General features: G+C 35.7%; 48 protein-coding genes and 1 pseudogene (1 of these 49 running past the window's edge). 25 read left to right on the forward strand and 24 right to left on the reverse strand.

Annotated features, from left to right (window positions below; genetic code table 11):
• The 7 genes and pseudogenes from M0051_RS16610 to M0051_RS16640 form a co-directional block, all read left to right on the forward strand.
• A partial coding sequence (locus tag M0051_RS16610; RefSeq protein ID WP_306742644.1) for a T9SS type A sorting domain-containing protein occupies nucleotides 1–666 on the forward strand: 666 nt, incomplete at its 5' end.
• A gap of 12 nt (nucleotides 667–678) precedes the next feature.
• The gene (locus M0051_RS16615; protein WP_306742645.1) at nucleotides 679–1,758 is read left to right on the forward strand and encodes a M23 family metallopeptidase; all 1,080 of its coding nucleotides are present in this window, start codon (nucleotides 679–681) and stop codon (nucleotides 1,756–1,758) included.
• Between the two features lie 97 nt (nucleotides 1,759–1,855).
• The gene (locus M0051_RS16620; RefSeq protein WP_306742646.1) at nucleotides 1,856–2,524 is read left to right on the forward strand and encodes a hypothetical protein; all 669 of its coding nucleotides are present in this window, start codon (nucleotides 1,856–1,858) and stop codon (nucleotides 2,522–2,524) included.
• 37 nt (nucleotides 2,525–2,561) lie between these two features.
• Nucleotides 2,562–3,677 (forward strand): hypothetical protein, encoded by a 1,116-nt coding sequence (locus M0051_RS16625; RefSeq protein WP_306742647.1) that lies wholly within the window; start codon nucleotides 2,562–2,564, stop codon nucleotides 3,675–3,677.
• Between the two features lie 255 nt (nucleotides 3,678–3,932).
• Nucleotides 3,933–4,250 (forward strand): annotated as a pseudogene (locus tag M0051_RS16630) (M23 family metallopeptidase); the annotation flags it as partial.
• 33 nt (nucleotides 4,251–4,283) lie between these two features.
• Nucleotides 4,284–5,423: an SH3 domain-containing protein gene (locus tag M0051_RS16635; RefSeq protein WP_306742648.1), complete on the forward strand. Its 1,140-nt coding sequence runs from the start codon at nucleotides 4,284–4,286 to the stop codon at nucleotides 5,421–5,423.
• 578 nt (nucleotides 5,424–6,001) lie between these two features.
• Entirely contained in the window at nucleotides 6,002–6,739 is a 738-nt protein-coding gene (locus tag M0051_RS16640) for a DUF6261 family protein (protein WP_306742650.1), read from the forward strand.
• 78 nt (nucleotides 6,740–6,817) lie between these two features.
• Here M0051_RS16640 and M0051_RS16645 read toward each other — a convergent pair whose 3' ends face one another.
• Both M0051_RS16645 and M0051_RS16650 read right to left on the reverse strand, forming a co-directional pair.
• Nucleotides 6,818–9,046: a hypothetical protein gene (locus tag M0051_RS16645; protein ID WP_306742651.1), complete on the reverse strand. Its 2,229-nt coding sequence runs from the start codon at nucleotides 9,044–9,046 to the stop codon at nucleotides 6,818–6,820.
• Between the two features lies 1 nt (nucleotide 9,047).
• Nucleotides 9,048–10,778, reverse strand: coding sequence for a hypothetical protein (locus tag M0051_RS16650; RefSeq protein ID WP_306742652.1), 1,731 nt, complete (start codon nucleotides 10,776–10,778; stop codon nucleotides 9,048–9,050).
• A gap of 621 nt (nucleotides 10,779–11,399) precedes the next feature.
• Between M0051_RS16650 and M0051_RS16655 the strand changes: the two genes are divergently transcribed.
• Both M0051_RS16655 and M0051_RS16660 read left to right on the forward strand, forming a co-directional pair.
• Nucleotides 11,400–11,774, forward strand: coding sequence for a hypothetical protein (locus tag M0051_RS16655; protein ID WP_306742653.1), 375 nt, complete (start codon nucleotides 11,400–11,402; stop codon nucleotides 11,772–11,774).
• Nucleotides 11,775–11,851: 77 nt separating this feature from the next.
• Nucleotides 11,852–13,681 carry a tetratricopeptide repeat-containing sensor histidine kinase gene (locus M0051_RS16660; RefSeq protein WP_306742654.1) on the forward strand — a complete coding sequence of 610 codons (1,830 nt, stop codon included), beginning with the start codon at nucleotides 11,852–11,854 and terminating at the stop codon, nucleotides 13,679–13,681.
• 299 nt (nucleotides 13,682–13,980) lie between these two features.
• Here the strand turns inward: M0051_RS16660 and M0051_RS16665 are convergent, their stop codons facing one another.
• Entirely contained in the window at nucleotides 13,981–14,643 is a 663-nt protein-coding gene (locus tag M0051_RS16665) for a response regulator (RefSeq protein WP_306742655.1), read from the reverse strand.
• A 252-nt stretch (nucleotides 14,644–14,895) separates the two neighbouring features.
• On the opposite strand from M0051_RS16665, the gene M0051_RS16670 reads away from it, so the two are divergent.
• Both M0051_RS16670 and M0051_RS16675 read left to right on the forward strand, forming a co-directional pair.
• Nucleotides 14,896–15,636 carry a LytTR family DNA-binding domain-containing protein gene (locus M0051_RS16670; RefSeq protein ID WP_306742656.1) on the forward strand — a complete coding sequence of 247 codons (741 nt, stop codon included), beginning with the start codon at nucleotides 14,896–14,898 and terminating at the stop codon, nucleotides 15,634–15,636.
• 76 nt (nucleotides 15,637–15,712) lie between these two features.
• The gene (locus M0051_RS16675; protein WP_306742657.1) at nucleotides 15,713–16,600 is read left to right on the forward strand and encodes a hypothetical protein; all 888 of its coding nucleotides are present in this window, start codon (nucleotides 15,713–15,715) and stop codon (nucleotides 16,598–16,600) included.
• A 142-nt stretch (nucleotides 16,601–16,742) separates the two neighbouring features.
• Here the strand turns inward: M0051_RS16675 and M0051_RS16680 are convergent, their stop codons facing one another.
• From M0051_RS16680 to prmC, 4 genes are all read right to left on the reverse strand, one after another.
• Nucleotides 16,743–17,339 (reverse strand): hypothetical protein, encoded by a 597-nt coding sequence (locus M0051_RS16680; protein WP_306742659.1) that lies wholly within the window; start codon nucleotides 17,337–17,339, stop codon nucleotides 16,743–16,745.
• Between the two features lie 63 nt (nucleotides 17,340–17,402).
• Nucleotides 17,403–18,734 (reverse strand): LPP20 family lipoprotein, encoded by a 1,332-nt coding sequence (locus tag M0051_RS16685; RefSeq protein WP_306742660.1) that lies wholly within the window; start codon nucleotides 18,732–18,734, stop codon nucleotides 17,403–17,405.
• A gap of 164 nt (nucleotides 18,735–18,898) precedes the next feature.
• A complete protein-coding gene (locus tag M0051_RS16690) occupies nucleotides 18,899–19,387 on the reverse strand; it encodes a regulatory protein RecX (protein ID WP_306742662.1) in 489 nt (162 codons plus the stop codon).
• A 3-nt stretch (nucleotides 19,388–19,390) separates the two neighbouring features.
• Complete coding sequence (gene prmC / locus M0051_RS16695) at nucleotides 19,391–20,251, reverse strand: peptide chain release factor N(5)-glutamine methyltransferase (protein WP_306742663.1); 861 nt, start codon at nucleotides 20,249–20,251, stop codon at nucleotides 19,391–19,393.
• A 99-nt stretch (nucleotides 20,252–20,350) separates the two neighbouring features.
• Here prmC and cls point away from each other — a divergent pair, with 99 nt between their 5' ends.
• Nucleotides 20,351–21,823 (forward strand): cardiolipin synthase, encoded by a 1,473-nt coding sequence (gene cls / locus M0051_RS16700; protein ID WP_306742664.1) that lies wholly within the window; start codon nucleotides 20,351–20,353, stop codon nucleotides 21,821–21,823.
• On the opposite strand, the gene M0051_RS16705 is transcribed toward cls, so the two are convergent.
• The 4 genes from M0051_RS16705 to M0051_RS16720 form a co-directional block, all read right to left on the reverse strand.
• Nucleotides 21,807–22,628, reverse strand: coding sequence for a carboxypeptidase-like regulatory domain-containing protein (locus M0051_RS16705; protein WP_306742665.1), 822 nt, complete (start codon nucleotides 22,626–22,628; stop codon nucleotides 21,807–21,809). The two genes, cls and M0051_RS16705, sit on opposite strands and share 17 nt — an antisense overlap.
• A gap of 7 nt (nucleotides 22,629–22,635) precedes the next feature.
• Complete coding sequence (locus M0051_RS16710) at nucleotides 22,636–23,487, reverse strand: carboxypeptidase-like regulatory domain-containing protein (protein ID WP_306742666.1); 852 nt, start codon at nucleotides 23,485–23,487, stop codon at nucleotides 22,636–22,638.
• Nucleotides 23,488–23,506: 19 nt separating this feature from the next.
• On the reverse strand, nucleotides 23,507–24,328 hold the full coding sequence (locus tag M0051_RS16715; protein ID WP_306742668.1) for a carboxypeptidase-like regulatory domain-containing protein: 822 nt from the start codon (nucleotides 24,326–24,328) through the stop codon (nucleotides 23,507–23,509).
• A 106-nt stretch (nucleotides 24,329–24,434) separates the two neighbouring features.
• Nucleotides 24,435–25,181 (reverse strand): uracil-DNA glycosylase, encoded by a 747-nt coding sequence (locus M0051_RS16720; protein WP_306742669.1) that lies wholly within the window; start codon nucleotides 25,179–25,181, stop codon nucleotides 24,435–24,437.
• Between the two features lie 220 nt (nucleotides 25,182–25,401).
• Here M0051_RS16720 and M0051_RS16725 point away from each other — a divergent pair, with 220 nt between their 5' ends.
• Nucleotides 25,402–26,220 carry a 2,3,4,5-tetrahydropyridine-2,6-dicarboxylate N-succinyltransferase gene (locus tag M0051_RS16725; protein WP_306742670.1) on the forward strand — a complete coding sequence of 273 codons (819 nt, stop codon included), beginning with the start codon at nucleotides 25,402–25,404 and terminating at the stop codon, nucleotides 26,218–26,220.
• A 61-nt stretch (nucleotides 26,221–26,281) separates the two neighbouring features.
• On the forward strand, nucleotides 26,282–26,845 hold the full coding sequence (locus tag M0051_RS16730; protein ID WP_306742672.1) for an L-threonylcarbamoyladenylate synthase: 564 nt from the start codon (nucleotides 26,282–26,284) through the stop codon (nucleotides 26,843–26,845).
• A 79-nt stretch (nucleotides 26,846–26,924) separates the two neighbouring features.
• Here the strand turns inward: M0051_RS16730 and M0051_RS16735 are convergent, their stop codons facing one another.
• The gene (locus M0051_RS16735) at nucleotides 26,925–27,647 is read right to left on the reverse strand and encodes a head GIN domain-containing protein (RefSeq protein WP_306742673.1); all 723 of its coding nucleotides are present in this window, start codon (nucleotides 27,645–27,647) and stop codon (nucleotides 26,925–26,927) included.
• A gap of 165 nt (nucleotides 27,648–27,812) precedes the next feature.
• On the opposite strand from M0051_RS16735, the gene M0051_RS16740 reads away from it, so the two are divergent.
• Nucleotides 27,813–28,232, forward strand: coding sequence for a thioesterase family protein (locus M0051_RS16740; protein WP_306742674.1), 420 nt, complete (start codon nucleotides 27,813–27,815; stop codon nucleotides 28,230–28,232).
• 67 nt (nucleotides 28,233–28,299) lie between these two features.
• On the opposite strand, the gene rimM is transcribed toward M0051_RS16740, so the two are convergent.
• A complete protein-coding gene (gene rimM, locus M0051_RS16745) occupies nucleotides 28,300–28,839 on the reverse strand; it encodes a ribosome maturation factor RimM (protein WP_306742676.1) in 540 nt (179 codons plus the stop codon).
• A gap of 10 nt (nucleotides 28,840–28,849) precedes the next feature.
• A complete protein-coding gene (locus tag M0051_RS16750; RefSeq protein WP_306742677.1) occupies nucleotides 28,850–29,392 on the reverse strand; it encodes a 30S ribosomal protein S16 in 543 nt (180 codons plus the stop codon).
• Nucleotides 29,393–29,674: 282 nt separating this feature from the next.
• Between M0051_RS16750 and dnaE the strand changes: the two genes are divergently transcribed.
• The 4 genes from dnaE to M0051_RS16770 all read left to right on the forward strand — a co-directional run bounded on the left by dnaE (nucleotide 29,675) and on the right by M0051_RS16770 (nucleotide 36,231).
• Entirely contained in the window at nucleotides 29,675–34,051 is a 4,377-nt protein-coding gene (dnaE, locus tag M0051_RS16755) for a DNA polymerase III subunit alpha (RefSeq protein ID WP_306742678.1), read from the forward strand.
• Nucleotides 34,052–34,100: 49 nt separating this feature from the next.
• Nucleotides 34,101–34,418, forward strand: a complete 318-nt coding sequence (gene trxA / locus M0051_RS16760; protein WP_054716587.1) for a thioredoxin — start codon at nucleotides 34,101–34,103, stop codon at nucleotides 34,416–34,418.
• 68 nt (nucleotides 34,419–34,486) lie between these two features.
• The gene (locus M0051_RS16765; protein ID WP_306742679.1) at nucleotides 34,487–35,410 is read left to right on the forward strand and encodes a DUF58 domain-containing protein; all 924 of its coding nucleotides are present in this window, start codon (nucleotides 34,487–34,489) and stop codon (nucleotides 35,408–35,410) included.
• A gap of 101 nt (nucleotides 35,411–35,511) precedes the next feature.
• Nucleotides 35,512–36,231: a toxin-antitoxin system YwqK family antitoxin gene (locus tag M0051_RS16770; RefSeq protein ID WP_306742680.1), complete on the forward strand. Its 720-nt coding sequence runs from the start codon at nucleotides 35,512–35,514 to the stop codon at nucleotides 36,229–36,231.
• 1 nt (nucleotide 36,232) lies between these two features.
• Here the strand turns inward: M0051_RS16770 and M0051_RS16775 are convergent, their stop codons facing one another.
• The 6 genes from M0051_RS16775 to M0051_RS16800 form a co-directional block, all read right to left on the reverse strand.
• Nucleotides 36,233–37,306, reverse strand: a complete 1,074-nt coding sequence (locus M0051_RS16775; RefSeq protein ID WP_306742681.1) for an endonuclease/exonuclease/phosphatase family protein — start codon at nucleotides 37,304–37,306, stop codon at nucleotides 36,233–36,235.
• 8 nt (nucleotides 37,307–37,314) lie between these two features.
• Nucleotides 37,315–38,247, reverse strand: a complete 933-nt coding sequence (locus tag M0051_RS16780) for a rhomboid family intramembrane serine protease (protein WP_306742682.1) — start codon at nucleotides 38,245–38,247, stop codon at nucleotides 37,315–37,317.
• Nucleotides 38,248–38,302: 55 nt separating this feature from the next.
• On the reverse strand, nucleotides 38,303–39,124 hold the full coding sequence (locus M0051_RS16785; RefSeq protein ID WP_306742683.1) for a rhomboid family intramembrane serine protease: 822 nt from the start codon (nucleotides 39,122–39,124) through the stop codon (nucleotides 38,303–38,305).
• 125 nt (nucleotides 39,125–39,249) lie between these two features.
• Nucleotides 39,250–41,229, reverse strand: coding sequence for a DNA mismatch repair endonuclease MutL (mutL, locus tag M0051_RS16790; protein WP_306742685.1), 1,980 nt, complete (start codon nucleotides 41,227–41,229; stop codon nucleotides 39,250–39,252).
• A gap of 21 nt (nucleotides 41,230–41,250) precedes the next feature.
• Nucleotides 41,251–41,601 (reverse strand): hypothetical protein, encoded by a 351-nt coding sequence (locus M0051_RS16795; protein WP_110361258.1) that lies wholly within the window; start codon nucleotides 41,599–41,601, stop codon nucleotides 41,251–41,253.
• A gap of 185 nt (nucleotides 41,602–41,786) precedes the next feature.
• The gene (locus tag M0051_RS16800) at nucleotides 41,787–42,590 is read right to left on the reverse strand and encodes an ion transporter (RefSeq protein ID WP_306742687.1); all 804 of its coding nucleotides are present in this window, start codon (nucleotides 42,588–42,590) and stop codon (nucleotides 41,787–41,789) included.
• Between the two features lie 121 nt (nucleotides 42,591–42,711).
• Here M0051_RS16800 and lpcA point away from each other — a divergent pair, with 121 nt between their 5' ends.
• From lpcA to M0051_RS16820, 4 genes are all read left to right on the forward strand, one after another.
• Nucleotides 42,712–43,287, forward strand: a complete 576-nt coding sequence (gene lpcA, locus M0051_RS16805; RefSeq protein ID WP_306742689.1) for a D-sedoheptulose 7-phosphate isomerase — start codon at nucleotides 42,712–42,714, stop codon at nucleotides 43,285–43,287.
• Between the two features lie 187 nt (nucleotides 43,288–43,474).
• The gene (locus M0051_RS16810) at nucleotides 43,475–45,013 is read left to right on the forward strand and encodes a YifB family Mg chelatase-like AAA ATPase (protein WP_306742690.1); all 1,539 of its coding nucleotides are present in this window, start codon (nucleotides 43,475–43,477) and stop codon (nucleotides 45,011–45,013) included.
• A gap of 630 nt (nucleotides 45,014–45,643) precedes the next feature.
• Nucleotides 45,644–46,315: an inorganic pyrophosphatase gene (locus M0051_RS16815; RefSeq protein ID WP_306742691.1), complete on the forward strand. Its 672-nt coding sequence runs from the start codon at nucleotides 45,644–45,646 to the stop codon at nucleotides 46,313–46,315.
• A gap of 287 nt (nucleotides 46,316–46,602) precedes the next feature.
• Complete coding sequence (locus M0051_RS16820) at nucleotides 46,603–47,124, forward strand: GNAT family N-acetyltransferase (protein ID WP_306742692.1); 522 nt, start codon at nucleotides 46,603–46,605, stop codon at nucleotides 47,122–47,124.
• A gap of 233 nt (nucleotides 47,125–47,357) precedes the next feature.
• Here M0051_RS16820 and M0051_RS16825 read toward each other — a convergent pair whose 3' ends face one another.
• The 4 genes from M0051_RS16825 to M0051_RS16840 all read right to left on the reverse strand — a co-directional run bounded on the left by M0051_RS16825 (nucleotide 47,358) and on the right by M0051_RS16840 (nucleotide 55,362).
• Nucleotides 47,358–49,766, reverse strand: coding sequence for an ABC transporter permease (locus M0051_RS16825; protein WP_306742693.1), 2,409 nt, complete (start codon nucleotides 49,764–49,766; stop codon nucleotides 47,358–47,360).
• Nucleotides 49,767–49,808: 42 nt separating this feature from the next.
• A complete protein-coding gene (locus M0051_RS16830) occupies nucleotides 49,809–52,136 on the reverse strand; it encodes an ABC transporter permease (RefSeq protein ID WP_306742694.1) in 2,328 nt (775 codons plus the stop codon).
• Nucleotides 52,137–52,213: 77 nt separating this feature from the next.
• On the reverse strand, nucleotides 52,214–54,580 hold the full coding sequence (locus tag M0051_RS16835) for an ABC transporter permease (protein ID WP_306742696.1): 2,367 nt from the start codon (nucleotides 54,578–54,580) through the stop codon (nucleotides 52,214–52,216).
• Between the two features lie 89 nt (nucleotides 54,581–54,669).
• Complete coding sequence (locus M0051_RS16840) at nucleotides 54,670–55,362, reverse strand: ABC transporter ATP-binding protein (protein WP_306742697.1); 693 nt, start codon at nucleotides 55,360–55,362, stop codon at nucleotides 54,670–54,672.
• A gap of 267 nt (nucleotides 55,363–55,629) precedes the next feature.
• On the opposite strand from M0051_RS16840, the gene M0051_RS16845 reads away from it, so the two are divergent.
• Entirely contained in the window at nucleotides 55,630–56,991 is a 1,362-nt protein-coding gene (locus tag M0051_RS16845; RefSeq protein WP_306742698.1) for a sigma-54 dependent transcriptional regulator, read from the forward strand.
• On the forward strand, nucleotides 56,981–57,671 hold the 5' portion of the coding sequence (locus M0051_RS16850; RefSeq protein WP_306742699.1) for a PAS domain-containing sensor histidine kinase. Its footprint extends 653 nt past the window's final position; the window shows 691 of its 1,344 coding nt (coding positions 1–691); its start codon is at nucleotides 56,981–56,983; its stop codon lies beyond the right edge, outside the window. The genes M0051_RS16845 and M0051_RS16850 overlap by 11 nt, the downstream gene beginning before the upstream one ends.

Raw genomic sequence — 57,671 nt, forward strand, 5'->3', positions numbered from 1 at the left:
GCAGGAGCAGAAGTAATTTTGGATAATGAGGCAAAAACTACTGATGCATCAGGAAATGTAAGCTATACCAAAAAGGTCGGCGATTATGACTATACAGTATCAGCCGCGGGTCACGATTCTGAATCAGGCTCAGTAAGCATTACCAATGCTGATGTTAAAAAAGAGGTTGTTCTAACCAAAAACGAGTTCAATATTACTTTCACAATTCTTGATAGAAGTGGAAGTATCGCAGGTGCAGAAGTAATTTTGGATAATAAGGCAAAAATTACTGATGAATCTGGCAAAGTAAGCTATACCAAAAAGGTCGGCGATTATGACTATACCGTATCAGCAGATGGACATAATTCTGAATCAGGCTCTGTTAGCATTACCAATGATGATATAAGTAAGGAGATAGTTTTAAGTATAGTTACATCAATATCTGAGATTGAAGATAATTTGTTTAAAGTGTATCCTAACCCTACAAACGGATTGGTAAAGATTGAAGGCAAGCTACTGAATAAAGCTCGTATTACTTTGATTGATATTAATGGTAAGGTTTGGAAGGTTAAAACCTCAGATAGTATTTCTTGTGAATTAGATTTATCATCATATCCAAGTGGTATGTATATTCTAAGAATAGAGAAGGAGAATGAAGTTTATAAAAAGCGTCTAATTAAGCAGTAAATTTTTAATACAATGAGGAAATTTATTTTGATATCAGGCCTTTTATTGGTCATAGTAAGCTTTTTTGCTTTAGAAATTAAAGCTCAGGAATTAGATTCGTTCGAAGCCTACAAGAAGGCTGAGAAAGCCCGATTTCAAAAATACAAGGAAGAATACAAACGACAATTTGAGGCTTTTAAAAAGAATGAGCTCGATTGGAACAAGGAGATATTAGGAATTGAGGTTGAAACCCCAGTGTCGGAAAAGGTAGAGGCAAAAGACAAGGATTTGATTGCCAAGCCGCCAGTTCCAAGCTATGTAAATCTAACGGCAAGCTTAGATGACGAGATCAAGCAAATTAAGCGTAAGGTAGAAAAAATCGCAATTGAGGAAGTGCCTGCAGAGCCAATGAAATCTGCCGAAGTACAAACAGGGCCTAAGCAGGAAGCAAAGGTGAAAGCAGAAGAGGAGCAGCCACAAGCAATGACCAATCCTACATTGGCGGCCAAGCAAAGTGCCAACTCTAATCAGATGACAAACCCGGTAGCAAATCAAACAGCTGCAAAGGCCAAAGTCAATCATACACCAAGTCAGAAAATGGCTGATCCTGGTGTGAAGGGCAAGGGAAATGAGATGGCAAACAGCAAAACAAGTACTCCTGCCCCAAAAGCAGTAGCAATTGACAGCCATAAGGCAAGCTTGATAGAGGTTGAAAAAAGAAGTATTCCTTCTACAAAACCGATCTACGACAAATATCGCTTGAGCTCCAAGTTTGGGAATCGCTTTCATCCAACCTTGTATCGTTGGCGATTCCATGGAGGAGTTGATATGGCTTGTCCGAAGGGCACCGATATTCATATTCCTGCCGATGGTGTAATTGTAAAATCGGGATGGAATGGCGGATATGGCAATTACATTAAGGTGAAGCATGGCAATGGCTACGAGACCATTTATGGGCACTTGTCGAAAGTGAGTGTGAAGAAAGGCCAGAAGGTGAATAAAGGAGATGTAATTGGCAAGGTAGGCAGTACGGGTCGTTCTACCGGACCGCATTTGCATTACGAAATTATTAAAAACAAAAAACGTGTGAATCCTGAGCGATTCTTCGGATAGAAAAAGTAATTATGATCCCGATGGCTATCGGGAATAGATGATGAGTTATGAATGTTGCTTCCTAATTCATTATCCCTAACTCACAATTTTAATACTCATGATAACCAAATTATTTAAAATACTAACTCCTCTGCTGATTTACGCTTTCGGACGTGAACTTATTGCTACGCTTCAGATGGTATCATTTGCAGATTTGTATCAAAAAATATTTTTAATAGCCTTGGGAGGTGGATTTTTACTTACAACAATATTTGTTAAAGCTCATGGTTATTTAGCCATATTGGCTCACGAGCTAACACATAACATACTTGGTGTTTTAACTTTTAATAAGCCTATAGCTTTAAATGTTGAAGCCAACAGCGGTGGGTACTTTGCTTATCAGGGAAAGCAGAATATTTTATCGGTACTTGCTCCTTATTTCTTTCCTGTGCTTACAGTTTTCATTTTTCCAATCTATTTTATTTTGGCCAGTTCGGGAGCCGAGGTGTATTTCGGACTTCTGGGATCAACCCTTGGCTTTTCATTTTCTATAGCTATTCGTCAGGGCAAACCTCACCAACCCGATTTGCATGTATTTGGTGTGGCATGGTCCTATCTGATCATCCTGTTTTTTCAAATCTTGATATGGGGATTGCTCATCTCCTTCGTTATTGGAAGAATACCAATGCTGGTAAGCTTTGTAAAAATGAGTACCGACCATATTATTGAGCTTTACGAAATCGCAAAGGTCTTGGTGATGACGGGATTGGATATGATTAAAGGGTAGATTAAGAAATAAATTGATAATACTAAATACATAAATCATGGAACACAATAACAAAGCCGTAAAAGCCATTGGTTTTATCATTGCAGCTAGCATATTAAATGCATTATCATTTGCATTATCCAATTGGCAGGAGTCTATATTTGGAGCATTTGCATTAATCTTTTTTTTCATTGGAATTTTTCAATTATCAAATGCTTTTCAAGGAAGGATACGTACTTATTTGAAAATAATGTTTTGGGTGGTTTTAATAGGAATACCAACCAATAAAATTGTAGGCTCAATACTTCATATTATTGACCCATCGCTTTTTTCTATCTTACTTTTCATGTTAGATCCTTCGTTCTATATCCCTTTAGTGGTTCAACTATTAGTATTTACTATTTGGATAATTAATACCCGGAATGTAAATGTTAAAATTGGCTTAAGTATTTGTTCAATAGATGTTCTATCTAATTTATGCCTTGAGTTACTACGACTCTTTGATGTGATTGTTTATGATGATTATATTAGGATATTGAATTATAGACAATATATTTTTTCAGCAACTAACTTTATTGGTTTAATCATTCTAATAAGAGCATACTCATCAGTAAAACAAATTAGTACAGCTATTCTTTTAGGAATGACTGGTGCCACATTGGGAATTTTTATAGTATTAGGCGATGGCTTCTTTCCCGAATTCGCATCATTTGTAGGATACATCATTTTATTAGTCAGTTTAGGGCAATTGGGTAAGTATACCAATGAGGCAGTTGATGTAAAACGCTTACGAATTGCAGCAATTATTGCAAGTGTGGGGATGTTGATTAATATGATTCCTGTAATGGAATGGTTAGGAACAATGATAGAATTTGTGGCCTATATCGTTGCCATTAGTGGTTACACAAAATTAAATAAAAGCAGGGGCATAGAAACTTCCCTATCGGGATTTGGAAACGGCGTTTGGGCAATGGTTTTATTGATATTGGCAACCATCATTCATGCCATTCCATCCTTTGGTGTAGGGGAAACCCTTGCGGCCATGATAGGTTTGGTGATTGTACTAATCCTATCAACCGGCTGGATCAAATCATTAGCAGCTGTTAAAACAGGGGCCCAATTGGGTGAAGAGCCTGAACTTGCTGAAAGCGTGCAGCAATCAGTAGTAGTGTAATTAATATATACTAAAGAAATTAATTAAAATCATAATATGATCTAGGGAAAAAAGAAATTCGAAGCTTTTAAGAAAAATGAGGCCGACTGGAATAAGGAAATTTTAGGGTGTAAAGCTGAAGCAGCCGTTTCTAAAGTTGTAGATCCCAATAAGAAGGAAACGGCAATAAAGCCTTTAACGCCTAAGTATGTCAACTTAAAAGCTTCTTTAAAATAAGATTCCTTCCCTTAATCCAATTGCTGGCAGTTTCATTCCGGAATTGATTTGACCTGTGTAAGAGGTACAGGTGTATATACTCCGGCCAATGGTATTGTTGTTAAATCGGGATGGAATGGTGGATATGGCAATTACATTAAAGTGAAACATGGCAATGGTTTCGAAACGGTATATACTCACCTGTCGAAAGTAAGTGTAAAAAAAGGACAAAAGGTTAAAAAAGGTGATGTAATTGGTAAAGTGGGAAGTACGGGGCAATCGACCGGATCGCATTTGCATTACGAAATATTAAAGAATAAAAAGCGGGTTGACCCTCAGCTTTACTTTTCAGACCAAGAATTTAGTCAACTAAAATAAAAAATGAGTGATAATTTATAAAACTGCCATAGTATGAAAAATAAAGAAATATTATCAAAGTATAAAAAGCAGATTATTAGCGTAATAGGTTTTGTTTTTCTATTGTTTTTGGCAAATGGTCTATTTGCTGAAAAATATGAGGTTAATGCTTCGGCATTAAATATTCGGGCGCAACCTAGAAGCTCTTCTTTAATAATGGGGAAACTTAAAAAAGGCGATGTGGTAAACCTAAGGTCGCAGCAGAATGGTTGGGGGGAAATTCTGAATAAAAGAGATGTAGGCTATGTTAGACTCGAGTACCTTAATAAAGTTCCTGTAACACCTCCCATAAAACAGACTAAGGAAGTGAAGAAAGTAGCAGTAAGTGAATTTGACATGATGGCTAAAGCGATTGGAATTATGGTAGTACTTCTTGGCTTGTTATTGTTTTTACCAGACAAAAAACAGATTGTAATGACCAGGTATTGTTTGCTTTTATTGGTATTCATATTGGAAATAATTTATAGCTTTTTTGTAGATGGAGCATTCTCATTTTTAAAATACAGTTTCTTTAATGATGGTCTAAATCGTTTGTTTGTTGTTTTGTTCCGTTTGATTGGTTTAGTAATCATATTGGGAGTCCAATTGTTTACCTATATAAAACTAATCCAATATTGCCAAAGTAAAACCGGGAGGGTTAATTATGAATTGTACGTTCGATCGTGTCAGTTCTTGATCCCGGCAACCATTATTTTGTACTTAATTAATGCAGATGTACTGATTTGGTTTTTCTATGCAGGTATAGGCTATGTCCTTTTTAAGCATGTTTCAGGAATTTTTGTAGTATCTAAAAACAATATAACAATTGGTTGGTTACATCTTGTTCTGGTAATAGTAGGAACAGTAGGTTTATTTACCATGATGTTCGAAATAGTGAGAGCTGCAATTGTAGTTGCTCTTGCTCTAATCGTTATTTATGGGATGTTGGCAGCAGGCGCTTCAACAGCTACATCAGGTAATTTTGACTCGAACAACGATAGTTATGACAACGGTAACTATGAGGATGAAAAACTTGTTGTAAATGAAAATGGAAGTGAAAGAGTGTTGGAAGACACCGGATTTGGCACCTATAGGGACGACCGGGGAGATGATTGGGAAGATGCAGGATTTGGAAACGTTAGGAGGAGTGATTAGATAAATTTTCTTAATTATACACCCTTAATAAAGAAATAAACATAGAAAGGAATCAACCAATTTGGCGATGTGATTTAGTAGATAAAGATTTGGTTGTTACCATTTTGGTTGATCCTTACCAAAACAGATTGAATAGATTTTAAAAGTAAAAAATAGGAATTGAAGCTTTCTGAAGGTCTTTGTCAAGTTGTTTGAACGAACGGCAAGATTTACTGAGGACATTTCAGAATTGAAACAAGCAAAGTAAAGCTTGAGTTCACGCCCTGCAATTTGTAGGAGGTAAAATAAAGTGTGGGTAGGAGTCCTGCAAGTTGCAGGGCCAAAATTGAAGCTTGAATCGGTGTCCTGCAAACTGTTTTGGTGTTTTCGAAGCTTAAATGGGCTTTATACAAATTGCAGGGCATCAATTAAAGTGTAAGTGGGCTTCCAACAAGTTGGGAAAGCCCCAAAGAAGAGATGGATTAGTCGGGATGTGAATAGAATTGAACAAACTACTGCTTGAATGAGGATCAATTCATACAGAAATGATCCAAATGAAACATCAGGTGGTTCATTAATAATTCAAAAACTATTAGATCATGATTGAAAACATGTCGTTTCATTCCCTTCAAAGGGACGAGTTCTATACATTCGGTAAGCGCATTATTGGCGTGTTTACCGGGTACGATCTGGAAACTCTAAATTTAAAAAAGCCTTACGATAAGCTGCCTCCGGCGGTGAATATGCTCGATGAGGCAATGATAAAGAACAGCACTGCTGCCTTAACCACCGATGTGGTGAATAAGGACACTCGCCGTGATGATGGTTTTGTAGCGCTTCGTAATTATTTGCGAGCTTGCGAAAAACGCTTAAAGCCTGAATGGCGACAAGCTGCACGTTTGATATTAAATGCCATAAAAGTGTATGGTGTAAACTTGCATCGTGAGGCTTATTCTTCGGAAAGTGCACGATTGAACAACCTAATTGCTGATTTGGAAAACAAGCCAGAGCTAAAAGCAGCAATTACTCTCTTGTTATTAACTGAATGGGTAGCGGAACTAAAGCAGGCCCAAGCCGATTTTGAAATTGCTGAAAAGGCCAGGGTTGATGCCAAAGCCAGTACCAGCGAAATTAAAACCGACGATGCTTGCCTGGAAGTTCGCAAGGCCTGTGAATTCCTTTTTCAATTTTTGGAATTGAACAATCAACTGGATCCAAAAGATGAATACAAGGAAATTATGCGCAAAATAAACGAGGTAATTGCTGAGTTTATGAGTACCATTAAAGCTCGTAAAACCCGCAACGAAAAAGAGGAAGAAGAAAATGTAGAGGCTTAGAAATATAGGTTTTACATATTTATAGTTGCTAATGAAAAGCGCCACTTCTGTGAGGGAGTGGCGCTTTGATTTTTTTATTTACGATTTGGAATGGATACTATTTTTCAAATGAAGAATTGAATTTTCGTCTAAATGAAATCCCCAAAAAATACTGGTAAGTTCCTGTATAAATGTAATAGGATACTTTTTTTTATTGGTCAGCCAGAAATATAAGGCTGATAGATATAGATCAGATATTAAATGGAAATTCGCATTTCGAGTATTTAAATATTTAAGGTGTTGCTCTTGTTTTAATTTATAATTCCTGATATAGTCATTAATCAATTCGTTTTGTTCTTTTAGGCTATCTTGAGATTTATTTTCCGGGTTAATCTCTTTTAAAATTTCTAACCTCAGTAAACTGGAATGAATTTCAATAGGCTTATAAGATTGCAGAAGATCTGAAAGATCGTTTTGATGCTGACTAATGAATGCTGAAGTGATGTCAATTAATTTTTTGTAAGAAGTTAGTTTTACTCCACAAATGGCATTGGTTACAATACTAACTTGCCTGTCAGAATCAAGCCCAAAGTAATTAGAATCAACAGGATTAAAATTTTTGTCAATCTTGTTTTTAATCAGTTCGTTTATAAAATCGCTTACCCTCAACTTAAACTTGTAATCGTTAAAACTTTCTGCTTTTATGGCTTTAAAACCATTTCTAATTTGTGATACAGAGTATTTTCCACTGGTTTTATTACTTAAGGCTTGTGCAGTACTTTCGTTTACATCTAAATATAGCTTTTTATTCAGCAATAGTTTCTGATTAATGATTTTATCGAACTTAAGGTAGGTTGAACTAAGATTCTGAACAGAATAATCTTCTTTAAAAATGTGTAAATGATGCATAGAAAATGGAGATGCTTGATGGATTGTTTCATTCATATTTACTTGTTTCTTTCTGCGAGTAATTGAATAATATCCTATTGATATGAATGCCGGAAAAAGCAATAAGTACCAATAATTGTCATTTTTTTCAGATTGAGTATTTTCTTGTTTTCTTCCACTTTTACCTGCTTGATTAAGATCGGCAACCTGATAAGCGAATGGAATAAGTGCCAATTTATTATCCAATTGTTTAATACTGTCTAAATAATGATTCGCATTAGGATATAATTCTTGAAATGTTTTTTCTCCTATTTCTTTTTGTAAGCTTTTGTACGTTTCTGAACAATTGTAATAAGGGATTTTAAGCCCCTTTTGAAGTGATTTTTTTAGATATTCTTTTGCCAGTTCATGTTGCTTTTTAAGAGAATAAAGCTTCCCATAGTTAAGATGTAAATAAGCTAATGATTCAGTTTCTCCATCTTTTAATGCTAAATTTTCGGCCCTTCTCAAAAGTTCTTCAGCATGCTGATACTGATTTTGGATCATGTTTAGCTTGGCCAATTCGATTAGCGCAAGAATTTTGAATTGTGGTTTCCCTAAGTTAATGGATAAGTCGATAGCACGTTGATAATAATTTGTTGCCAAATCATAATTTTTCCTTAATTGGGCAAGTCCACCCAATTTTACATTCATATCGGTAACAGTAGAGTTATCATTTGATTTTTTAGCCAATTCCAAAATGTGCATGTAGTATTTTTCAGCTGTATGATATTCTTTTTTGGCTTTGGCAATATTACCCAATACATTTAATGGTTGATTTAAAAAGTTGGGGTAATTGTGTTTTTGCAGTATTTGAATGGATTTATTGGCACATTTAATGGCTTCGTTAAAGTTTGATAACTTGTAATTTAACAAGGATAATGTGCCATAACTCATTCCAGTCATATCTTCCTCTCCCAATATTTTGAATAGTTCTATGGCTTGTTCATAACCAATTTTTGCATCCTCGAATTTATTCAAGGATTGAAGACAAACAGATTTATCATTTATTGCAGATGCTGCTGCAATAGAGTCTTTAGCAGCCAAAGCTGTTTTTACTGCTTGATCATATGTTGTTAGTGCAGAATTATATTCTCCCATAGTTTTCAGAATTCCTGCTTTTGCAAGAAGCATTCTACCTTCAAGCATTCCATAGTTTATAGCTTGGGCATATTTTATTCCCTCATTTGCAAACATGTGGGCCGAATCTACATCTAGATACAAATAAGTAAGCGAAAGTTGAAAATAAAGATTGCCTTTTTTCTCTTTTGTAGCATCATTATCCAAACTCAAGAAATCCCTTTTTAAGGAATCAATTCTTTTTCTGTAATCAATTAATTGTGCTTGGCTTGTTTGAATGAGAAGTAATAGAGAAAATAGTAAGATCAGTTGTTTGTTCATTTTAGTTGCTGTTTAAAAGAATGTTTCTAAGTTCTTTGGGAGATAGCTTGGCAATGTTATTGCACAAATAATAAATGTCGTATTTCGAATTGCTTTGTATTTCAGAAATTTTAAAATTCGAGTTTTTCAAATTAATACACAGATTAAAAAAGCTAGAATATTTGCTTATTATTTTATCATTAATTCCTGCTTCATCTAATTCACGTTTTGTGTAATGAATTAGCTTGTAATTATTTTTTAGGTTTGAATTTCCTGATTCTCGAATTGCAAATTGTAGGTATTCTATTGCATTGGGCGATAGTTGAATATCAGAGTTTAATTTGTCAAATATCCCTAAGTTAAAATCCATGATAATTGACGGGATACCCAATAAGCTTTGTATCTTATCCAAGGCCTGATTCTTCTTCTGCAGTTCTTTCTCTAAATTGGTTTTAATGTATTGTTGTGTTTTAGCTGTTTTCTGGTGAGTGGTCTCAAATTTTTGTTGCAAGTTTTGAAACTCTTCTGTTAGATTTTCTTTCTTTTCCATGAGCAAAGAATACTTTTTTTTCCACCTTTTATGTAAAAGAAATGCTGATAGAGTACCAAAAGCAAACAAGCCTATTATTAGAGATAAAGACAAAGTTTTTCTATGATTAAATTCAGACATAAGTTGTTCTTTTTCTATGGTAAGACTGCCTATTTTGGAAAGTAAATTCAATTCCTCATCCTTTTTCGGTATTGAGTTTGACTTTTGATAATACTGATATTTTTTAAAGAAATCATATATTCTTTCATTGCCAGATACTGTAGAATACAGCTCTATACCAGTGGTATATAAATCAATTTGATGTTGTATATAGGAAACATTTTCGCTGTATTTTAATGCGAGCTCAAAGTATTTACTTGCCTTCTCGTACTTTTTTAGTTGCATGTAATAACGAACAAATAGTAAGGTACCCATTGCCGGAGCTCTGGGAGTAATGCATTTGGCAAAATATCTTTCTGCAGCCAACAAGTATGAATGGGCCGTTTTCATATCATTCCTATCCAAATTAATTCTTGCAATATTTAAAGAGTTATCTATGAATTTATCCCACCTCTGTTCTTTTTTCGATTCTAACATTCCTGTTTTGTAATAGTTAACGGCAATATTGATACTATCAATACTTTCGTAGTACATCCCCATCATGTTTGCCGCAAAGGCTTTATTGTATGGATTCCCATTTTCCTGAATCAGCTGATAACCTCTTTTGTAGCTTTTTTCTTGTAGCTTGAATTCATTTAATTTTCCATAAAAATGTCCAAGATTGAAATAGGCCAAACCATCATTGGCAGATGATGTGTCATTGGATATTGCTTTCAAAATTAAATTGATTGCTTCTTTATAATTTCCTTTGTCACCTGCTATTATGCTCCAAACCCTGTAATGTTCAGAATAAGGGCTTTTTCTCGATTTAGCAATTGAATCAATTTGCTTAATCAATTGTAGCGATTCTTCTTTTTTTCCTGACCTACTTAAAATGGTGCTTTTGGTAGATAAGTAGTCCAGACTATCCTTCAAATTTAATAGGGAATCTTTCGATTTTTCCAACAAAATAAGCGCATCATACTTGTTACTGTATGCCATTTTTTTTGCTTCTAATAACAGCTTGTTCTTTCCCTTGTTAAAATCAGTATTGGCAAATGATAGATAAGGGACAACAATGATGAATACAATTATTAGAAAGAGCTGATTATAGTTTCTTATCATATAGGAGGATTGAATAGAGAATAGAGTTCTGCATTAGTTGGGTATCTAAAAATAACAAATGTTGAATATAATAAAATTGATTTGATGTTCAAATTGTTAATGCTACATGTGTTTTTTTTAAGATTGAGGAATAATTTACCTGTGTTATTTCTATGTTTTAGGTAAATATGATAATTATAATTGCTATCCCATAATTCTTATAAAATGATTGATTGAAAAAAATACTTGGGTTTTCGATGCAGTAAATCAGTGTGGTATGGAATTTTGTTTGAGTTAAAAATTGGAGAAAAATGAAACAATACTTCATTTGGTAGGTTAAACTTGATTCTAATAATAGTTTAGCGGTGTAATTCATTATCAATTGTACATATAGTGATGGATTACAATTAAGAAATTTCAATAGAAATATTTTAAATCTTGTTCGAACTTGGTTAGCTACCAGAGATGAAAAATATTTCGCCTGTGCCTAATAGCTTGCCTTCGAATGGCGAAAGGACATTCAACAAGCTATTGGCACAATTCCTTTCAGAATTAAGATTTCATTAAAAAAATCTGGCTTGCAATTAAACGCACAACAATGCGTAATGGGCGAGCCATGTCAAAACTTTAAAACGAAACAAGATGAAAACAAATACATTTTTTTATTCGCTATTAATCGCCCTATTTACAATTTGTCTTTATAGCTGCGATGACTCATCTGAGGATTTTGGACAGGAAGAAGCACAAAGTTCCATTTCAATCAAGATCATTAAAACAAACTTAAAATATGGAGATGATGATAATACGATACCAGATTGGCCAATAACCATTGAAGGGAAAACAAAGAGCAGCTCGGATGTCACATTAGAATCTGTACCTGAGTTTGAAACAATGGATGAAACTACATCAAACACGGATGGAGTTTTTTATTTAAAGGTTGAAGAACCAGGGGAATATTTGATCACAGCTAATCATCAGGATGGTTTTACTGAAGCGCTTACGATTACTCTGAAATAAATTAATATATTCAATTAATTTTAATAAATTACGAGGGCCATGAAAATGGCTCTCTTTTTTAATTTCAGCTAAATCCAATGAAACTATATTTACTACCCAAATTTTTGTTTTGCAAGTTGATTGTGTGTGTATTTACTCTAATCTTATCAAAAACACTTGTAGCAGAAAACAAACCGGATCGTGAGGAGATTATCAAACTAATTACTTCTGGGATTAATCACTGGAAACAACATGCTTACGATAGTGCATATGTATATCTCTTAGAATCGGAAAGAAGAGCTGTTCAGGCCAAGGACACTCAATTAATCGTCGTTAGTTTAAATAATTTGGGTGGACTTGAAAGTTCAAGAGCGAATTATAAGAATGGTATTGAATGTTTCCAGAAATCTTTGAAATACAATTTGAATACCAATAGCTCAAAACTAAATACGTTTTTAAATATAAGTAAAGCTTATCGCAAGATGGGAGATTACGAATCAGCATTGAGTTATTTGTACAAAACCAAAGATATTGCCGAAAGGCTACAACAAAATAAAGAACTTGCTGAAAGCTACAATGAATTTGGAATTATAAAAAAATTGCAAAGGAATTATGAAGAGGCTCTTTCTTATTATAAAGAATCGTTAAAGATTGCTAGAGCATTAGATTATAAAAAAGGAATTGTTGGGGCTTTAAATAATATTGGAAATGTATACAAGGAGCAAAAGAATTATTCAAAATCACTACTGTACTTTAATGAGGCCTTAAATCTTAAACTGGAATTGGGAGATAAAAAGTACTTAGCTTCGGCTTTCCTTAATGTGGGCGAAGTTCAAATGAAATTGAATGATTTTATAAATGCCGAAAGAAGTTTAAAGAAAGCATTGAATTTCAGTAAGGATTCTAACAATAAAGAATTGGAAATTACCAGTAGCTTTTTATTGGGAGAGATGTTCATTTACAAAAAGAACTTTTCGCAATCCAAATTGTTTTTGCACCAGGCATATGAAAAGGCCGAGCTGATAGGAGCCTTGGATTTGCAAAAAGAGGCCCTATTGCGATTGAAAAATCTCTACGCCGCTCAAAACAAAGGCAAAGAAGCCTTGGCATACTACGACAAGTACATCAGTATTAAGGATAGCATTTTCAATACCGAAATTATGCAGCACATGCAGGAGATGGAAACCCGTTACCAAACCCGCGAAAAGGAGCAGCAAATAGAAGTTTTGAATATCGAGAAGGAAGCCAAGGCAAATGAAAGTTTCTATATGAAAATTGTACTTGGGGTATTTCTATTTTCGCTTTTACCTATTGGTTTCTTTGTAAAGCAGCGCCAAAAGACGAGAATTTTAAAGGAAAGAGTAGCGGCATCGAACAGAGAGTGTACCAAATTGGGAATGGAATTGCACGATTCTATCTCTGGCAGCCTTACTTATTTGTGCCGAAGCATGGAAAAAGAAAGTGTGGGGGAGAGTTTTGTAGATCAGCTGCGACAAGTAAGTGATGAGGTGAGAGGGATTTCCCACCAACTGAATATGACCGCCATTGCCAACCAGGAATTCCGCGATGCCTTGTCGGATTCCTTGCAATTGGATCATTTCCCGGAAGATATCGACCTGAAAATATATGTTCCTGATGGCTTCGAAATTGATGACTATGAGAAAAAAATAAACCTGATTCGCATTGTTCAGGAATTAAAAACCAACAGTTTAAAACACGGCAATGCATCTTCTATTGTAATCAGCTTTTCACGATTGCAAAACAAAGTAGGATTGGAGTACACCGACAATGGCATTGGCTTCGATCTAAAAGAAGCCAAAAAAGGAAATGGCCTAATCAATATTCAGGAGCGGGTAGAGCTGCTCTCAGGAAAACTGGATTGGCAAACTTCTCCTGGCAATGGAGTTTCTTTTCATTTGACGGTGTAGTTAAGAACATACTAAACATTTCTACTCCTGCTCTAGCCGCAGGGGATCTTACTTTTTTCATTGATAAAAAAGTAAGCAAAAAATCTAGGGCGTGTAAGATCAAACTGCTATTACTTGAAAACTTTAAGTGCGGCGGGGTGATTTTCGAACAAGTTCTCAACTTCCCCGTCTTACTAGAAAGTTTTCTGCTTATGAGCAGCTTGCCCTTCCAATGCCCAGAAACTCAGCTTAAGGAGAATAGCTTTCAAAAAAGTTAAGATAACCCCTCTGTCTTCCTTGGTGTGCTCTGTGGTGATTTGTTAGTTCTCCTTCACTCTATCATGAAAATGTTTTAAACCATCTTTGCTTTTGATATCCAATTTGCGATAGATATTGCTAAGGTGTTTTTTTAAGGTATTGAGTGTAATTCCCAGTTTGCTTGCCAATTGTTCGTTACTATCGCTACTGTTTTCCGATGTAGCTTTAGTTACCTTTAATTCGGTTTTGGTAAGCGATTTTTGTTTTTCGAAATCAGAAATGAAGAATTTCTGTTTTTCTTCTTCAACGGTCTGTTTGTATTTCAAGTAGGATGGAGACTCATAAAAATCATCCGAATCTTGATTCATCACGGCTTCAATAGTCGAAACAATGTTCTCAATTTTCGCATCCTTGTTTAGATAAGAATTGAACTTGGCTTTATGAAGGTCTTTTAAAATCACTTTTAATTTGTGATTGGTATAAGCAATACATTTCAGGTCTTTTCTGTTTTGCTTAAGCTCTGCTACAAAGGAAACAATATCTTCATTGACACTATTGTAATCAAAATCAACCAACATCAAATGGATTTCACGATTTTGAATATAGGCTGTGGCTTTCGACGGATAAGTAAAGCTTTCGATATTTGCATCGGGATACATATCGGATAAAAGTTCGGCACTCGCTTTTTTTAGTAAATGATGATCTTCGATAACGACAATATTCATATCAAAAGGTAATGGCTTAGTGATTATAATTCTTGAAAATATAAATTATTTGTTACGCTTTACTCTTTTACATTGATATTTTTATGAAAAGACAGAACTTGTACTTTAATCACTTAAATTGGGTGTTGGATATCTAAAAATCGGGCTAGGATCATTTCATAAGTGCAAAACCTACTACTTCGGGTTATTTTTTTTGCTTAAACAAATGCGGAATTTTGTTTCAATAGAAAATCAAACTAAAAAGTCCCGACCATGAATGTTTATTTAATCGTAGATCACTGCAAAAAGGAAATTGCAGATTTAAAATCGAAACTAAGTAAAATTGAACCGGAATGCAAGGTTTACCATTCTACTACCGTTGAAGATGCTTTATTGCTTTACGTATTGCACAAACCACAATTGGTTTTTTTAGAGGTAAATCTGAAAAACGAAAATGGTTTTGAGTTGATTCATGGATTGTTGGAATTGGGAGAGCGCCCAAACTTTGCCATTACAACTAAAAACGAAAATTTTGCCATTAAAGCCATCCGATCTTCGGCAGTTGATTATTTGCTAAAGCCAATTGCCATTGAAGATTTGCAGTTTTGTTTGAATCGTGTTCAGACCATGGAATACGAAGAAATGGAGAAACAACGCATGACAGAATTGTTTTTGAAATTGCAAATACAGAAGAGAGTCACCATTAAAAATCGTGTTGGTTTCGAGGTAATTAAACCAGAGGAAATACTTTTTTGCAAAGCAGATAGAAATTATACCGATATCAAATTGGTTGATGGCACAAGCTTAACCACTTCCACAACTTTGGGAAGCGTGGTGCAACAATTAACAAGCAAAGTGTTTTTCAGAATTGGCCGATCGGCGGTAATTAACCTGGATTACTTAAAATCGGTGAACCGAAAAGACAAGCAATGTTTGCTTTCGTGCAATAGTGAAATATATAAACTTCCGATGTCTCCTAATCGGGTTCAGGAATTATCGAAAGTTTTGAATTGACTGATTCATTACTAATATAACGAATTGTAGTATAAATAATTTCAGACACTTTTGAATTATATAATAAATTAAACAAATGAAGAAAAATCTTTACTTACTAATCTTTATTGGCTTATTTTCATATGCATGTAGCGATTCCGATGATGAGTCAATAGAGGAATCTCTGCCAGAATTTGAAGCTCCAAATGTAGCCATTGCAAGTGATATTGCTAAGCGTTTTACAGATGTAGAAATATTGAGTTGGGAAGAACAGGGCGATTATCATTTAGGGAAATTCTTTGCCAATCAAAAAACAAAATCTACCACAAAAGATTCCATTATTGTATGGTATGAAACAGATGGATATTGTGAATTGATGAACGTTAAGTTTGATGAGGTACCTCAAAATATTCTTGAGATTGCAAAAACAGCAACTCTTTATGTAGATGAAGAGTTCTTGAGTGCAAGTTATTGCGAAAGACCATATGGGATTTGTTATAAATTCCTTTTTATAGATAAGCAATATAACGATGTGATAACTGTTTTTTGCTCAGAAGAGAAAGTGATTGGGCAAACACTGCAAATGGATATGGATGACGATTTTAGTGGTTTTGAAGAAATTGCTCCCAATGCCAGTTTGAAAGATTATATTGACAACAGATACTCTGACGAATTAATACTACAAATGTATGTGTATGATTCTTATCATTTTTGCGACTGTTTGGTAGATGATGACTATATAGTTTCTATAGAATATGATGAGGATGCGAATGAGTTTATGGAATACGCCACTTTAAAACTTTCGCAACTGCCTGAAGCATTAAGACAAGTTGTATTGGCACAAGATGATAGTTTAAATGATGACAATTGTGAATCAGAAAGAGTTTTTAATTATCAAACTGACGAAACTATATATTATATTGACACAGAAGATGCTAGTCCTGCAACTGGAAAATATGATGCAGAAGGAAACAGGCTAAATTAAAGAATAAGAATTTTAATAATTGCTTAACTTTTGAAAGAGAGTGGCATTACACACTACCACTACAAAAACAGCGCATGAATGATTATCCATGCGCTGTTATATTTTGTGCTTAAAGCGATTAAACTTTACACATTAATCATTATTAAAAACCTCTTTGCTGAGTTTGTAATTTTTGCATTTCTTCTTCGAAAGTTTTCTTGAACTTTTCGTAATCGTAATCAACTTTCAATTTGTCGTCTTGCGATAATTTTTGGTTGATTGCTTCTTCCAAATCTTTTGCACTCATTTCAAGAGCAATGTAGGTTTTGTATTTGTTTTGTGCAGTTCTGGTTTGCTTTTCGCAGATCACCTTAATGTTGTTCAATTGTTGGTTGATCACTTCGCGAGTTAAGCCTTCAAAACGTTCTTCAACTTGTTCAACATTGTTCAATTCAGTTGAGTTTACGTAGTTGTCGATTGTTCCTTGAACAGTAGATTGAATTAAAGTTGCCAATTCGGCACGTGCATTGGTTCCAGCTTTTTTCTTGGCAACCATTTGATCTAAACTCTCACCAATTGCAGAAGCTCTAAAGTGGTTTTTGTCGCTTTGGTAATCAGGACCGGTACAATAAACTTCGATAAGCTCTTCGCCCTGAGATTTTGTAGAAACTGCTTTTTCAGCAGATCCACATGAACTTAAGCCGGCAGCTAATAAAACTCCTAAACCAAGGAATAATGATTGTAATTTTCTTGTTTTCATCTTTTCTTGTTTTGAGGTAATAAGGCAATTGATTACCCATTACCAATTGTTCATTATTAATTATTATAAGTCCAGTTGATTCAATTTTGGAATAATGGTGTTGTGAATTTCTTCAACAGCTTGTTCGTATGCTTCTTTTACGGCATAATCGTAGCTGATTGGTTTCATTCCTTTCACTTCATATATCGCATCATTGAATATTTCCATGCCACTGTTGACATCAGTAAGAGAGAAGAAACAATCAAGATATACGATATATACTTTGTAGTTTCTACCTTCCTTTATTTCTCCTTTGGTAACATTGGTGTTGATTTTAAGAAAGACTTTGGCCTTCTCTTTATCGTTTGTAAACGAGAAGAAATTCTCCGATAGTTCTTTCTTCATGTTGTTCTTCAGAATCTCACGGTTTGAATCTTTACCAAAAATCTTTTCGCTAAAATTCAAATAAGCCTTTAAGCGCTCAACATTGATAATGATTTTGCTTTTTGGCGCCGATTCTGGCGTAAAGAACAATTTGTTTAGCTGATAATTTTCCGATTCTTCATCCAAAATAGAACTTAGGTCCAGGCCAATTTCAATTTCCTGTAATTTCATTTTCGAAGTTACTTTGGAAAGTTTCGAAGCCGCATAACCAAACACATCGGTGCTAACTTTGTTGTTTAAAACCCCTTTTCCTTTCGAGAACTCGATAGACAGAGGAAGGTTAGGAATTAAACTATTTTCACTTTCTCCCAACCATTCAGCTTTCACCAAAATCGGTTCTTTTTGCGATGTTGAAATTTCAATTTTGATTGCTTTTCTATCTGGAGTTAGTTGCGTTCTTTTAAAAATGTTCTGAATGGAGTTATAGATATCGGTACCCAGGTTGATTCTTCCTTTAAAAGTCATTACCGACAGGTCTTCATCCAAATGCTTCTTGATGGCATCAAGAGCTTTTGCATAGTAATTCAAAGCCTGGAAGATATCAAGTTTTTCTTCGCTAATTTTTCCTTGTTCAAAGAAGTTTTGAGCCAGTTTTTTTGCTATGTTTAGTTTCAATCGTTTCTGTAGTTCGTATTGCGATTTCGATAAACGATAGTAAACCCAATATTCATTTCCTTTTTTGTTGTCCCAAGACCCAACCATTTCATAGCCTTCCAGTTCTTGCATTAATGAAGTTTGAATTTCCGATTGAAAATCCTCGCGAAAGGCGGTTTCATCTTCGAACTGTTGAAGCACTGAGTTTGCTGAAATGTTTACTGATATTTCGGAGCACAAATCGTGTAAAGCCTGATTTTTGGCTAGTTGTATGTAGTTGGTTTTTGAATCATCTTTTTTCACAACCGAAATACCCACATAGTAATCAGGAGTAATCGGTCTCTCTTTAACCCACTTTGGAGGTCTTCTTTTTGCCATACCTTGTTGTGCTGAGCAACCAATAAGCAAGAATATTATCAATGTTAAACTGAGAGTCGTGCGTAAAGCTTTTATCATTTGTATAGGTTTAGTGTATGATTCGATAGCAAAATTAAAGATAATCATTCCTTAACAATAAGCCTGCCAAAGCTAAATTTAAAGTTTTATTTTATTTCTGACAGGAGGTCATCAATTAGATTTAAAGATAATTGCGACTCAAATCCCCTGCTTTGCGCAAAGCGATATAATTTTGTCTTTAACTGATACGGATCATCATCTTTTAAGCTTCGCAGTTTCGATTGTAAAATATCCTGAAGGTTTTCTTTATATTCCGAATCATTAATTTGTTCCAGAGCTTCATTTATTATTCCTTCTGGAATTTGCTTGTGCTTCAAATGGTACGATATTTTTATTCTTCCCCATTTGTTGAAACGATACTTATCGCGCACATAAAAGTTCGTAAATCGACTTTCATCAATAAACTTGTCTTCGATTAATGATGTTATGATTTCATCCTGATCATCCGCCGAGATGTTCCAATTTTGTAGTTTTTTTCGAATATCGCTACAACATTTTTCTTGCTTGCTACAAATAAATTGCACTTTCGAAAGAGCGGCTTTGGCACTTATGTTGGAGTTTTTTTTCTGATACATTGGTTACTGTTTTATCGCTGACATCATTCTGTCTTTGCCATTAATGTCTTTTCGAACTTGTATGCTGGAAAATCCTTTTTGCTCCAACAATTCTGACATTTCTTTTCCCAAACTTTCGTTGATTTCAAAGTAAAGTTTTCCTCCCTCTTTCAGATATTCCTGAGCCAATTCTGCAATTCTTCGGTAAAAAATTAAAGGATCAAAATCGCTCACAAAAAGAGCTGTATGCGGCTCAAAGTCCAATACATTTTTCTCCATTTTTTCTTTTTCAGCATTGGTTACATATGGCGGATTACTTACGATGATATCCAATTGTTCCCACTCATAAGCTTCCCAATTTAAAATATCTCTTTCTTCAAATGTAACTTGAACTGAATTAAGTTTTGCATTTTCTGTTGCAGTTTTAATTGCGCCAGGTGAGATGTCAACACTTGTTACATTAGCATTTATAAGATGTTTGGCCAGACAAATGGGAATACATCCACTGCCGGTTCCAATATCCAATACATGCAAGTTTGCATCTTTATTTTCATTTATGATGGCATGAACCAACTCTTCTGTTTCGGGTCTTGGAATTAATGTGTGCTGATTTACTTTGAATTTTAGTTCATAAAAATCCGCTTCGCCTGAAATATATTGAATTGGTTTGTTCTCTTTTAAATCAGCAATGTATTTTTTGACTTGAATGAATTGCTTATCAGGAATAGGCTCATTTTTATTTAGTTGTATTTGAGTGCGTGAATAATTCAGAAGTTCTTCAAGCAGAATGTAGGCAATGCTTTCACTTTCTCGCGAACTATAAATGCTTTCAAGTTCTTTTTTTATGTAATTTATTGTAGATTGTATGTTGTTTAATTGACTCATTTGTTTTTATATGATTTTTACTTTGTCTTGCTGAATTTAATCAGATATTGCAAAGCGAATTTAAAAACAAAGATACAAATCTTCTATTTTCATAAATTTATGTTTCTATCAATTAATTGGTCGGATTTTTGGATACAGTTGTTTGGAGCTTTGAGTATTCTTTATGCTCTAACCATTATTGCTACCATTATAATTGTTCTGCTTGAAAATAGAAGTCCGTTAAAAACCATATCATGGATTTTGGTTTTGATATTCCTCCCGGTTTTTGGTTTTGTGGTTTATCTGGTTTTTGGACAAAGTTTCCGTAAGCGAAAGATGTTCAACATGAAAGGATTAGGGGATTTAAAATGGATTCAGGTAATGAGTCAGGATCAGAAACTTCGTTTGAATAAAAGCCGTTTCTTGAAGGATGAGCGCATCCATGAGAAGAAAAATATCATGACATTGCTGTTGAATAACTCCAAAGCTTTGTTGAGTGGTTACAACAAGGTGAATGTTTTGAATGATGGCAAGGAAACTTTTACAGAAATTTTTAAGTCCTTGCGAAAAGCCAAAGATCACATTCATTTGGAATATTATATTATTGAAGATGGTGAGTTGACTTCGCAATTGCTGGAGATTTTGGAGGAAAAAGCAAGAAGTGGAGTGGAGGTGCGAGTGATTTACGATGATGTAGGCAGTTGGAAATTGAGTAAACACTTTGTTGAAACATTGGAAGCAGCTGGTGCAACAGTTCAGGCATTTTTACCGGTTCGTTTTCCGATACTAACCAGCAGGGTAAACTACCGCAATCACCGAAAAATTATTGTGATTGATGGAACCACAGCTTTTGTAGGAGGTTTGAATTTTGCCGATCGTTATCTGCATGGAATTCCTGAAATTGGCATTTGGCGCGATACGCACCTCAAGGTAAAAGGAGAAGGGGCCACAAGTTTACAAATTGTGTTTTTGATCGATTGGTATTTTGTGCGTCAGGAAGTGTTGATTAACGAAAAGTACCTGCCCAATAAAAAGGCCAAGGAGAAGTGTTTGCTACAAATCACAGCTTCAGGTGCCGATTCCGATTGGGCGAGTATTATGCAGGCTTACTTTTCGGCAATTACTTCGGCAAAACGAAATGTTTATATTTCATCGCCTTACTTTATGCCCAACAGTAGCATTTTAATGGCTTTAAAAACATCAGCCATGAGTGGTGTTGATGTTCGGGTTTTGATTCCAAATAAATCGGATTCATTCATGACTTATTGGGGAACTTTATCTTACATCGAAGAACTATTGGAAGCTGGTGTGAGAATTTATTTTTACAAAGCAGGTTTTAATCACAGCAAAATCATGACCGTTGATGGAATTTTGTCAACCGTAGGAACTGCCAATATGGATGTAAGAAGTTTTGAACAGAACTTTGAGGTAAATGCTTTGGTTTATGATGAAAGAATAACTTTGGAATTGAGAGAACGATTTTTAGAAGATTTGCAGCAAAGCGAAGAAGTGATTCTTGAGAAATGGATTCAGCGATCGAAGATGCAAAAAGTGAAGGAATCCATTATTCGTTTGTTTACTCCTTTGCTTTAGTGTACTCTTTATACAGATCTAAAATTTGTTTCATCACATCATAATCACGAGAATTTTCGGTTACATGAATTTTCTTTCCACAAAACTCCATAAATGCAACCAACTCATCGCCTTTTAATCCGGTAGCATCCGATACAATTTGGGCATTGTATTTTTTACTAATCTTCTTGTTTTTTCCTTCCTCCTTAATTCTTTTAGAAAGTTTCTTTTTTATTTTTTCCTTTTTACTAAGCTTGTTATGAAGAAAATCCGTCGGCCTGAAAATGGCATCGACAATTCCCATTTTTTTATCTATTTTAGGTCGATATTGAGCAGGAACGGGATCAGGTTTTTTGGTATTGTATGGAGCCAATTGTTTTCCAATGTCCTTATTAATTGGATTTTTCTCTTTCACTTTGGCTTTTACAAACTCCTCTTTAAATTCGTCCCAGGTTCCCAAAGCGTAAATGTCAACTTCTTTAAGCATGTAGGATATATCTTGCAATTTTATTCGAAAGAATGGTGGAAAATTAGGGTTTAAAATAACAGGAACAGGCCATTCCTTCATTTCATAACCTAAGGCACTAATCACCAATGTATCTTGTTCTTGAATCTGCAAATGGAAAACTCCCGTACTGTCGCATATAACTCCTTTTCTTGATCGTTTAATGGTTATGGTAGCATTAGGAATTGCTTCATTGGTTTTCGAAGAATAGATCAAACCAGATATACTAACAGTTGAATCTTGCAGAAAAGATTGTGCATTGTTGTGAAAAACCACAGCAGAGAGAAAAAGAATGAGTATGATTTTTAAAAAGATCTTCATATTTAGATTATGGTCGCAGGTGATTTGGTATTTTGTCTTCCTTTTTAAGTTGTAATAAACTAGAATTTGCCTTTTCAGGATCTAGTTTATATTCTTTGTAAAGTTCTAAAATTTTTGTTTGTATATCCAAATCACTGTCTTGGTAGGTAAAATCCGAATTCTTGCATATGAAAGCATAAAGTTGTTCCAATGTTTTTCCGGATTCGCCAGTTAAATCGGAAACAATTTCCCTGTTAAACTTTTCTTGAAGCATTTGCTGATGTAGGTAGTTTATCTCATTCGAGAATACAGGTTGAGGCTTCTTTTTCTTTTTAAATAATTTACTGCCAAGACCAATTAAACCAGCAACTACATTGGGCGGAGTTCTTGCCTGTTCCTTTAGCTTAATCTCAAACATTTGTGCTTCACTGAGCTTAAAGCCTTCTCCTTTCTTTTTCTTTGGTGGAAGTTTTTTCTTCACGAACTCTTCCTTAAAATCATCATAAGTTCCCAGGGCATATACATTTACTTCTTTTAAAGGAACTGCCTGATCTTTTAAGTAAATTTTGAAAAATGGCGGAAAATTAGGATCTGTTACGGCTGGAACAGGCCATTGTATCATTTCAAAACCCATAGAACTAATTACCAAAGTATCTTTTGGCAGAATTTGCAAATGAAAAACTCCGGAACTGTCGCTAATAACGCCTCTTCTTGTTCGCTTTATAGTAATAATTGCATCCTCAATGGGTTCTTTCTCTTTATCTGATAAAATCAAACCAGAGATGCTGATCGTGGAATCTTGAGAAAACTCTTGGGCTACACTGTTTAGTGTTAGAAGAATAAAGCAAATAAAAATAAGAGATTTAGGGATTGGTTTCATCATTAGTGGGTTGGGATGCTCAAGGTCTTAAATGGTTCTCAATTGTACCAAGAGTATCTGTAAAGCTTAGGTTGTTTTGAAAATCTGTATCTTCCTGAAGAAATTTCTTATGCAATTCTTTTATTCTTCTTACAATGTACATATCGCTACTTTGATAAGAAAAGCTGGTTCTGGAGTTGATGTATTTCATCAGAATATCCAAGCGATTGCCATTTTCTTTTGTGATTTCGGCAACTAAATTACGGTTGAATTTTTCGGACAATAGAGTCGCGTGAATTTCCTCCAACTTGGTAGGAATTTTCATGCCTTTGAATTTCTTTTTCCTGTTACCGAAACCCAAACTGATACCAGCACCTTGTCTCCTCATGGCTCTTCCGGTGTATTCGTCCATGGTGAAATCTCCAAAACTTATGGCCAAGAATGCATCGGGATCTGCTGGTGCTTTTGCTTTTACAAATTGTTCTTTAAAGTCATTCCAGCTACCAAAAGAGTGCACCTGTACTTCTTTTAACATGTAGCTTTCTTGCTCCATAATTATTTCCTGGAATAGCTCGTTTTCAACGCTGGGAGTTTGAACATCTACCAATTGTGCTTTATATCCTAAGGCAGTAACTTTCAATTTCTGATCGGGATTCACTCTTATTCTAAAAAAACCTAAGCTATCACAAATAACTCCCCAATAAGTGTCATCCAAATTTACGTGAGCGAATGAAATTCCTTCCTTTGTTTCAGAATTAATCACCTTACCTGAAACAACAAAAGTTTGGTCTTTATGGTCCTGAGAAAACGAATTGCTAATGGTTAAAAGCAATAAAAATATGGTGCTAATTGTAGTTTTCAAGATTTTTAGATTAAATAATGAATGATAAATATAGCTCACTCATTTATCTTAAAACCCGATTGTTACATTTTTTAACACACTTTAACCGATTTTAAGCGCTTCGGCTTTAGTTAATCCCTAACCAATTTACTTTGTTTTTTGTTTCGTTAAATGGATTCACTTTGCCAAACAATATGTCATTATCTCTTTGATAGCACATCATTGGGTGCGAGGTTTCTATTTTATTCGCAATTTGAATGTCAGCAACAATTTTTTGAGCATTGTTTCCCCAAAGGAACCAAACTGCATCTTTGTTCTGGTCGGCAATATGACTCAATAATTTTTGAGTGAATTTTGACCAGATTTTGGTATGGGAATTTGGATTGCCAATTTCACAGGTAAATGCAGTATTTAATAGAAGTACATTTTCTTTTTCCCACCAGTAACGAAACAATTGGTTTGGAGGCAGAACCTTAAAATCACCTTCCATTGGCAAACGATCTCCTTCATTTAGTTTTTTTAAGATCTCAGAATACTTCAACTCCTCGGCAGTATAAGCCTTGTAAATGCTTCTAAGAATATTTTTTAAGGATACATTCCTAAATTTATCGAACCACGAATTCAATCCATTCACTTCAAACGATCGACCAGTTGCAACCCCTTCTTGTGGATAAGGATCTTGTCCTAAAATCACCACGGGAATAGCGTGTAAATCCATCTCCAAAAACCTTAAAACCAATTCTTTTTTTGGTGTAGCACTTTCTATTTGAATGGATGATTCGATACTCTTAATTAAATCAATAATTTCATCAGTAAGAAAAGAATTCCACGATTTGTGAATGTTTAAGCTGGACAGGAAGATTGAATTTTGCATGTTCTGATTATTTGTTTGCCCAAAAGTAAAAAATGGATTGGTAAATTACGAATTAGCAATTGCGAATTACGAAGGAAGAATTACCAATATCAGCTTCAAAATAACTTATTAACTCATTCACTCATTTGTACTTTCATTTTTTTACATTTTCACTTTTTCACTATTCTACTTTTAATTAGTTTTGTGAGCATTAACCAAAATTTTAGAAGTAAATAAGAATATGTACGAAAATCTTAAACAAAGCATTGAGTCTGCCTGGGAGGATAGATCTTTATTGAGTTCACCTGAAGTGCAGAAAAATATAGAAGAAGTAATTGAACTTCTTGATAAAGGAGAATTACGCACCGCAGAACCAATTGAAGGTGGGTGGCAGGTAAACGAGTGGGTTAAAAAGGCCGTGATTCTTTATTTCCCAATTCGTAAAATGGAAACCATAGAAGTGGGTCCATTCGAGTTCCACGATAAAATGGCATTGAAAACCAACTATGCTGAATTGGGAGTTCGTGTTGTACCTCATGCGGTTTCTCGTTACGGTGCCTTCCTGGCAAAAGATGTGGTAATGATGCCATCATATGTAAATATTGGAGCATACGTTGATGAGGGAACCATGGTTGATACTTGGGCAACTGTTGGATCGTGTGCTCAAATTGGAAAACATGTTCATTTGAGTGGAGGTGTTGGTATTGGAGGTGTATTGGAACCAATTCAAGCTTCTCCGGTAATTGTGGAAGACAACTGTTTTATCGGATCTCGTTGTATCGTGGTAGAAGGTGTTCATCTTGAAAGAGAAGTTGTGCTTGGAGCCAATGTAGTGCTTACAAAATCAACTAAAATTATTGATGTAACCGGAGATGAACCAGTTGAATATACTGGTTTTGTGCCAGCCAGATCGGTAGTGATTCCAGGAACCAGAACTAAAAAATTCCCTGCAGGAGAGTATCAAGTTCCTTGTGCACTTATCATTGGTAAGCGTAAACCATCAACCGACTTGAAAACATCTTTGAATGATGCACTGCGTGAATACAATGTAGCAGTATAGTAAATTTATTGATGATATGTAGAGGCGTAGCATTCCTACGCCTCTACCACATACAAATAATATGAACAACGACATTAACAAAGCACTAGAGGTTTTAAAATCAGGGGGAGTAATTCTTTATCCTACCGATACCATTTGGGGAATTGGCTGTGATGCTACAAATGCTGATGCAGTAAAAAGAGTTTATGAAATTAAACAACGTGAGGATTGCAAGGCAATGTTGGTGTTAATGGAAAATCCTAACAGACTGAATTCATATGTTGATGAGGTTCCTGAAATTGCATGGGATTTGATTGATGTAAACGACAAACCTATGACATTGATTTACCCGGGAGCTAAGAACCTGGCACCTAACTTGATTAATTCAGATGGAACCATTGGTATTCGTATTACAAATGAGGAGTTTACTCAAAATTTGATTCAAAGATTTAAGAAGCCAATTGTTTCCACTTCAGCTAATATTAGTGGAGACCCATCACCTGCAAATTTCGATGAAATCAATGAAACCTTAAAAGAACTTGTTGATTACATTGTTGAATACAGACAAGACGATTTAGAGAAAGCGAGTGCTTCAAGTATCATCAAGATTGGAGTAGGAGGGGAAATCCAAATCTTACGCAAATAGAATGGAAACTTTATCTGTAAGAAATAAAAAACCTCTCAGAAATGTAAACTGAGAGGTTTATTTTATGTGTTAAACTTACTTATTCTCTAACAGATTTAATAGAACCCGATCCCGCTGATTTACTATTAACATACTCAGGATTACCTCGGTAGTAAATATCACCACTACCCGCAACGCGTGCGTCTATTCTTTCCGATGCATAAACCTTGCAATCGCCAGAACCCGAAACTCGAATCTCTACTGATTTTGCTTCGAAATATCCCGCTTCAACATCGCCAGATCCACTAATGTGAATCTCAAATTCATCCTTACATTCTCCTTTTAAACGGATATCACCTGAACCTGAAATGTGACACTCAACATTATCAGCTTTTAACTTATCGACAATAATGTTACCGCTTCCGCTGATTGCATAATCAACGCTACCCGATTCAATAGGAGTTTTGGCAATAATATTTCCTGATCCTGAAATTCTAAGATTCTCAACATTAGGAGTTGAAATATAAACTTCAACTTTTTTGAAAGAACGATTGTTCCAGTTCCAGCCTTTGTTCTTTTTGCGCTTGATCTTTAAAGTTGAACCATCTACTTCAGTTACGATTTCATCCAAATCATCGGCATAAGCTTTAATTTTTACAGATGTTTTTTCGTTTTGGCTCACATAAACTTTGGCAGCAATCGAGAGGCTGATTGATTGAAATGAACTCACTTTTCGATCTTCGGTTTTTTGAGCAAATGCAATAGTACTGCTTAATATCAAAGCGAAAATTGCAATAAGGGAAGTAATACGTTTTGATTTCATATGTTATGGTTTTAGGTAAATAATCATTTCGTACTTTTTAAAGGACGAACAAGTCCATGAAAAGTTGCATTTGATTGAAATTTTGTAGAGATGTAGCATTGCTACGTCTTTACTTGATTGTAGATATTTATTCATTATTTCTTAAATTCGCCAAAAAAAATTACAATGGAATTCAATCACATCAAGAAAATACAAATCCGATTTGGCGATATCGATTTAATGGGACATGCCAATAATGGCGTGCAGTTAAGTTATTTAGATCTGGCAAGAATGGATTATTTTCAGCAAGTATACGGTCAGGTTATCGATTGGAACGATTCTGCTCTTATTGTGGCACATCTCGAAATTGATTACTTGTCGTCAATTACTTTGCACGATAAAATTGAAGTGCATACCAGAATTCACAAGCTAGGAAATAAAAGTGTTGGCCTTTATCAGAATATTGTTGATTCTGTTACTGGCGAAATCAAAACCAAAACCTCGCAGGTAATGGTGGGCTATAGCCAAAAATTGGGAGAAAGTATACCTGTACCGGAAACTTTAAAAATCAGAATTCGTGAATTTGAAAAAGAAGTAGTGGGGTAACAGTTGGCAGTAATCAGGCAACCGTTTTCTATTTTAGAGTTAAACATTAAACCCTAATCATTAATAATTATTCAAGGTAAAGGTCAAGCAAACCATCAGGAGTTTCCATTACAATGGTTTTGTTTTCTTCATCAAGCTCAATGAAGTTTTCGTCGGCAAAAGGAATCATCACTTCCTCGCCACTGATCTCTACAACCAATACTATATTGCCGGAAAAATCCTGAATGTCTAAAATCTCACCCAATTCACCTTTTTCTTCATCTTCATAGGTGAAACCGATTAAAACATTAGGATCCAATTCGTCTTGCTCTTCAATATAGTCCGGTACATCTTTCATTGGAACATAGATATCACAACCAATAAACCTTTTGGCTTTTTCTTCGGTTGACATATCCTCCAATAAAATTCTTACACTCGAATGATTTCTCGAGTTCATTCCATTTTTAGGAATAAAAAAAGGAACCAATCCTCCATCGATATCGACAAGGATTGACTCCAATTTATTTCTTTCAAGAAGATCACCGTTTGTTTTGGCAACCAATTCACCTTTAACTCCATGAGTTTTAGTAAAGGTTCCAGCTAAATAACAATCTTCTTTTCTAAGCATGCAATTCAAATTAAGCTTCAGTTTCTTCAGCTCCTTCTTCATTTGCAGCTTCAGCATCGTCACCAGCTTCTTCAGCTTTAGCAGCAGCTTCAGCTTCAGCAGCTTTCTTAGCGATAGCTTCTGCTCTGTCAGCGCTAATTTTAGCTTCTGCTTCCAAACGTGCAGCTTTAGCTTCATCAGCAGCTTTCGAAAGACCATCTTTCTTAGCGTTGATTTTAGCTTCTTTTTCCTGCTTCCAAGCCTGGAATTTTTCTTCAGCAGTTGCTTCATCAAAAGCACCTTTCTTAACACCATCTAATAAGTGCTTTTTCATCATTACACCTTCGTAAGATAAAATTGCTCTTGCAGTGTCGGTAGGCTGAGCACCATTACCAAGCCATGTTAAGGCTTTGTCAAAATTTAGGTCAATTGTAGCAGGATTGGTGTTTGGATTGTATGATCCAATACGCTCAATGTATCTACCATCACGTGGCGCTCTGCTATCTGCTACCACAATGTGGTAGAATGCACGTCTTTTACGACCGTGTCTTGCTAGTCTAATTTTTACTGGCATAACTCTTTTAAAATAAGATTAATAATTTGCCTACATTATAGTTGTGGTATGCATACCACGGTTTATAAGCGCGACAAAGATACAACTTATTTTCTGAATAGAAATAACTTCTTCTTAAATAATTTAATGTCTGAAAATCATGCTAATAGAACGATCATTTATTTAGTCTAGATTGTTGGCTCATATTTACTAATTTTACTCTACTGAATCACTTTATTATTGCTTATCTTCGCATTTCGGCTCCATCTGTGAGCTTAAAAATATAAAATTCCTGATACTGAGATGTTTTTAATATTTGATACCGAAACTACAGGCTTACCAAAAAAATGGAAAGCACCTTTAGATGATTTTGACAACTGGCCAAGAATGGTTCAGCTTGCTTGGCAATGTCATGATATTGAAGGGAACTTTCTATTTGCCAAAAATCATGTAATTACACCTGATGGATATACCATTCCTGATGATGTTGTTGCAGTACATGGTATCTCTACAGAAATCGCTCACGAAAAAGGTATTCCTCTTCAAGATGCTCTTCTTGATTTCATGGAGGATGTAAGAAACTCCACATTTATTATTGGGCACAATGTTTCTTTTGACATTAACATTGTTGGTTGCGAGCTGTTGCGTTGCGAAATGGGAGAGCAGGATCTTGTAAGAGCCCCAATGATAGATACCATGACCGGTAGCAAGGAGTTTTGTGATTTAAAAAGACGAGGACAACTTAAAAATCCTACTCTTACCGAACTGCACACCAAATTATTTGGAGTTCCATTTGCCGAAGCACACAATGCAGCAGCCGATGTTGAGGCAACTTCTCGTTGTTTTCTGGAATTAATAAGAGTTGATGGATTAGGTCAGGAAATTCATCGAATGTCTCCTGAGCAAGTTCAGGCTTTTAAAATCAATAATCCGGATACCATTGAATTGGTTGGAATCGAGTATGAATCTTTCAAGGTAAATACTGCATTCGATGAAATATCAATTGAGAAGGAAGAGCGAAAAAGAAAAGAAGCAGCAAAAAATATTACACCTCAGCCTTTTGTGCACTTGCATGTTCACTCGCAATATTCCATACTCGATGGAGCAGCAAAAACAGCGGCAATTGCCAATAAAGCAAAGGAAGATGGAATGCCTGCCGTTGCCTTAACCGATCATGGTAGTATGTTTGGGATCAAAGAATTTCATGTAGCATGTAGCAAGGCTGGGATTAAACCTATTATTGGAGTGGAAGCTTATGTTGCGAAACGTGGGCATTTAATTAAGGAAAATAAGGTCGATGCATCTGGGAATCATCTCATTTTGCTGGCCAAAAACTATAAGGGCTACCAAAGTCTATTAAAATTAACCTCGATTGCACATACCGACGGTATGTACTACAAACCACGTATCGATAAGGAACTACTTGAAGAATATAGCGAGGGCTTGATTGTAAGTAGTGCTTGTCTTGGAGGAGAAGTTTCCCAGCATATCATGGCAGGGAGCATCGATAAGGCAAAAGAAACAATACTTTGGTACAAGGATGTATTTGGAGAAGATTATTATCTGGAAATCCAACGTCATCCAAACGATGATCCTAGATTGAAGGGAGATGTCTGGGAAAATCAGGTAAGAGTAAATAAAGTAATTCGAGAGTTGGCAGCAGAATTGGGAGTTAAAGTGATTGCAACCAATGATTCTCATTTTATAAATGCAGAAGATGCAGCTGCTCATGACGTTTTGGTTTGTTTGAGTACAGGACGTGATTACGATGATCCGACTCGTATGCGTTACACCAAACAGGAGTGGTTCAAAACCACAGAAGAGATGAATGAGCTCTTTGCCGATGTACCCGAAGCACTTGCCAATACTTTGGAGATCGCAGAAAAAGTAGAAGCTTATGAATTGAATGCGAATCCTATTATGCCTCCTTTTAATATTCCAGAAGAGTTTGGAACTATAGAAAAGTATAAGGAAAAATACGACGAAGCTGCATTAATAGAAGAGTTCGAAGAAGAGCGTTACGAAAAATTAGGAGGTTACGATAAGGTACTTCCGATAAAACTAGAGGCTGATTACCTGGAGCATCTTGCTTTTGAAGGTGCCAAAAAGCGCTATGGTGAAGAGTTGGAAGACAGTATTGTTGAACGTCTGAATTTTGAGTTGAACACCATTAAAACAATGGGTTTTCCTGGGTATTTCTTGATTACACAGGATTTTATCAACTGGGCTAAAGACAATGGCGTAATTGTAGGTCCAGGCCGTGGTTCGGCTGCAGGTTCAGCTGTTGCGTACTGTATTTCCATTACCGATGTGGATCCAATTAGATATGATTTGCTGTTTGAGCGTTTTCTGAATCCTGATCGTATCTCGATGCCCGATGTAGATATCGACTTTGATGATGATGGACGTCAGCAAGTATTAGACTATGTAACCGATAAATACGGACATGATAAAGTAGCGCATATATGTACTTTTGGTACAATGGCTACCAAGAGTTCCATTAAGGATGTGGCGCGTGTGCTTCGTTTGGATTTGGCTGAGGCGAATCGACTTGCCAAATTGGTTCCTGAAGCACCAAAAATGAGTTTTAAGAAGGCTTATGAAGAAGAGCCTGCACTTCTGGAAGAAAAAGATTCACCAAATCCGTTGATTGCAAGAACCATTAAGTTTGCAGAAGCATTGGAAGGTTCGGTAAGGCAGACTGGTGTGCATGCCTGTGGGGTTTTAATAGGAAAAAATCCGCTTGACGAGCATCTTCCCGTAATGCCAACAAAAGGAGAGGAGCTGTTGACAACCCAGTACGATGGTCGTTTTGTTGAAGATATCGGATTGCTTAAAATGGACTTCCTGGGTTTGAAAACCTTATCCATTATTAAGGAGGTACTTTCCAATGTAAAGCTTTCCAAAGGAATTGATGTTGATATCAACAATGTTGACCTTGAAAACGAAAAGACTTTTCAGCTATTCAGTCGTGGAGAAACTACTGCGATATTCCAGTTTGAATCCCCTGGAATGAAGAAGCACTTGCGAGCTTTGAAACCAAATCGTTTTGAAGATTTGGTTGCCATGAATGCCTTGTATCGTCCGGGACCAATGGAATACATCCCTTCTTTTATCCGAAGAAAAAATGGGGAAGAGGAGATTGAATATGATCATCCAATTATGGAGGATTATTTGAAGGATACCTATGGAATTACAGTCTATCAGGAGCAGGTGATGCTCCAGTCGAGAGCATTGGGGCAATTTACACGTGGTATGTCCGATTCCTTGCGTAAAGCGATGGGTAAAAAGATCATTGCCATGATGGATAAATTAAAGGTTGAGTTTATCAATGGATGTCATGATAATCCAAAATTCATGGAAGGTGTTGGAGGCGATAATGCCAAAGCCGACAAGCTAATTGAGAAAATTTGGTCAGACTGGGAGGCCTTTGCCAAGTATGCATTTAACAAATCGCACTCGGTTTGTTATGCTTACATTGCTTATCAAACAGGTTTCCTTAAAGCTCATTATCCAGCTGAATTTATGGCAGCCGTTCTGTCTCGTAACTTATCCGATATCACGAAAGTGACCATTTTTATGGATGAGTGTAAACGTATGGGATTGCCAGTACTTGGGCCAGATGTGAATGAATCTTATTCAACATTTACTGTAAATAAAAATGGTGAGATTCGTTTTGGTATGGCCGGTATTAAAGGAGTTGGAGAACAGGCTGTACATGATATTATTGAAGAACGTAAGAATGGACCGTTCAAGGATATTTTTGATTTTGTAGAGCGTGTAAATTTAAGATCAGTAAATAAACGAACACTAGAGAATCTTGCCATGTCGGGAGGATTTGACAGTTTTGGATTAAAACGAAGTCAATATTTCCAAATAGATGAAACCGATGTTACCTTTATGGAACACTTGGTGAAGTATGGCAATAAACTTCAGGCAGAAAAGATCAATAACCAACAAACTCTGTTTGGTGGGGTGGAGGATTATGTGGTTACTCCTCCCAAAGCACCGGAATGTGCGGAATGGGGAAAATTGGAACGCTTAAATAAAGAGAAAGAATTAATTGGGATTTATTTGTCTGCTCATCCTTTGGATGATTTTAAGACAACCATTAATAACTTTTGTAATGCCAGCTTATCGGAGTTGTCATCTGAATTTGAAAGCTTTGCCAATAAGGATGTTAATATTGCGGGAATGATTACGGCAATTAGAAGGGGAACAACTAAAAATGGAAACCCTTTTGCCATTGTTGGAATAGAAGATTTTTCGGATTCATACGAATTGGCATTTTTTGGTAAAGATTTTATTGAGTTTGGGAATTATTTTGTTGAAGGTCTTTCCATTTACATTAGTGGTAGAGTTCAAACACGATCTTGGCCTAAAGATTCTACAGAGTTAGAATTTAAAGTGAAAAATATTATGATGCTTTCCGAAGTTCTTGAAAAGAAAGCAAAGGAGTTTACATTGGAAATCCCTATATCGGCATTGACTGATGAGTTGGTTACTGAGATTGTAAATTGCATTGATGAGAACAAGGGAAGTATGAAACTCAACTTTGAGATTTTTGACAAGGGAAAGAAAGCATTAAAAATGTTTTCGAGGAGTTACAGAGTTGAGTTAACCAATGAATTAATTGAATATTTTGAAAATAATTCGGAAATTAAATTCAAAATTAACTAAATTGCACTAGTTTTAAATAAAATACATAAACGCTAAAAAATAGATTACCATGACAATTGAAGTAAACGATTCTAATTTTGAAGAAGTTGTTTTGAAATCAGATAAGCCAGTATTGGTGGACTTTTGGGCAGAATGGTGTGGTCCATGTAGAATGGTTGGTCCAATTGTAGACGAATTGGCAACTGATTACGATGGAAAAATCGTAGTAACCAAATTGGATGTTGACAGCAGCCCTGCAACTTCAGCTAAATTTGGAATCCGTAATATTCCTACAGTTCTTTTCTTTAAAGGAGGAGAAGTTGTTGATAAGCAAGTTGGAGCAGTTCCAAAATCAAGCTTGGCAGAAAAAATTGATGCTCTATTGTAATAAGAGTATAAAAATATTTAGGGCATAGAGGTTTATTCTATGCCCTTTTTTTATCCGAAAAAATTAAAATGGTAAAGCAATTATCCGACCTGATACAGTTCGAGCAATTCGATAATTTGGAATTACTTGCACATCAAATTGTGGAGGGATTTCTTATTGGTTTACATCGTAGTCCATACCATGGTTTTTCGGTTGAATTTGCCGAACATCGTTTGTACAACAAAGGAGAATCTACCAAGCATATTGATTGGAAACTATATGCTCGTAGCGACAAAATGTTCGTTAAACAATTCGAAGAGGAAACCAATCTTCGAGCTTATATTGTTATCGATACATCTTCATCAATGTTGTTTCCTTATCAATCCAAGCATCAAACTAAATTGGGTTATTCCGTTTTGTGTGCTGCAGCCTTAATTCACTTGTTACGCAAGCAACGCGATGCTGTAGGGCTTTGTACATTTTCGAATAAGATAGATCTTTTAACACGATCTAAACTATCTCTTACCCATGCTCAATTATTATATTCTCACTTGCACAAGCTTTACAATGCCGAGGAAATAGGCAAGGATAGAGAAACCAAAATTGCCGATACTTTGCATCGTTTGGCAGAAGGTTTACACAAGCGATCGCTGGTGATTGTTTTTTCTGATTTTACGGGAGCAGAATCACCAAAAGAAATTATGGAGTCCTTGCAGCACTTGCGATTCAATAAGCACGAGGTAATTCTATTTGCAGTACGGGATCATGAGTTGGAATTGAATTTCAACTTTGAGAATCGTCCCAGTCAATTTGTTGATTTGGAAACAGGTGAAAGCTTAAAACTCAACCCAACTGATATTAAGGAAATATATCAGAAAGAACAGCAAAAGTTTTTTACCGAATTGGAATTGTTGTGCAGTCAATTTTCTATTGATTTAATTGAGGCCGACATTCGAAAAGAGTTTAGTAATGTACTGCAATCGTATCTTTTAAAGAGAAAGAAGTTTATGTAGCTTATTTGTTACGGAATAATTTTTAAGTTTTCAATGTTTAATATATTTTTATTGGGTATAACTCATATCCTTTTTGGACAGCACTAATTAATAGTCTCCTGATGAAATATAAATTTGTATTCCTTTTTGCTTTAGTTTTGTTTGCCTGTAAGCAAAAAACTGATCGTAGTTCGACTAAAGATCAGAGTTTTGTGGAAAATGGTGTGGTGAAGAAGTACGATGAGCAAAATAGATTGTCAGCTGAGATTACCTACCAAAATGGAGTTCGTAATGGAGTTACCCGGTATTACTATTCTTCAGGAGCATTGAGCGATGAAATCATGTATGTTGATGATGAAAAGAGTGGTGTTGCAAAAAAATATCACAAGAATGGGAACATCTACAGCTTAACACCATACCTCAAAGATGAAAAAGATGGGATTCAGAAAAAGTATTATGCCAATGGTAAAATTTGGGCAGAAACACCTTATATGAGAGGTCAACCAGGAATTGGGCTAAAGGAGTATAAGCGTGATGGTAGTTTGCGTGAAAATTATCCTGATATTGAGGTTCAAATGCTGGAGAAATCAGATCGTATAATACTTAAGTTATTTTTAAGTAATTATTCGAAAAATGTGGTGTTCTACATTACAGAATTAATGAAGAATAAATACATTCCACCTGCTGCCAAACCTATTTACGCTGAAGGAGGAGTGGGGCGTTATGAATTCATGTTGGATTCACAATCAAATTTGGATACAACTCTGAATATTGTTGCTAAATATCAAACCAAGGATTATAATATTAACGTTTCTACACGCGAGTTGGTTCTAAAGAATTAGTTTATTTTTCTACAAAACTAAGTTCTGTAAATATTGGAAAGTGATCGGAATACTTCTTTTTGATTCGCTTGTAATTGTGACATACGGTATTGTTATCATGCAAAACAAAATCAATTCTAAAAGAAGGAAAATCTCCAGAATAGGTTGTTCCAATCCCTAGTCCTTTTTCCCTAAAACAGTCGATTAATCCATCTTTAATTTTGTGGTAGGTATAAGATTGGGCCGTATCATTAAAATCACCACAAACAATTTTTGGATGAGGAGACTTGGCTACATGCCCTCTGATGATTTCGGCCTGTTTGGCTCTGCGAATAAATGCATGTCGCAATCGGAATGAGATGTCTTTAATTTCTTTTAATTCCTCTTCGTCAGCCTTAAATTCTTTCTTGTTGATGAAAGCATAATTTCTACCTCCCAATCGGTTCGATTCCAGATGAAGGTTATATACTCTTACAATTTTACCATTCTTTTTTATATCAGCATAAATGGCATTGCACCAATTGCCTTTTTCGAATTTAATTTCTCCTTTTTGCACAATTGGATACTTGGAAAATATGGCAACCCCATTGGCCTTTTTACCCAAAAACAAATATTTACAAGCTGTGCTTTTTTTCAGATTATATAGACTTAGTAATCCTTTTCGTGTATTGTGAAATTCCTGAAAACAATAGACATCAGCTTTATTTTGTTTTAAAAGCTCCACCATTTTGTTTGGTGTCTTCTTGTCTTTGCTCCACTCATATTTATCGAAAGCTCTTACATTGTAAGTCATTATTTTAATGGATGGCGACTCACTTTTATTCTTATTCGGCCTGTTGATTTGAACAAAATCTTGTAGGTGGCTATATCCTATTAATATTACAATTAATGGAATTAAGAAGCTCCAACGTCTTCGTAGCATCCAGTAAATCGTGAAAATTACATTTGCTAAAAGCAAATATGGATATGCCAAACCCCAAAAGGCTGGCAACCAAAATTCCTCAGGGCTAACATGTGGAGCAATGTAAGAAATAAGCAATGAGCCTGAAAAAATCAGACTAAATGCAACCAGAGCTTTATGGAGGAAATTTTTCAAGGTAGATTTTACTTTTGATTGCTTGATTTAAATAGAATTTCTTTCTCCTCTTTACTTAAACTGTCGTATCCCGATTTTGCAATTTTATCTAAGATTCGGTTCAATTCTTCCTGATTTACCTTCTTGGATTTATTGTATTCTTCATCAGACATGTTGCGAGTATTTTTATAACTCACTTTCATTTTCTTTTTACGCTTGAACAGACCAAAAAATGAATCCATCATGGAATTAAATCCACTTGAAATATCTTTCCCTTTACGCAATTGAGAAATAAATAGCCAACCATAAAAGGCTCCACCCAAATGGGCAATATGTCCGCCAATATTTACACTTTCCGATAGATAAAGTAAATCCATCGCAATAAAGAACAGGGCGATGAACTTTATTTTTACTGGTCCAATAAAAATCAAATGAATAATATGATTTGGCGCATACACAACAACTGCAAAAACAACTGCCATAACGGACGCTGATGCACCTAGTGCATAGGCAATGAATTTAGCCTCGTGAAGTGCCGGAAAAATATTATAGGAGAATAAATAGATTGCTGCTCCAGTCAATCCACCAATTAAATAAACGCTTAATAATTTTTTCTGATCAAGATAGGTCAAGAATATTCTACCAAACCAGAAAAACCAAAGCATATTCATTAGAATGTGCATGAATTCGGTATGCAAAAACATATAGGTGAATACCGACCATGGTTGTCTGATTAAAGTTTCAGGATAAGCAGGAACCATTAATTGGCGAACAATCACATCATCGATATTAGAGCCCGTTAGCATGCCAACGATCTGCAAAAGTTTTATTACAAGAAATAAGCCCAGGTTAATGTAAATCAACTTGGTAAGATTACTTCCTTCTTTAAAGGAACTTTTTATTCCTTCCCAAATGTTCTGATTGGAATAGCTCTGATATGGATTGTTAAAGTTCATGTTCATAATCAAGCTTCATTATCGATATAAACTTCCTTACTAAATTTTTATTGTATGTAATTTAATAAAAGCGGTTCGAATTCTTTTGCCAATACTTTATTAGAATAAAGCCGAATATCATACCACCTAAATGGGCAAAGTGAGCGACATTGTCAACTGCTGAATTTTGAATGCCAAGGAATAATTCTAATACACCATAACCAATTACAAAATACTTTGCTTTAATAGGAATAGGAAAGAACAGCAGCATCAATTCAGTATTTGGAAATAGCATACCAAAGGCCAATAAAATTCCAAAAACAGCACCTGAAGCACCAACTGTAGGAGTATTTATGCTTCCTTCTAACATTCTGTTTGCAAGCTCTATTGCTTGACTGGTAGTATTCGCATTATTAGGATGTTCAGCCCATTGGTTAATAAAATCATGAACCCACGGTCTTACTGGTCCAACATGTTCACGTACAAATTGTGAAAGTAAATCAGGTGAAGGTGTATTTACAAATGCATCTAATGCATTTTTCATCGACATGTAATCAAACCAATTTACCAGAGTGTGAATCAATGCAGCACCAATACCTGTGATCAGGTAATACATTAAAAATCTTTTTGGCCCCCATACACTTTCCAATACACGTCCGAACATGAATAAGGCAAACATGTTAAAAAAGATATGCCCGATTCCTCCATGCATAAACATGTGTGTGATGAATTGATGAGGTCTGAAGTATTCTGATTTGAAAAAGTGTAAGGCCAAAAGACGATCTATGTCAAAGCCAAATTTGCTGCCAACTACCGAAGCACCAAGAAATACGATTACATTTATTATCAAAAGGTTTTTAACCACCGGAGGTAAATTCAACAGTGGAGGTCTGTATTGTGTCATTCGTTATGAGTTTAAAATTCAGTTGAAGTCTAACAATAGTCAGACCAATTTAAAATTACAGGCTTCGGCTCATAATTGCAAGACAGTTTGTCAGGATAAAAGCCTTGTTTGTAGAATTTATGCTCTTATTTAAAGCGATTTTCCAATTCTTGTGATTCTAAAACTGAAATTACAGGTTTTCCATCAGGTGTATAGTTGGGAACATTGCAAGCAAAAAGTTGATCGATAATTGAACTCATTTCTTCGTTGGTAAGCGATTTTCCATAGTTTACTGCAGAAGCTTTTGCCAACGATTTTGCCAAATTCTCTCTTACTTTTAGTTTTACATCGAGCTGATTGGTTTTATAGTTTGCCAACAGATTTTCCAATAATTCTTTTGGATCACAATTCTGAATATCGGCAGGAGTTCCGTTGATCACGAAAGTTTTCTTTCCAAATTCTCTAATGTCAAAACCTAAAGCTTTTACATCTTCTAAAATTACTTGTAAAAGCGTATAATCAGAAGCGTTTAACTCAATGGTTTGTGGAAACAAAGTCTGTTGGGCAATTCCCTGTTGATTTTCCAAAGAACTCATAAATTTCTCAAACAAAATTCTCTCATGCGCCTTTCTCTGATCGATAATCATTAGACCTGATCGGATAGGCGTTAGAATATATTTGTTCTTCAGTTGGAAAAAATTCTTGGTTTTTCTGGGTTGATCTACAGCTTGAAGTTTAGATTGTTGAGGCATTGGTTTTTCAGGAGCCTGGAAATAATCGGGAATATTTTCTCTGTCGATTACCGGCTGCTTTTCAACAACTTCCTTTTTAGGAGTCTGATCTTCGTACAATTTTTCCCAATCGTCAGGGACTTCCTTTTTAGAAGCTCTGCTTACAGAAGGCTCAGGACTTTTGGCTTTGAATTCCTGGAAAAATGGATTTGACTCGATTGAACTTGCCGATTGTTCGAAAGGATTATAGCTCTTTTCTGAATCAAAAGGATTATAGTTCGATTCTGCTTCAAATGGATTAAATTCAGGATTAACCTTGATCATTGGAGCTTCCACTTCAGTTTTGTCGTCAGCAACAGGAATCTCTAAACTTGTATCTTCATCAAAATCGATAGAAGGAACAATATTGAATTTTCCCAATGCTTCACGAATTGAAGCTTGAATGATTTGATATATAGCTCTTTCATCCTCAAACTTTATTTCCGTTTTGGTTGGATGAATATTGATATCGATAATTTTAGGATCTACCTCGAAAAATATAAAATACGGAGGAATGGTTTCCGGAGGCAAAATTTTGTCGTATGCCTGAATAACAGCCTTGTAAAAATAAGGATGTCGCATGAAACGATTGTTCACGAAAAAGAACTGTTCTCCGGTATTTTTCTTAGCATTTTTTGGTTTACCGATAAATCCGGTAAGGTTTACAATACTTGTATCGGTATTAATGCTGATTAAGCGGGAATTCATACTTTTCCCAAAAACATTAATAATTCGTTGACGAATATGCGATGCGGGAAGATTGTAAACTTCACTTTCGTTGTGAATCAATGTAAATGCAATATCAGGATGTGATAAAACGATCCTGTGGAACTCTGTAATGATATTTCGAAGCTCTGTAGAATTTGCTTTCAGGAATTTACGACGAGCAGGAACATTGAAAAACAAGTTTTTCACAATAAAGTTACTACCATCGCTACAAGCTGAGGCTTCTTGCGAAACCAATTCAGAGCCATCAATTACAATATGAGTACCCAGCTCGTCTTCGGTTCGTTTGGTTTTTAGTTCTACATTGGCAATAGCCGCAATGGAAGCCAGAGCTTCCCCACGAAATCCCATGGTACGAATACCAAACAAATCGCCCGCTTTGCGAATTTTAGAGGTTGCATGTCTTTCAAATGCCAATCGAGCATCAGTAACCGACATACCACACCCATTATCAATAACCTGAATTAGGGTTTTACCTGCGTCTTTTAAATTAATTTTTATGGAACCAGCACCGGCATCTATCGCATTTTCAACAAGCTCTTTTACCACCGAAGCCGGTCTTTGTACTACCTCGCCTGCTGCAATTTGATTGGCAACATTGTCTGGTAGTATCTGTATCAAATCTGACATATATAGGTTTGAAATTTGATGTTAGCGATTAGATTTTAAACTCTCCATACCACCAATAATCCTTTCTATCAACTCATCCCAACCAAAAACATATACATAGGCTGCAACGGCAAGAATCACAAAGATGATAATTAATCGAAAATTTGATTTTTGTCTTGTACCTCTTGCATCTGAATATTTATGGCGCAACTCGCTTTTCATTCTCCCTTTTATATTGGGAATGTACTGTCCATTTTCATCCTTAATTCCAAGTTCCGATTTAACTCTTCGTTCACGCTCTTCTCTTTCCTCCTTGGCAGGATCCCAATAACGAGGCTGTAAATTAAATCTCTTATGTTGAGGTCTTTTAAAGAAACCGCTAGTAAATCCCATAATAAGTTTTTTTATACCTTGTTGCTAATAAGTGGTATAGGTGATTGCTATTCTTCTCTCAACAAAATAAGTTCCCTTATTCATTGTTGTTTAATGAGACCTACAAATATACCTATAAAATCTGAATTTGCTTCGATAATTCACAAGGATCGATAGGTTAAAAATTGTAAAAATTCGGTTCTGAATTAATTCAGTTTGGCTCCGCACTCGCTGCAATATTTTGCATCATGATTATGTCCTTCCGACAAACATTCAGGACAAACCTGGGTCGAGGTTTCTTTGGCACTGTGCTTGGTAAGCTCGGCTGTTACAATCCCTGTTGGAACCGCAATAATTGCGTAACCAATAATCATTACCATACTGGCTAAAAACTGTCCTAGTGAAGTAACGGGCGAGATATCACCATAGCCAACTGTGGTTAAGGTTACCACTGCCCAGTAAATTCCACGAGGAATACTTGTGAAGCCATGTTCAGCTCCTTCTACCAAATACATTACTGTACCAATAATGATGACCAATGTCAATACACCAAATAGGAATACTGATATTTTATAGCGACTTTCTCTTAAAGCACGAATGATAACTGCACTTTCTTTCAAATATCTATTTAGCTTTAAAATTCTGAAAATTCTAAGTAGTCGAAGAGCTCTAATTACCATTAAACCTTGCGTACCGGCAAAGAAAAGGGCCAAATAACTTGGTAGTACGGCTAATAGATCAATAACTCCATAAAAGCTAAAAATATATTTTCGCGGATGTCTTACAATCCAAATTCTTAGAATATACTCCAAACTAAAAATAATTGTAATGATCCATTCTGCGATTTTTAAAAAATCATGATACTTGTTTTCGATGGAAGGAACACTCTCCAACATTACGAACAGAATGCTAAGAAGAATAACAATGAGCAAGGCAAGATCAAAAAACTTTCCTATTCTGGTATCGGCCTCAAAAATTACTTCGTAAAGTCTCTGTTTTATTGGTAGCATGTATTAAACTTTGATTAATTAGTAAACTTAGAAATAAAACTGGAAAAGTCCATTTTTAATTTATAACGCATTATTCTTAATTATTCGTTGCGTTTCGTATTTTTGATAAAAATTTAAAAACATGATCATAAACGATATAAAACAAAGTTTTCTTGATGCTCAAGCCGTTTTAAATGAGTTTTTGGCAAACGAAGAGAACTTTAAAGCCATCGAAAAAGCTGGAGAAGCGATGGCCGAATCAATTAAAAATGGAGGAAAAGTAATTTCTTGCGGAAATGGTGGATCAATGTGTGATGCCATGCATTTTGCTGAAGAATTAACTGGTCGATTTCGTGATAATCGTCCGGGAATGGCAGCTGTTGCAATCTCCGATCCTAGCCATATTACCTGTGTTGGTAACGATTATGGTTTCGATTACATTTTTTCCAGATATGTTGAAGGCATGGGACAAAAAGGGGATGTTTTTCTTGGAATTAGCACATCAGGAAATTCCGCTAATGTGATGAATGCGATTAAATCCGCCAAAGCAAAAGGGATGACTGTAGTTGGATTAACAGGAAAAACAGGAGGCCAAATGGCTGAAATGTGTGATGTAGAAATTCGAGTTCCCTGGAAAGCATACTCTGATAGAGTACAGGAAATTCACATCAAAGTAATTCATTGTTTGATTCAGTACATTGAAGCAAAGATGAAGTAAAGAGTAAAATCAAATAATATTTAAAGCTGTATCAGATTTCTGTTGCAGCTTTTTTTGTTGAAATAATTTAGACAAAGATATTATATGATATTTACAGATTAAGATATTAATTAGGATTATGTTTTGATGACTTGCGGTTTATTGTTATATTCATAGAATCATTCTGTTTGTATAAGAATATAGACCTATGCTTGTTAAGACTTATGGAAGTGCCGTATATGGCATTCATGCAACGACTATTACAATTGAAGTAAATGTTTTCCCAGGTGTGCGATTTTCTTTGGTTGGTTTACCTGATAATGCTGTTAAAGAAAGTCAGCAGCGAATTGATTCAGCTTTGCGCGAAGTAGGCTACAAAATTCCAGGAAAAAAAATTATTATCAATATGGCTCCTGCCGATATTCGTAAAGAAGGATCGGCTTACGATTTACCCCTTGCCATTGGAATTTTAACGGCAACCGAGCAGATAGCCTGTGACAAGTTGGAAAAGTTTGTGATTATGGGCGAATTGTCGCTCGATGGAAGCTTGGTACCCATAAAAGGTGTGCTACCTATGGCAATTCAGGCGAGAGAGGAAGGATTCGAAGGCTTAATTCTCCCAAAAGCAAATGCTAGAGAAGCGGCCGTTGTAAACAAGTTGAAAATATACGGAGCCGATAACATCAGCGAAGTCATTGGATTTTTAAAAGGAGATACAGAAATTCAACCTACCCAGGTAGATACTAGAGCAGAGTTTTACGCCCACCTGAATAAGTTTCCTCACGATTTTGCCGATGTAAAAGGGCAGGAGAATGTGAAAAGAGCTTTGGAGATTGCAGCAGCAGGAGGTCACAACATCATCATGATTGGCCCGCCGGGAGCAGGAAAAACCATGCTGGCAAAACGAATTCCAGGCATTCTCCCTCCGCTTAGTTTGCAGGAAGCCTTGGAAACAACCAAGATACATTCTGTAGCAGGAACTTTAGAGAAAGACAGCTCCTTAATGACACAGCGTCCGTTCCGGGCTCCTCACCACACAATCTCGGATGTTGCGCTTGTAGGTGGTGGAACTTATCCGCAACCCGGAGAAATTTCTTTATCTCACAATGGCGTGTTGTTTTTAGATGAGTTGCCCGAGTTTAAGCGAACCGTTTTAGAGGTAATGCGTCAACCTTTAGAGGATAGAACCATAACCATATCCCGAGCCAAGTTCACGGTAGATTACCCGGCAAGCACCATGTTGATTTCTTCCATGAATCCATGTCCTTGTGGATATTACAATCATCCGGAGAAGGATTGTTTGTGTGCACCTGGAATGGTACAAAAATACCTGAGTAAAATTAGTGGCCCATTGTTGGATAGGATTGATATTCACATCGAAGTAGTGCCTGTTACTTTCGACAAGATATCGGATACCCAATTATCGGAAAAAAGTGAGGTGGTAAGAGCAAGGGTAGAGCAAGCCCGACAAATTCAGGAAGAGAGATTTAAAGAAGAGGAGGGGATGCACTGCAATGCGCAAATGAGTTCCAAACTGCTGCGTAAATATTGCCAGCCTGATGAGGCAGGTAATCAATTGCTAAAAACCGCCATGGAAAAAGTAGGACTATCCGCCCGTGCTTACGACAGAATCCTGAAAGTTTCGAGAACCATAGCCGACTTGGCAGGCTCGGAAAACATAGAAAGCGACCATTTGGCCGAGGCTATTCAGTACCGAAGTTTAGACCGAGATGGTTGGGGTGGGTGACAATTGGCAATTTACAATTAGTAATGAATAATGAGGGTCTCATTTTTGTATTCGGCAATTTGCAAAACGTCTCAAGATGCTAAGCGAGTAAGCTACAATATGGAGTTTTCCCTTCTAGGGAAAATGTCTACAGACAAAAGGGTGAAGAAAAGATAAAATTAGTATAAAGCACCTCTCAGGATGTAGCCATCCCCCCTAAAAAGGAAGAATTTTGAGATTAGACTATTACATATTTTATACGGCTCTTATTATTTTCTTAATCAAAGTGTTTAGATATAACAAAACCATTGAGACCTCCACTTAAAGTGGAAGCCTCAAAACTTTAATTTATCCTGAGGGGCTCACTTCATGTGAGGCTCTCATTGGTCCATAGTAGAAAATAAGTTTAGTATTTTGATGATGATTGGAGAGTAAATTTCCAAATGCTTGGTTGCAGAAAAATTTAAAAGACTCTGAAGTACTTTGACACAAATGGCAACACAACTTTTGACGGAAAACACTCAATTTTCATGATTTAACAGAAAAGAAAAAGACTTCTGGGTAGATTTTTATATGGTTTTACTACATTTGTTTATACCAAATGAATAAAGTTCGTTGTGCCAAAACGAAACTTACAAAGAAACACTTACTATGGGAAACAAATTAAACGATCCGATTGCAAGACTAATGGGCTTGCGATACAAATCACATCCATGGCATGGATTGGATATCGGAGATAATGCACCAGAATCGGTAATGGCATTTATCGAGATGGTTCCAACTGATACAGTTAAATATGAGGTAGATAAGGTAAGCGGATATCTTAAAATTGATCGTCCACAGAAGTACTCGAATGTAATTCCTGCCTTATACGGATTTTTACCACAAACCTATTGTGGCGATTCTGTTGGAGAATATTGTAGCGAACAGTCGGGAAAGCCTGGAATTAAAGGGGATGCCGATCCGTTAGATATTTGTATTTTGACAGAGAAATCGATCTCGCACGGAGATATTATTGCAGAAGTTCGTCCGATTGGTGGATTTAGAATGATTGATGGCAACGAGGCGGATGATAAAATTATTGCGGTTTTGATTAACGATGCTACTTATGGCGAATTTACTGATATCAAGTGCATGCCCGATGTAATTGTTGACCGTTTGAAACACTACTTTTTAACCTATAAGGATATGCCAGGTTTGGATCGTCAGGCAGAAATTACACATACTTATGGTGTGGATGAGGCTCACGAGGTAATCAGTAGATCAATGAACGATTACAAAACCAAGTTCGAGAATTTGGAAGACATTTTGAAACACGTTTGATCAGTGAATAGTTAGCAGTTAACAGTGATCAATTAATGATATTGAAGCGATAGCCTTTGGGTTGTCGCTTTTTTATTTTTCGTACTCTGATTGCATATGATACTGATGATTTAGTATGTCATTCTTAGCATTTTTTGTCTCTATTTTTATAATCTGTGAAGTTCGTGCTTAGAAGAATGTTTTAGGTTCTAAATTAGAATCATTATAGAGAAAAACTTGCACAACTCGCAGAATTGTACGAGATTAAATATTCAATTAAATCTTCAATTAAATCTTAAAATAAAGAAATGAATATTATACTTGAAACCGACCGACTTTACCTACGCGAAATACTTCCTGAAGACGATGAAAGAATGTTTGAAATGGATTCCGATCCTGAAGTTTATAAGTTTTTGGGAAGAAAACCGATTAGAGACATCAACCAAAGCAGAAAGATGATTGAAAATATCATTCGCCAATACAAAGAAAATGGTATTGGTCGTTGGGCAATTATCGATAAGAAAACGCATGATTTTATGGGCTGGACAGGTTTTAAACTCGAAAAAGAAGAGTTGAACGGATACAGCAATTATTACGATTTGCGATTTCGTTTGCTGCGCAAATATTGGGGCAAAGGCTACATTACCGAAGCAAGCAGGGCTGCCATTGAATATGCTTTCGAAAAGCTGGATATCAAAGAAATTTGCAGCATGACTTTGGTAAGCAACGAAAAATCCCAAAAAGTACTTGACAAATTAGGATTGAAATTGATAGATAAGTTCATGTATCAAGGCGATGAGATTACTTGGTACAAACGCATTAAACAATGAACAAATAACAATGATCAATGTATAATGAAGAATTAGAATGACTCAAAAGAAGTATCAGAATATTGTTGTTGAGAAATCGTATCAATTTGCAATTAGAATTGTTAAACTTTGTCAGTATTTGAATAAAGATAATCAGGAGCTATTAAAGATACTGTATTCCATCATTAATAGCTCCAGACTTGTAAGTTCAACCAATTGATAATTCTTAATTAATCATTGTTAATTGAATAGGTTTATTCATAGCGAAGCGATTCCACAGGATTCCTTTTGGCTGCTCTCCACGATTGCCACGTGACTGTTATTAAGGCAATTCCCACGGTAATGATTCCTGCTAAAACAAAGATCCACCAGCTAATATCCGTTTTGTAAGCAAAGTTATTCAGCCATTTGTTCAAGATATAATAGGTAATGGGGCAGGCAATAACAAAAGCAAATGCAACCCATTTTATAAACTCACCATTCAACATATTTAAGATTTCCTTTGTCTTAGCTCCATTAACTTTGCGTATCCCTATTTCTTTAATTCGCTTGTTAATGATTAAAATGGTTAAGCCAAATAGTCCTAAGGATGAAATGATAATGGCTATAATCGCTGAGTAGGTTATAATTAAACTCCATCTTTCTTCGTTTTGATATCTTGCGTTTAACTGTTCATTCCAGAATTTGTAATCCAGTTCCTTGTTAGGCGCAACTTTATCCCATGTGTTTTTTATAAATTGAATGGTCTCAGCCTTCTTATCTGCTTTGTATTTTAGGAAAGCAAATTTACTTCTCTTGCCAAAATCAGCTCTTAAAATTAAAGCAAGAGGTTTAATTGTCTCTTTGGTAGAATCGAAATGAAAATCGTTAATAACTCCTATAATTCTACGTTGTTGTCCGTCTATAGAGATGGTTTTATTTACGATTTCACCTTCCGGATTGATGAAAGATGCTAGTTTTTGATTCACTATCACCGATTCAAAATTTGGAAGTTCGGGTTTAAAGTTTTCTCCTTGTATAATTTTAAGATTTAATGTTGAGATATAATTGTGATCCACATATAACAATCGAGCTTCAACATTTTCATCGTTAGAATTTTGAACATATCCCATTGATCTGCCACTCACATAATTTCGATCTGAAAAAGAATGAGAAGTAATTCCCGGATAAGCAAATATGTAATCACTTAAGGTTCGCTTTTCTTTTTCACTCAAATGATATACTCTAAGGTTAATTACATTATCAGAAGAAAATCCCAATTTTTTATTTTTCATGAATTGGGTTTGTTTTATTATTCCAATGCTTAATGCAATAAGAATAATAGACAAAGTGTATTGTAGCATGACAAAAGATTGAACCGGGCCAATTTTTTTATTTTGAATATCCCCTTTGGAGATTGTTTGTTGTTTGTATTTTTTCTGTAGTTTAATTACTTGAATTAGACTAGTGATTAAAGTAATAAAAAGAATTGTTGTTACTAAAAACAAAAGGAAACCAGGTATGTTAATAAGTTCAAGATAGACCTCGTTTTGAGTTAATATTTTCATTACAGGCAATAACTCATACGTCAAAAGTATACCAAATGCAAAGGCAATAAGAGTAAGTATAATATTCTCGGTAAAGAATTGAGCAAATATATGCTTTGGTTTAGCACCCAGAGTCATTCTAATGCTAATATTGCTCACATTTCTTAAAGTTTGCCCCAAAGTGAGCATTATGAAATTACTACATGCAACAAATAATATAAAGAAGCCTACAGCAGATAAGATGTACAGGCTATTTTTATTGTTGTTTTTTTCGTAATCACTCTTCTTATCGTTTAGGTATATTTTTTTTAGTGGTAATGAAAATGGAACAAAACAATCACTGGTTTCAGCAAGGTATTTTTTCGATTGATATAATTTAATTGATTCCTGATAAAAGTCTACCACTGTTTTGTTTACCAATTCTTCAGCTATTTTTGCATTTTCGGTTCTGTCTATTTTATAGAATACTGAAGATTTTCCGAAGAAAGTATTTGACCATGGAAGTTTATCGTTGGCGTATTTATAAGGTATTAAACCAGTAAACTGAATACTTGAATTTTTTGGAGGATCCTCCATGATTCCTGAAATAACAAACGACTGATTTTCAATTTTTGGAAATTGAACCTGTAATCCAATTAATGAATCAATACGGCAAGAATGAATTGCTTGAAATTTATTTGCCAGGCTTTGGGTAATCACAATCTCATTCGGATTTTGGAACAATCGATCACGATCTCCCAGGATTAATTTGAAGGTAAAAATCCTAAAAAAATCTGGTTCGGTAAGGTAAATATTTTCTTCTAAATTGTGATTTTGAAATGTGATAGAAGGTCCGTGCGCCCCCCTAATTGCGGTGCACTTATCTATCTGAGGAATATTCTCTTTTATAATTTTTGATAACTGGTAATCGAGTAGCGAATCATCTTCTTTAATTCCATTTTCAAAGGTAAGTGTATAGTTAAGTTTGAAAATTTTATTTCCCTCTACATGAAAATTATTGTAGTGAAATTCTTGCGTTAAATACAAGTATATTAGGAGAAGACAGGTAGATGCAACAGTAAAACCTACTATCGAAATAATAGAATTTAATTTGTTCTTTAGAATATTTCGAAATGCATAATGTATGTTACTTTTCATATTCGAGGGATTTTTAAATGATTAATTAATAGTGAGTTTCCGTTACTCATATCTCAAACTTTCCACAGGATTTCTCTTTGCCGCTCTCCACGATTGCCATGTAACGGTTAACAATGCAATACCCATTGCCATTACTCCCGACAATCCAAATACCCACCAACTCATTTCTGTTTTATAGGCAAAGTTTTCAAGCCATTTGTTCATGGCAAACCAGGCAATCGGACAAGCCAAAATAAAGGCAATAATTACCCATTTTAGGAAATCCTTGTTTAACATTCTGATGATTTCATAAGTTTTGGCTCCATTGGTTTTGCGAATCCCAATTTCTTTGGTGCGCTGTTCCGATGAAAAGTAGGAGAGAGCACTAATGCCAATAATTCCAAAGATAACGGCGAGAATCGAAAAGCTTAGTAAGATTTTTCGAAGTATATTTTCGGATTTATATTGCTGTGTAATGTTATCGTTCATAAAAAAATACTCCATTTTCTGATCTGGATAATGCTTATCCCACTCCGATTGGATGAAATCCATAGCTGGCCTGATATCTCCGGAAGCAATCTTTATATGAGTAAATCTGGCATTACTTGAAGATTCGTTTATGTAAAAAATGTAATCTCCAATTTGTTGATGTGCTGAATTGTAGTTAAAATCGTCAACTACCCCAATGATATCCATTCTTCTTTGATCTGCTTCCAATGGCTGTCCCGATCGAAAAGAATTTAGATTTTCGATATTGTTGTGTTTCTCCATTAGTCGATCATACAGATGCTTATTAATGATAAACCCTTCAATGGTATCTTTAGATCTGTTGATGTAATCATAAAGTAGAGGAATATTCATGGTTTGCAAAAAATCCAGATTTGAGAATGACACCTCGGCTGTTCCTTCAATTCCAAATCCTTCAAGAGCAAATGTCTGCGTTGGATATCCAAAATATTGTCTTGTAAAACCAACACATTCTATTTGGGAGTTCTTTCTCAATTCGTTGGCAAAAACATTTGGATCTTTTCTAAAATCCTTTTGTCGAAGAACAACAACATTCTCTTTGGTAAAGCCCAGAGGTTTATCCAGAATGAAGTTAATCTGTTTGTTTACAAAAATTGTGGAGGATATTAGAACAATTACAATTAAGATTTGAAAGATCATTAATGGTTGCAAAAGCTTCTTTCCTGTTAAAGGAAGGAATCCTTTTATGATTTCACTAATCGAATTTCTTCTCAGAATGAAGAATCGTACAAAAAATATCGATAGTGTTCCACTGCAAAATAGAATGATGAATATGGCCCAATAGATGATTGGTTCGTTGTAAAAAATATCAAACTGAATTTCGTAAAACTGGCCAATAATAGGTTTTATCAACTCTATTACAAATAAGGAAATAAAAATAGCAACTGAACAAAGCAGCAATACTTCAATTAGTATCTGGTACAACAAATGTTTTTTATGAGCTCCAATGGAGGATTTTAAACCAAACTCTTTTGCCCTTTTGAAAAGATTGACCGTGATTAAGCTGATGAAATTAACCAGTGATACAAACAAAATCACAAAAGCAACAATTGTGAACAAGTAGATGTTTAATTTGGTATTGCTTTCTTTAAGTTCGAACCTATGATTCGATTTTAAATGAATATCCGTAAGTTTCTCTAATTGGAACTTGTAATCCTTCGGCCCTCTGGTTTGCCTGAAACTACTCTTGTTAAAATCATTCAATATTTTATCAGCGATAAAGCTTGGAGAGCTTCCTTTTTTAAGCTTGAGATAATTGTACACCCATTGTATTTTTCTTGTGCTTAAAATCTTAAACCGTTCTTCCAGGTTTCCTTTTTGAGAGAGTAGTATCTCACAATTAAAGTGCGTTTTTATTGGTGTGTTTTTAAATATTCCTGCAATTTCAAATCTTCCTGAACCATCTCTAGCTCGCAAACTTTCGGTTTCAATGGTTTGACCCATTGGGTTCTCATTCTTAAAATACTTTTGGGCAAATCTTTCTGATACAAATGCGACATTGGGATTTGATATTTCAGACAAATCTCCGACTATACTCTCAATACCAAACATGCTAATAAAATTGGTATCTACTGATAAAACATCATTTTGCGAAATGGTATTTTGGTTGTGTATTGTAATGTTTTCAAGTTTAGCATGTGAAAATTGGCATGCATTTTCAACTTCAGGAAAGTTTAAGGAGGTTTCCTTAATAAATCCTAAACTTCTAGCCCAAGAATCATCAATGTGTGATGGAGTTGAGATTACTCTGTAAATTTCCTGATGATCATTGATGTGTTTGTCGTAGCTTTTTTCATTTTGAACATGAACAAACAGCACAAAAAATGATGCCAGCCCTACACTTAGACCCAATATGTTTGTCACAGAAAAGGCCTTGCTATTAAGAAGACGTAAAACAGATAATTTAAAATGATACCAAAGCATGTTGCTAATTTTTAGGATTATTCATATCGTAAACTTTCCACCGGATTCCTTTTTGCTGCCCTCCACGATTGCCAGGAAACAGTTAGCAAAGCAATTCCCATGGCAATGATTCCTGCCAATGCAAAAATCCACCAGCTGAGTTCAGTTTTGTAGGCAAAACCACTAAGCCATGTGTGCAAAGCATACCAGGCAATAGGGCAGGCAATTAGGCAAGCAATAAACACCCACTTTACCAAATCGGTATTCAGCATTTTTACAATCTCGAAAGTTTTAGCACCATTGGTTTTTCGTATCCCAATCTCCTTGGTGTGAGTTTCAACAATAAAATAGGTTAGGCTGATTAATCCCAAGCAGGATAGGAGTATGGAAATTATGGTGGCATAATTTAGAATGCGCTGAAACTGTTTTTCCTTCTTGTACAAGGCTTCCCAGCTTGCATCAAGATATTTGATTTCCAAAGGGAAATTTGGAGAAATATTTTCCCAAACCTTGTTGATAGAACGAATACACCTTTGAGTACTGGCAACACTGGATTGATTGATTTTGAAATAAATATACCTTGCAGTTTCACCACAACTTCTAAAGGCAATTGGTCTAATTGCTGAATGCATGGATTCGTGATTAAAATCTTCTACTTCAGCAATTACTTTTCCAACTTTGCCATTGTATCGAATTGTTGCATCTTGTGGTTTTTCAATATTGAATTGTTTAAAAGCCGTAGCATTAAAGATCCAATCTGCATTTTCCTCTGAATAACTATTAAACTGTTTGCCCTGAATCAATTTGATTCCAAAAAATTCAAAGAAGTTTGGGCTTACGAAAAGATTAGCAAAACCAATTTCCTGTTTTTCTCCTTTGTTGATCATGCTTAGTCCCCAATTTGATTGATTATAACCAATTGGAGCAGATGTGTAAGTATGGTCAGAAATTTCAGGGATTCTTTTGATTTCAGAATTAAAGGCACTACTGCTTTTCTCGATTTGCGGATTGGTAGCAGCATAAAGAATTTGTTCTTTATTAAAGCCAGGATCCAACTCACTCATGTAATTGTTTTGCTTGTTGATCAAGAGGATTCCACACAGTAAAACGATTGTAATGCTAAACTGAAAAATAAGCAAGGCATTTCTAAAATGGTTTTGAGAGCGGTTATTTACTGTGTTTTTTAATAATGCTGTAGTTTGGGTCCTACTAAATCTTATTCCGGGAATAATTCCGGTTAGTACAAAAGTAAAAGCAAGTAGAGCAATAAAGATGATCAGGTTTGATCCTGAAAAAATCTCAGCCAAAGTAAATTCCGAATTGGTAATCTGATTTAATCCGATCAGTAAGAAATTACACAATACAATTACCAGTATACATGTAATGAATAGGACCAAAGCGGATTCAGCGGCGATTAACTCAACTACTTTGGCCTTTTTACTTCCCATTACTTTAAGGATGCCAATATTTTTAAGGCGCTTAATTTTTTGTGCAGTAACCAGGTTTATGTAATTGATACATGCAAGCAGTAGAATTAAAAATCCTATGATTTGTATAATGTTTAAGGTAAGTTGATTGCCATGTTTTAAAATCTCAATTTCGGGTAAATCATTATAAGCTTTGGCAAATGGCTGAATCTCAAATTTGGTCTCTTCTCTATATCCTTCCGGGATGTTGTCGGTTGAGATATTGGCAAGTTTCCGATTGATAATTCCAGCATCAATATTTGATGGTAATTTTGCAAAAGCACTGTAGTTTTGAGTGCCCCAATATTCTTCGCTACTTTTAAACCACGAGATTTTATAATTGGTTTCTAGTGAAAGTACAGCATCAAATTCCCATGAGCAATGATGAGAAAGATCTTTAATAACTGCTCCTACCTCAACAATTACATTTTGCAAGTTGGTAGCATTGTATAGCAACTCTTTCCCAATAGGATTTTCATTGCCAAATATCTTTTTAGCCACCGATTGGGTCAACACAATTTTATCGGCAGTATTTAAAGCTTTTTTAGGATCACCGTAAATTGTTTCAAACTGAAAGACCTTAAAGAAACACGAATCAGCTATTAGCAGATTTTTCAGCTTATAAGCCGTATTCTCTTTTTTCAGAAAATCCTGTGGCGACCAAGTATACCTTGCAAATGTTATTGCCTCTATTTCCGGAACTTCAGACCTGACATGTCTAACCATGGCGCTAGAAATATCAGGGTCTTTTTCGTTTAAAAGCGTATAGGTGTATTCGATATCAGCAATTTCCTGATCCATATTTTTCTCCTTATTCACATAGGCGAAAACAAGCAGACTAATTGTAATTCCTATAACCAAGCCACTAATATTAATCGATGAAACCAGCTTATTCTTCAATAAGTTTTTGAATGATATTTTAATGTTGTAGAAATTCATAATTCAGTTTAGAAATGGTAATGGCTTAGACAGTAAGCTTTAAAAGATATGATGTGTAAATTGTTAAGGCAGTAGCGGTATTTCGATGCTTAAAATACCTGCTCCGCTACCAAGCTTTCTTCAGTTACAACTTTACCATCAAACAGGTTGATAATTCGGTGAGCATATCCTGCATCTTTCATAGAGTGAGTCACCATGATAATGGTAGTTCCTTCGCGGTTTAATTCGGTAAGCAATTCCATAACTTCCTGACCGTTTTTCGAATCCAGATTACCCGTAGGCTCATCGGCAAGAATTAACCCTGGGTTAGATACTACTGCGCGAGCAATGGCAACACGTTGTTGCTGACCACCTGATAATTGCTGAGGGTAATGTTTTGCACGATGACTCATGTTCATTCTATCAAGCACCTGGCTCACCATTTCTTTTCGTTTTTTGGAGCTGATGCGCTGATAAACCAAAGGCATTTCAACATTTTCGAAAACATTTAATTCATCTATCAAGTTGAACGACTGAAATACAAAACCAATATTTCCTTTTCTTAAATCGGTGCGCTGTCCCTCTTTTAAATTCGCAACTTCGGTTTTGTTAAAATTGTATTCACCTCCCGATGGATTATCCAATAAACCCAGGATGTTTAAAAGAGTAGATTTACCACAACCCGAAGGTCCCATAATGGCTACAAATTCTCCTTCTTTAATGTTTAGGTTTACATCGTTTAAGGCTAAAGTTTCAATTTCATCCGTTCTGAAAACTTTCGATAAATTTTTAATAGAAATCATATTCTTCGTTTTTAAATAATACACATGTAAAATCATGGCTTACCATTGCGAACTTTGTGCCGAAATTTGTAAGTATCTAAATATAAACACAAAAAGAAGGATCGGACTTTAGGGCGTGTAAAATTTTTAGACAGTGTATGTCTAATATTTTGAAAAGCTGATTAATTTAGAGGAGCAAAGCTTATTTTAAACACTAAGACGGAAAGTCACATTGCTCTCCCGATAGTTATCAGGACAAACATAAACTCATCACTCATTCGCCCAAATATGAAAAAATCAAACATTCTTATTGTTGACGACAACCGAAGTGTTTTAAGTGCATTGGATCTGTTGTTATCGCCATACTGTGCCAAACTAAAGTGTTTATCCTCTCCCAAAACCTTATTTGCCGAGCTGCAAAGCCAAGATTACGATGTTGTTTTGCTGGACATGAACTTTACCACTGGTATCAACAATGGCAATGAGGGCATCTATTGGTTAAACCAGATCTTGGAGCAATACCCTGGTGTGAGTGTTGTGATGATTACGGCCTATGGCGATGTTGAATTGGCGGTAAAAGCAGTCCGTTCCGGGGCTACCGATTTTGTTCTGAAACCTTGGGACAACGAAAAAATGATTGCAACCGTTGATACAGCCTGTAAGCTAAGTCAGTCGAAGAGAGAGCTGAAAAAGATGCAGCTGAAAGAAAAGCAGTTCATTGAGGAGATCAACGGATCGAATAAAGATTTAATTGGTTCATCGGCTACCTGGGAGCGTGCCATGAAAATGGTTCGTAAAGTGGCCGATACCAATGCCAATGTGCTGATCACCGGTGAGAATGGAACAGGGAAGGAGCTGATTGCAAGAGAAATTCACCGACTTTCGAAACGATCGAACAAAGTAATGGTGAGTGTGGACATGGGAGCCATTGCTGAAAATCTGTTCGAAAGCGAATTGTTCGGGCATAAGAAAGGCGCCTTTACCGATGCACATTCCGATAGAATGGGGAAAATAGAAGCTGCCAATAAGGGAACACTCTTTCTCGACGAAATTGGAAATCTGACCATGCCCATGCAGGCCAAATTGTTGTCGGTGCTTCAAAATAGGATACTTACCAAGGTGGGTGACAATTCACAAACCAAGCTTGACTTACGCCTGATATGTGCCACCAATGGAAATCTGCAGCAAATGGTATCCGATGGCAATTTTAGAGAGGATCTTCTGTATAGAATCAATACCATACACATCGAAGTACCGCCATTGCGCGATCGTAGAGACGATATCCCCGAACTGGCAGAATTTTTTGTGAACAAGTATGCCGATAAGTATGGGAAGAATTTAAAAATAAGCAGTCAGGCCATAGCCAAGTTAAGCGATTACGCCTGGCCGGGAAATGTTAGAGAGTTACAGCATTCGGTTGAGAAAGCGGTAATCCTTTCGGATTCTCAGCAGCTAACCGCAGGCGATTTTGTTTTCAAGAACGACGATATGAACAATGTATCCAACTTTGGCGGAACCCTGGAAGATATGGAAGCACAACTGATTGCTTCGGCCATTGAAAAACATGCTGGAAATCTTTCTGCCGTATCAACACAATTGGGCATTTCTCGTCAGACGCTCTACAATAAAATCAAGAAGTATGGGCTATAAGAATTACAATTTTGCATTATGGGTTAGAATGCTAATCCTTTTGGCTACCGCTATTTCATGCGGTTATGCCATTGCCACAGCATCCTATATGGCCCTTACTTTTTTTGGTTTGTTTATGCTCGTAGAGGTTTGGGAGCTCATTCGATTCCTAAACAAAACGCACAAACAAATCGACTTTTTTATCAAGGCCATTAAGAACGAGGATACAACACTTCGTTTCCCCGAAAAATCAGGCAATAGCATTATTAACGAACTGCATCATAGTTTAAACGATCTGAATGGCATTTTGCAGCAAGTGCAAACCAAATCGAGAATCAGGGAAAAGTATTTTGGTGAAATTCTGCAGAACATATCCACCGGAGTGATCGTCTTATCGGAAAATAAGCACATTACCGATGTAAATTCAGCCGCACTTGAATTGTTGGGCCTGCCTGCACTTACACACATTAGTCAGCTGAATAGAATCGATACCCGATTTACCAATTCGCTGCTCGAAATCTCGAACAGGCAGAAGCAGGTTTTGGAACTCTCAACGCCTAAGGAGAGGGTTCAGATCAATACCGCCTGTTCGGTAATCCGAATCGATCAAGAAGACATTAAGCTCATCACCCTGCAGGATATTCGTGGAGAACTGGAGCGAAAAGAGGTAGATGCCTGGATCAAACTGATACGTGTGTTGA

This window comes from Marinifilum sp. D714 (assembly GCF_030851345.1).
Lineage (GTDB): Bacteria > Bacteroidota > Bacteroidia > Bacteroidales > Marinifilaceae > Marinifilum.

Bases quoted from the DNA above. Each gene is read 5' to 3' on its own strand.
- M0051_RS16810 (WP_306742690.1), top strand. From the start codon at position 43,475: ATGCTTGTTAAGACTTATGGAAGTGCCGTATATGGCATTCATGCAACG.
- mutL (WP_306742685.1), bottom strand. From the start codon at position 41,229: ATGTCAGATTTGATACAGATACTACCAGACAATGTTGCCAATCAAATT.
- M0051_RS16765 (WP_306742679.1), top strand. From the start codon at position 34,487: ATGGTAAAGCAATTATCCGACCTGATACAGTTCGAGCAATTCGATAAT.
- M0051_RS16685 (WP_306742660.1), bottom strand. From the start codon at position 18,734: ATGGCAAAAAGAAGACCTCCAAAGTGGGTTAAAGAGAGACCGATTACT.
- M0051_RS16640 (WP_306742650.1), top strand. From the start codon at position 6,002: ATGATTGAAAACATGTCGTTTCATTCCCTTCAAAGGGACGAGTTCTAT.
- M0051_RS16725 (WP_306742670.1), top strand. From the start codon at position 25,402: ATGTACGAAAATCTTAAACAAAGCATTGAGTCTGCCTGGGAGGATAGA.
- M0051_RS16770 (WP_306742680.1), top strand. From the start codon at position 35,512: ATGAAATATAAATTTGTATTCCTTTTTGCTTTAGTTTTGTTTGCCTGT.
- M0051_RS16690 (WP_306742662.1), bottom strand. From the start codon at position 19,387: ATGTATCAGAAAAAAAACTCCAACATAAGTGCCAAAGCCGCTCTTTCG.
- M0051_RS16670 (WP_306742656.1), top strand. From the start codon at position 14,896: ATGAATGTTTATTTAATCGTAGATCACTGCAAAAAGGAAATTGCAGAT.
- M0051_RS16750 (WP_306742677.1), bottom strand. From the start codon at position 29,392: ATGCCAGTAAAAATTAGACTAGCAAGACACGGTCGTAAAAGACGTGCA.
- M0051_RS16740 (WP_306742674.1), top strand. From the start codon at position 27,813: ATGGAATTCAATCACATCAAGAAAATACAAATCCGATTTGGCGATATC.
- M0051_RS16825 (WP_306742693.1), bottom strand. From the start codon at position 49,766: ATGAAAAGTAACATACATTATGCATTTCGAAATATTCTAAAGAACAAA.
- M0051_RS16845 (WP_306742698.1), top strand. From the start codon at position 55,630: ATGAAAAAATCAAACATTCTTATTGTTGACGACAACCGAAGTGTTTTA.
- M0051_RS16730 (WP_306742672.1), top strand. From the start codon at position 26,282: ATGAACAACGACATTAACAAAGCACTAGAGGTTTTAAAATCAGGGGGA.
- M0051_RS16840 (WP_306742697.1), bottom strand. From the start codon at position 55,362: ATGATTTCTATTAAAAATTTATCGAAAGTTTTCAGAACGGATGAAATT.
- lpcA (WP_306742689.1), top strand. From the start codon at position 42,712: ATGATCATAAACGATATAAAACAAAGTTTTCTTGATGCTCAAGCCGTT.
- M0051_RS16720 (WP_306742669.1), bottom strand. From the start codon at position 25,181: ATGCAAAATTCAATCTTCCTGTCCAGCTTAAACATTCACAAATCGTGG.
- M0051_RS16800 (WP_306742687.1), bottom strand. From the start codon at position 42,590: ATGCTACCAATAAAACAGAGACTTTACGAAGTAATTTTTGAGGCCGAT.
- M0051_RS16635 (WP_306742648.1), top strand. From the start codon at position 4,284: ATGAAAAATAAAGAAATATTATCAAAGTATAAAAAGCAGATTATTAGC.
- M0051_RS16835 (WP_306742696.1), bottom strand. From the start codon at position 54,580: ATGAATTTCTACAACATTAAAATATCATTCAAAAACTTATTGAAGAAT.
- M0051_RS16620 (WP_306742646.1), top strand. From the start codon at position 1,856: ATGATAACCAAATTATTTAAAATACTAACTCCTCTGCTGATTTACGCT.
- cls (WP_306742664.1), top strand. From the start codon at position 20,351: ATGTTTCTATCAATTAATTGGTCGGATTTTTGGATACAGTTGTTTGGA.
- M0051_RS16665 (WP_306742655.1), bottom strand. From the start codon at position 14,643: ATGAATATTGTCGTTATCGAAGATCATCATTTACTAAAAAAAGCGAGT.
- M0051_RS16675 (WP_306742657.1), top strand. From the start codon at position 15,713: ATGAAGAAAAATCTTTACTTACTAATCTTTATTGGCTTATTTTCATAT.
- trxA (WP_054716587.1), top strand. From the start codon at position 34,101: ATGACAATTGAAGTAAACGATTCTAATTTTGAAGAAGTTGTTTTGAAA.
- M0051_RS16655 (WP_306742653.1), top strand. From the start codon at position 11,400: ATGAAAACAAATACATTTTTTTATTCGCTATTAATCGCCCTATTTACA.
- M0051_RS16615 (WP_306742645.1), top strand. From the start codon at position 679: ATGAGGAAATTTATTTTGATATCAGGCCTTTTATTGGTCATAGTAAGC.
- M0051_RS16710 (WP_306742666.1), bottom strand. From the start codon at position 23,487: ATGAAACCAATCCCTAAATCTCTTATTTTTATTTGCTTTATTCTTCTA.
- M0051_RS16650 (WP_306742652.1), bottom strand. From the start codon at position 10,778: ATGATAAGAAACTATAATCAGCTCTTTCTAATAATTGTATTCATCATT.
- prmC (WP_306742663.1), bottom strand. From the start codon at position 20,251: ATGAGTCAATTAAACAACATACAATCTACAATAAATTACATAAAAAAA.
- M0051_RS16705 (WP_306742665.1), bottom strand. From the start codon at position 22,628: ATGAAGATCTTTTTAAAAATCATACTCATTCTTTTTCTCTCTGCTGTG.
- M0051_RS16820 (WP_306742692.1), top strand. From the start codon at position 46,603: ATGAATATTATACTTGAAACCGACCGACTTTACCTACGCGAAATACTT.
- M0051_RS16645 (WP_306742651.1), bottom strand. From the start codon at position 9,046: ATGAACAAACAACTGATCTTACTATTTTCTCTATTACTTCTCATTCAA.
- dnaE (WP_306742678.1), top strand. From the start codon at position 29,675: ATGTTTTTAATATTTGATACCGAAACTACAGGCTTACCAAAAAAATGG.
- M0051_RS16780 (WP_306742682.1), bottom strand. From the start codon at position 38,247: ATGAACATGAACTTTAACAATCCATATCAGAGCTATTCCAATCAGAAC.
- rimM (WP_306742676.1), bottom strand. From the start codon at position 28,839: ATGCTTAGAAAAGAAGATTGTTATTTAGCTGGAACCTTTACTAAAACT.
- M0051_RS16785 (WP_306742683.1), bottom strand. From the start codon at position 39,124: ATGACACAATACAGACCTCCACTGTTGAATTTACCTCCGGTGGTTAAA.
- M0051_RS16625 (WP_306742647.1), top strand. From the start codon at position 2,562: ATGGAACACAATAACAAAGCCGTAAAAGCCATTGGTTTTATCATTGCA.
- M0051_RS16660 (WP_306742654.1), top strand. From the start codon at position 11,852: ATGAAACTATATTTACTACCCAAATTTTTGTTTTGCAAGTTGATTGTG.
- M0051_RS16815 (WP_306742691.1), top strand. From the start codon at position 45,644: ATGGGAAACAAATTAAACGATCCGATTGCAAGACTAATGGGCTTGCGA.
- M0051_RS16735 (WP_306742673.1), bottom strand. From the start codon at position 27,647: ATGAAATCAAAACGTATTACTTCCCTTATTGCAATTTTCGCTTTGATA.
- M0051_RS16680 (WP_306742659.1), bottom strand. From the start codon at position 17,339: ATGAAAACAAGAAAATTACAATCATTATTCCTTGGTTTAGGAGTTTTA.
- M0051_RS16795 (WP_110361258.1), bottom strand. From the start codon at position 41,601: ATGGGATTTACTAGCGGTTTCTTTAAAAGACCTCAACATAAGAGATTT.